The sequence below is a fragment of the Gallibacterium trehalosifermentans genome (assembly GCF_042433055.1).
Classification (GTDB): domain Bacteria; phylum Pseudomonadota; class Gammaproteobacteria; order Enterobacterales; family Pasteurellaceae; genus Gallibacterium; species Gallibacterium trehalosifermentans.
On sequence record NZ_JBHLWB010000008.1, the window covers coordinates 56,166 to 113,688 of the forward strand.

Sequence of the window (57,523 nt, forward strand, 5' to 3'; positions counted from 1 at the left end):
GTTGTTACGTTTGGTCATTTTGGTGCGGATAAAACGTTCATAATGTCCTAAATCAAGATCGGTTTCAGCGCCGTCTTGCGTAACAAATACCTCACCATGTTGTGTTGGGCTCATTGTACCTGGATCAACGTTGATGTAAGGATCCAGTTTCATCATGGTAACATTTAGCCCTCGAGCCTCTAAAATAGCTGCAAGAGATGCCGCTGCGATACCTTTACCTAAAGAAGAAACGACACCGCCTGTGACAAAAATATAATTGGTTGCCATTGTTTATGCCTATTTAATAAAAAGTGAGTGGAAATTTAAGATTGAGAGATACCTAAGTATCAAGACGGGATAGTAGTTTACAGGATTTATCAATTTAACTCAATCTCAGAATCTGAGATTGCCTTGAAAGACAATCTCTAAATTCATTACCAAGTCATTTGCTGATCTTTATTGTATAAAGAACGATAACCGAAATAGAGCGAACCAAAAACAGATAAACAAACGGCAGTACAGATCGCAATCATCATTGCAATTTGGTAAAGAATCGCTGTATTTGGTAAGGTACCCGAGAGAATTTGTCCTGTCATCAAACCTGGTAAGGCAACAATACCCATACCGACCATTGAGTTTAACGTTGGTAATAATGCACTTTCCAATGCTTGATTCACAAATGGCGTCAAAATGCGTTGTGGTGTGGTACCAAAATTTAACAGCGTTTCTATACGTTGGCGTTCACTGGCTAAACTTTCACGAAAAGTTTTTACGCCAAGATTTACACCAGTCATCGCATTTCCCATAATCATTCCACTAAGTGGGATAACATATTGTGGGTGAAAGAAATTTTCTTTTACCACAACAATAATGAAAAAGGCTAATACCGCTAATCCTGAAAATGAAATTGAACCTGCGATGGCATATTTAAAATGCCTATTCAAGCTAGGATTTTTTGACAGTACACGATGTACCGCAAAAATAATCATTGCAACGAGGTAGAGTAGCGTAAAAATAGGGTGGGGATTTTTAAAGATATAAGTAAGAATGAAACCAGCCAGAATTAGCTGGATTGTCATACGTAGGCTAGCAACAAACAGCAATTTTGATTGGTTAATTTGGCACTTTTTCATAATAAAAAGCACAACTAATAGGAGTAGATAAACCAAACTAAAGTTAATGAATTGGATTTCTGTAATATTATTCATCGCCATTCTCCTTTTTTAATTCAATTATATGATCGGCATAACGTTGTGTGAGCGTATGATCATGGCTAATGACAATTAAGGTAGTATGAGGTAAACAATATTGCTTTAAGCTAGATAAGACTTGGTTTGCAATAGTAGGATCTAGTGCAGAGGTAGGCTCATCTAACATTAAGATTTGTGGCTTAAAACTTAATGCAATCGCTAAGAACACCCTTTGTTTTTCTCCACCAGATAAATTGGTAACCGTGTGTTCAAGAGAGAAAGGCAGTTGGCAAATACTAAGGTATTGTTGTAAATCGTTAACAGGAGGAACATTACTTTCTCTATAATGATGATATTGTTGAAAATTTTCTAAAATTGAACCAGAAAAAAGATAGGTTTGTTGAGAGACAAGAAGAATTTCACGACGCAATATTATTTTATCAAGTTGTTGAATATTTTGATTTTTATATAAAATATTTCCTTCTGTAAGTGGCTTGGTACCATTAAATAAATGTAGTAATGTACTTTTACCACAGCCACTAGGTCCTTGTAGAAAAGTGGCTAGACCTTTGGAAATTTCAATTTTGGGATAGCGAATTTTTTGCTGAAAGACAACATTTTCAGCACTTAAAATAACAGACATAACTTACCTTAACTTGATACTATATTTTGTAATAACAGGAGAAATTGTATATGAATTTCCAACAAATTTTGATGACCTTGCCACCTATTGATGATATTCATCAAATTGACATTTTAAATTTACACGGTGAGATTGTTCATACTATCCCTGCTATAGCGGGAAAATTAGGATCATTGCGGGTTTATAATGCGTTAGCAGAAAAATTTGCTTGTCAGTTGAATCAAGAAAGTGCAACACAAGGATTAGAATGGTTTGCTGAACATCGTATTGATGCCAGTCAATATCCAGGAAAACACCCAAACATTGACTTACTATTTACTGTCATTAAACAAAATCAACAATTTACCCTAAAAATTTGGCATAAATAGTTAGCGTTTTACTTTCGTAACTTTACCGTTTTAATGGCGTGATCTTCACCCTTTACTAAAATTAAACTTGCCCGTTCTCTCGTTGGTAAAATATTTTCATGTAGATTGACGCCGTTAATGCTCTCCCAAATATGAGATGCAATTTCAATCGCTTCTTTTTCGGTGAGTTTTGCGTAATGGTGGAAATAAGAATTTGGATCAGCAAAAGCCCCTTTTCTAAATTTGAGAAATCGTTTGATATACCAACTTTTTAATAAGGCTTCTTCGGCATCAACAAAAATGGAGAAATCAACAAAATCAGATACGAATAAATTGTGTGTTTTATGGCTGTGTTGTAATACATTTAGTCCTTCAATAATCAGAATATCGGGTTGATTAATTTCTGTAAATGTATCAGGAATAATGTCATAAATAAGATGAGAATAAACTGGTGCTTTGACCTGTTGTTTACCTGACTTTATATCAGACATAAACTGAATCAGTGAATGGGTGTCATACGATACAGGAAAGCCTTTTTTTCCCAACAAGTCTAACTGTTTTAGCTTCTCTAATGGATATAGAAAACCATCGGTTGTTATCAAATCAACACGCCGATTTTCTTCAGTTAATAACGCTTGCAAAATGCGAGCAGTCGTACTTTTTCCAACAGCTACGCTACCAGCAATACTAATGATATAGGGAACTTTGGGCTTATTAATATCTAAAAAGCGTTGAATCACAGTATGGCGTTGTAGGTTTTCTTCAATATAGTAATTTAGCAAACGAACTAAAGGGAGATAAATAGAACGAACTTCATCTAAAGAGAGTTCTTCATTAACACTTAATAATGGTTTTAAATCTTGTTCTGTGAGTGAGAGAGGGACAGATTTTCGTAACGCCGCCCATTGTTCTCGTTCAAAAATTAAAAAAGGAGAAAAATTGTTTGCAGACTGATTGATCACAACACCCTTCTTATTTTAATGAGATTAGAGAAAATGATGGCTGTATGTTATAGAAAGCAACGTGAAAAGGCAAAAGTAATTAAATTATTGTTATTCATGAATAAGTAACAGGTGTTTTTGTTAGATAATTCTTCATATTGAGAATTAAGATGGATTTATCTATATTTAAGTGATTTTGCGCATTTTATGGTATTCATTTAGGTGCTTTTCTGATTAAATTTAGTGATAAAAATAAAAGTACGAAAGAGAATTGCTGGGAATTTAGGCGGAAACTGCAAAAAACAGACAATTTTTGCTTGAGATTTAGGCTACTGATAAAAAATCCTATTTTTTTTCAAAAAAAGTCTTGCCAGAAGAAAAAAGATCCCTATAATACGCCTCACTTGCTTAACGATGCCGACTTAGCTCAGTAGGTAGAGCAACTGACTTGTAATCAGTAGGTCACCAGTTCGATTCCGGTAGTCGGCACCATACTTCTCAAGTAAGTATTTGCATTAGCGCTGTGGAGGGATTCCCGAGCGGCCAAAGGGGGCAGACTGTAAATCTGTTGGCTCAGCCTTCGAAGGTTCGAATCCTTCTCCCTCCACCATTTTATGATGGGACAGATGAATATAGGTGCGGGCATCGTATAATGGCTATTACCTCAGCCTTCCAAGCTGATGATGCGGGTTCGATTCCCGCTGCCCGCTCCACGCTGATATAGCTCAGTTGGTAGAGCGCACCCTTGGTAAGGGTGAGGTCGGCGGTTCAAATCCGCCTATCAGCACCACCTCTATTTTTCTTTCCTTTTTTAGTCAATATCCTGTAATTATCTTTGGTTAATGTGGTAGTTATACGCCATCGATAACCGTGTTTTTTTTAGGGGACTTTCCATGTCTAAAGAAAAATTTGAACGTACAAAACCGCACGTTAACGTGGGTACAATCGGTCACGTTGACCATGGTAAAACAACATTAACAGCAGCAATCACCACAGTATTAGCGAAACACTTTGGTGGAGCGGCACGTGCATTTGACCAAATCGACAATGCGCCAGAAGAAAAAGCGCGTGGTATCACCATCAACACTTCACACGTTGAATATGATACAGCAACACGCCACTATGCACACGTTGACTGTCCGGGACACGCTGACTATGTAAAAAACATGATTACTGGTGCAGCACAAATGGACGGCGCAATTTTAGTCGTAGCAGCAACAGATGGTCCAATGCCACAAACTCGTGAGCACATCTTATTAGGACGCCAAGTAGGTGTACCATACATCATCGTATTCTTAAACAAATGTGATATGGTAGATGATGAAGAGTTATTAGAATTAGTAGAAATGGAAGTACGTGAACTTCTATCTCAATACGATTTCCCAGGAGATGACACACCAATCGTACGTGGTTCAGCATTAAAAGCATTAGAAGGCGATGCAGAATGGGAAGAAAAAATTCTAGAGTTAGCAAATCACCTAGATACCTATATTCCAGAGCCACAACGTGCAATTGACCAACCATTCTTATTACCAATTGAAGATGTATTCTCAATTTCAGGACGTGGAACAGTAGTAACAGGACGTGTAGAGCGCGGAATCATCAAAACAGGTGAAGAAGTTGAAATTGTTGGTATCAAAGAAACTACCAAAACAACAGTAACAGGTGTTGAGATGTTCCGTAAATTGCTAGACGAAGGTCGTGCAGGTGAGAACATCGGTGCATTATTACGTGGAACAAAACGTGAAGAAATCGAACGTGGACAAGTATTAGCGAAACCAGGTTCAATCACACCACACACCGACTTCGTATCAGAAGTATATGTATTATCAAAAGAAGAAGGTGGACGTCATACACCATTCTTCAAAGGATACCGTCCACAGTTCTACTTCCGTACAACTGACGTAACGGGAACCATTGAGTTACCAGAAGGCGTAGAGATGGTAATGCCTGGAGATAACATCAAAATGACAGTAAGCTTAATCCACCCAATTGCGATGGACCAAGGTTTACGTTTTGCTATCCGTGAAGGTGGTCGTACAGTAGGTGCTGGCGTGGTAGCGAGCATTATCAAGTAATTGATAAGAAACAGAAAAGAAGAAAAGACCCGTCTATTTAGGCGGGTCTTGTTTTTTGTTGCAAAGAAAGTTTATTACGGAAATATTCAAATAAAGGAAAAAAATAAATGAAGATTTTACTCTTGAATGGTGGGAAAGCGTTTGGTCATTCGGCAGGCGAATTGAATACTACGTTGCATAATGTGGCAAAAGAAACATTAGTTGCTTTAGGTCATGAGATACAAGAAACAGTGATTGATACTGGCTATGATATTCAAACAGAAATTGAAAAGTTTGTTTGGTTGGACGCTGTGATTTGGCAAATGCCTGGTTGGTGGATGGGTGAACCATGGATCGTGAAGAAATATATTGATGAAGTATTTACTTATGGTCATGGAAAACTTTATCAAAGTGATGGGCGACATCGAGTTAATCCAACAGAGGGGTATGGGACAGGCGGTTTATTACAAGGTAGAAAGCATATGTTATCGCTTACTTGGAATGCACCGATTGAAGCATTTGAGCGTGAGGGTGATTTTTTTGAAGGTAAAGGTGTTGATGGTGTTTATTTCCATTTTAGAAAAGCGAATGAGTTTTTAGGTATCACCGCATTACCAACCTTTATTTGCAATGATGTGATTAAAAATCCAAATGTGGAACAACATATTGCAGAATATAAGGCGCATTTAAGTAAAGTATTTGCTAAATAATCCTAGAAAAGATAAAGTCTGTGCGACTTTATCTTTTTTATTGATGTAAGAATTTATGTTATTAGCAAGAGAAAATCATTTTCCACAATTTGTTGCTGAAGAGCTGCTTCCGTTTGTTGAGCAATTTCCAATTCAATATCTCATTGGCAATGCGCAAAAAAAGATAGCCTATCGTCATTTAACTCACACTGCACATACAAAATTAATCGTTTTAGTAAATGGTCGAGCAGAGAATATTGCTAAATGGAGTGAACTTGCCTATGACTTTTATCAACAAGGTTATGATGTTTTACAGTTTGATCATCGAGGTCAGGGGTTTTCTGATCGCTTATTAAAAGAGAGGGAAAAAGGCTTTATTGATGAGTTCCGTTATTATATTGATGATATGGATATTGTGATTCAGACAGTATTACAACAGAAAGAATATCAACAGCAAGTATTGTTTGCTCATTCGATGGGGGGATTATTAGCAACGAATTATTTAGCGACTTATCCTCATCAGTTCAGTAAAGCGGTTCTTTCTTCGCCGTTTTTAGGCTTAAGAGAAGAAACTGCATTAAGAAACGAAGTGGTTGTAGCTTTAATGGTGCTATTAGGATTTTCTCGTCATTATGTTTTTACGAAAGGACCTTGGCAGCCAGCAGATATTAAAACAACTGATTTAACACATAGCCAAGCAAGATTGGAATTTATGAATCAGATGGCGATGCAATACCCTGATATTCGTCTTGGTGGTCCAACTTTTGCTTGGGTACATCGTTGTCTAGTTGCATTTAAAAAACTACCTAAATTAATCGACAAAATACAGATACCTATGCTGATTTTACAATCTGGTGAAGAGCGTATTGTCTCAACAAAGAAAGTTGAGGAGCTATTTTCCATCACGCCTTTTGCTGATGTTATTGAAATAGCAGGGGCTAGACATGAAATTATGTTTGAAAGCGATGCGATCAGAGAGACCGCACTACAAACGGTTAGCCAATTTTTAAATCAGTAATGAAAACCTTGTACAGCAATAATTAATACTGCTAAATAAAATAAAACAAAGCATATGGCTAATAAATAATGGGCAAATTTCGGATAGCGTAGATGTAATTTGTAAATAATCCTTGCTAAGAGGAAAAGTAGTAACGGATAACTCCACATAAAAACGGACATATTCGTTAATGCTGTTTCATTTAAAGTTGGGTTTTGCTTTAAGCTTGGTGAGAGCAATAAAGAGAGTGGCCAAAGGAATACAGGTACACAAAAGATTGCGATTGCCCACGAAAATTTTGAAAATCTATCAGGAAAATTATTTTTTCTACGCATATAGAAGAGTAACTAATTCAAAATGGTGAACGACAGTATAGCGAATTTTGTGATTCACCTCTAGGATTATGCAGTGAATGTGTATTTACAGGATTAAATATTGGGTGGAATAGAAGTAAATCATTATGATTTTTCACAAAAATTTAATGAAAAGATGTCGATTTTTAGTAGAATGACAACGGAATAATCAGATTAGGCGAGGGAGTTATGAAACAAGCAATACGCCATAACCGTATCATTGAATTAGTCAAATTACACGGTTATATCAGTACCGAAGAATTAGTTGCTGAATTAAATGTTAGTCCACAAACGATTCGTCGAGATTTAAATGAATTAGCAACCAAAAATGAAATCCGTCGTCATCATGGTGGAGCTGCCTCGCCATCAACCTCAGAAAATAGTGATTATGCCTCACGTAAAACACTGTTGTGTCAAGAAAAAGAGTGGGTTGCTAGATGTGTAGCGCAACAAATTCCTAATGGTTCTTCATTATTTATTGATATTGGTACTACTGCTGAAGCGGTTGCTCGAGCATTATTAGATCATGAAAACTTACGGATTGTTACTAATAATTTAAATGCAGCACATATTTTAATGGAAAAAGAAAATTTCCAAATTATTATTGCTGGTGGTGGATTACGTCCAGATGGTGGGATTATTGGTGAAGCAACAATGGAGTTCATTGCACAATTTCGCTTAGATTTTGGCATCTTAGGGATTAGTGCGATTGATCATGATGGGTCATTACTCGATTATGATTACCATGAAGTCCAAGTAAAACGGACAATTATTGAAAGTTCTCGTACAAGTATTTTAGTTACGGATCACTCAAAATTCTCACGCCGAGCGATGGTTCGTTTAGGACCGCTTACTATGTTTGATTATTTATTTACTGATCGTCCACTACCAACAGAAATCGCTACAATGGTAGAAAATACCAATTTAGTGGTTAAAGTATGTCCTTGCCAAGTATGATTGGAATGATGAATTTTGCTAAATGGGTAAGCTATGCGCGATTAATGCGGTTAGATAAACCTATTGGTTCTTTTTTATTATTATGGCCAACATTATGGGCATTATGGTTAGCGAAAGGTGGTCTGCCTGATCTGAAGATATTGCTTATTTTTGTATTGGGTGTTGTTTTTATGCGTTCCGCAGGTTGTGTGATTAATGACTATGCGGATCGACATATTGATGGCAAAGTGAAACGTACTTATCAACGCCCGCTTGCAACAGGAGCTGTATCTGAAAAAGAAGCGAAAATTCTGTTTGTTATCTTAATTTTTTGTTCCTTTTTATTAGTAATCCAACTGAATTTCTATGCGATTGCTTTATCTGTCATTGCCGTAGTATTAGCCTTTATCTACCCTTTTATGAAGCGTTACACGCATTTACCGCAGATATTCTTAGGTGCAGCCTTTGGTTGGTCTATTCCAATGGCATATGGCGCAACAGTAGAGGCATTACCATTAGATTGTTGGATTCTATTTTTAGCAAATTTAGCGTGGACAATCGCATATGATACGCAATATGCAATGGTTGATCGTGATGATGATTTGCGAATTGGGGTAAAGTCAACCGCAATTTTATTTGCTGAATATGATAATAAAATTATTGCCTTATTACAGTTTATCGCCTTGTTATTGCTAATCTATTTAGGGCAAACGAAAAACTTAAATAATGGTTATTTTTTTGTATTAGCGATTGCAGCCACTCATTTTATTTATCAATGCAAGATGACAAAAATGCGAGCAAGAGAAGCCTGTTTTAAAGCATTTCTTAATAACAATTATGTCGGAATGTGGATTTTTATTGCGGTTGTTGTGGGTGTGTCCGAATAAAAGCTGTCAACTCGGAATATTGACAGCTTTTTGATCATTCTTCTTTACAATAAGTAACTAACGTTAATGTTTTATTTTTCATTGAACGTGTTGCGGCATCAGCAATACAAATTGCTCTAGCGGGGACTTCACATAGCACACTTGATTGCTGCTGCTGTAAATGTGCTAATACGCTAGACGCTCCTAATTCAATCGCTCTAGTCAGCCAATATGGACAGCGTTCGTTGGGTTGCCCATATTTTTGGATACCTTTACTACTTTCACGTAACGATAGATCTGCTTCAAATTCATCATATAGATTAAATTGCTGGCGGTGTCCATTAGCAAAAGAAATTGTAACGCTTGAAGTAAAGAAATTGATTAACATTGAGCCAAGCTCACCATGGATAGTAATATCCCATTTAAAAAGGTGGTATGCAGATCCCATTTCTAATGAACCATAGATGCCATTTTTAAATTGTAATAAGAGTTGAATAACATCGTGATGATCAGGGGTTTCCAAATGAGCTCGGTTAGTCGATTGAGCAAAGACATATTCGACTTCTCCCACTAGCCAACCTAATAGATCCAATTCATGGATTTCGTGAAATAATTTTCCACCAGTGAGTTGAATATTATTTTTCCACCAATTTGGTTGAAAAATAGGATCTAACCAACGTTGTCGATTAGCTCGTACTACTGTAACTTTTCCTAATCTTTGTTGCTGTATTATCTGTTTTGCTTGTTGTAGTCCAGGTAATACTCGTAAACAGTGGCCAACAAAAATAGTGGTTTGTTTTAGTTTAGCCAGTTGTAATAAGAAATCGGCATCAGGCTGAGTAATTGTAAATGGAGACTCAACAAAAACAGCACAACCATATTGGAGGGCAATTTCAGCAATTTGGCGATGGCTATGGTTATAAGTTGCAATTAAGACTAAATCAACGGATTGTTGAGCCAATAAGCTAGGTAAATCCGCATAAGCGGTAGAATTATATTTATTGGCGAGATCTTGTGCTAATCCTATTTGTAAATCAGTAACACCAACAAGTTTTGTTGATGTTTGCGTGAATGCTGCAGCAAGTTGTTGTCCAAAAAATCCACAGCCGACTAAAGCAATATTGAGATATTTCATAAAAAAATCCTATGGATTAATGCGTTGACGTAAATAACGAAAATAGAGTAAAACACTATGCTGAAAACGATTGATATCTCGAGCTTCTACAGCATCAACCCACTCTTGATAATTTAAAGCAATTTGTTCTGAGGTAAGAAATGAGGTTGGTAAATTATCTTCTTGTAGTTGGAATATTTGCCAAAAAGCATCTAGATATTGTGATAGTAAAGGATTTTTAATCGCTTGATAGGTTTGTAAGTGAATTTGATATTCTATTGCAATGGAATATTCGCCATCTCTTGCTCGTTGCTTCATTTGCAGGCTTAACTCTTGTAAAGCATCGACCTCTTGATCGCTAATTTTAGCAATAGCCAAAGGGGCAAAACCATATTGTAATATTTCACGTACATCTAAAATATCTAATAAATATTTTATATTATCTTGTAGATGTAATTGGGTATGAAATGCCAAACTTTGGATCATCGGAGTGAGAGAAGATTCGCTAATAAATGTTCCTACACCGTGATGAATATCAAGAATATGTAATGCTTCTAAGGATTTCACTGCCTCCCGTAAACTAGAACGGCTCACATTAAGATGAGTCATTAATTCATTTTCTGTGGGCATTAGGTCGCCAGCTTTTAATCCTCTAGAGAGGATCAGTTGTTTAATTTCTTCTTGTAACGCTAAATTTGACGCTTTTTTTGCTGATTTTTTCATTTTTGTGATCTTTATCGCAGAAATTTTATGCAAAACAAGACATCATATCTCTAAAAGTTAGACATCAGATGTCTTATCTCTTGGTTGTGTAAATAGTAGCTCATTTTTTACTGCTTGTCAGTTAGATCTTGAGTGATAACGATAAAAGGAATGCGTATGGCAACACTATCATTACGTCATATTTACAAGCGTTATAGCAATGGTTTTGAAGCAGTAAAAGATTTTAATTTAGAAGTAGCAGATAAAGAGTTTATTGCATTGGTCGGTCCTTCTGGCTGCGGTAAGTCCACAACATTACGTATGATTGCTGGATTAGAAGATATTTCAGAAGGTGAGTTTTATATTGATGATCGTTTGGTAAATGATGTTGAGCCGAAAGATCGTGATATTGCAATGGTATTCCAGTCATATGCGTTATATCCACATATGACAGTCTATGAAAATATGGCTTTTGCCTTAAAACTCCGCAAAGTCGATAAAGCTGAAATTGATCGTAAGGTAAAAGATGCGGCAAAAATTTTAGGCTTGGAAGCGCTTTTAGATCGTAAACCAAAGGCACTATCAGGTGGACAAAGACAGCGTGTTGCACTTGGTCGAACCATTGTCCGTTCACCAAAGGTCTTTTTAATGGACGAGCCTCTTTCAAATTTAGATGCAAAATTACGCAGTAATATGCGTGCAGAAATTATCCGTATTCATACGCAACTTAATGCGACAACAGTTTATGTTACCCATGATCAAACAGAAGCAATGACAATGGCAGATCGGATTGTGGTAATGAGTGCAGGTGTTGTACAACAAATAGGCTCGCCTAAAGAGATTTATGATCACCCTAATAATCTTTTTGTGGCGGGCTTTATTGGTGCACCAACGATGAACTTTTTACATGGTTATGTACAACAAGGTCATTTTGTTACTGATGATGGTTATAGTTTTTGTATCCCAGATGAGCAATATGAGGTATTAAAAAATCATAATTGGGAAGGTAAAAAAGCGATTTTAGGTATTCGACCAGAAAATATTTCCAATGAGCCATTGTTATTAGGTAGTTATCAAAAAGCAATGATCACTGCACCAGTAAATGTAGCAGAGTTACTTGGGGCGGAATATATTGTGCATCTTGATGTGGGGCAGCAAAGTATCAAAGCTATCGTACATTCTCGGCAGCAAATCAAAATGGGACAAAGTATTAGTCTTGCTTTCGATATGAAGCGTGCGCATTTCTTTGATCCTGAAACTGAACAATCTCTTCTCTAACTTTTCTCTTATAAGGAGCATTGTATGAAACTTAAACATCTTTTAACGGTTGGCGTATCAGTTGTATTAAGCACCACAATTTCTAGTAGCTATGCGCTTGCTGCAGAGTTAGCAGGAAATATCACAGTATGGCATTCTTTTACTCAAGGACCACGTTTAGAAGTGATTCAACAAGCAGCAAATGACTTTATGACAGAACACCCAAAAGTCAAAATTAAAATTGAAACCTTTTCATGGAATGACTTCTATACCAAATGGACAACTGGTTTTGCTTCAGGCAATGTGCCTGATATGAGTACAGCGTTACCAAATCAAGTGGTGGAAATGATTAATATTGGAGCATTAGCACCAGTGAATGATTTGATTGATAAGATTGGACGAGATAAGTTTTCAGAAGCCGCGATTAATGAAGGTACTGTGAAAGGGCAAAATTATTCATTACCACTTTATTCGCATGCGCAAGTGATGTGGATTCGGAAAGATTTATTGAAAAAACATAATCTTGAAGTACCAAAAACGTGGGAAGAGTTATATCAAGCTGCAAAAGTGTTAACTCAAGATGGCGTTTATGGATTATCTGTACCAATGGGAACTAATGATTTTATGGCAACACGTTTCCTTAACTTTTATGTAAGAAGTGGTGGCGGTAGTCTATTAACTAAAGATTTAAAAGTAGATTTAACCAGCCCATTAGCACAAGAAGGGATCAAATATTGGGTGAAACTGTATAAAGAAATCTCTCCAAAAGATTCCATTAATTATGATGTGTTAAAACAAGCGACACTTTTCTATCAAGGTAAGACAGCTTTTGACTTTAACTCAGGTTTCCAAATTGGTGGAGTGAAAGCGAATTCACCACAATTATTGGCTGAAATCGATGCGTACCCGCTGCCGAAAATTAATGCTAATGATCCAGATCGTGGTATTGAAACATCAAATGTACCACTTGTCATTTGGAAAGCTTCAAAACATCCAGAAATCAGTAAAGCTTTTATTGAAACACTTTATCAAAAAGAGCGTTATATCAAGTTCTTGCAATCCGTTCCAGTCGGAATGTTACCTGCGATTAAAGGGATCTCTGACGAGCCAGCGTATGCCAATAATCCAATGGTAAAACAATTTAGCCACGCAGAAAGCGTGATTGAAGCGGCGGTAGAGAAAGGCGCTGCCATTGGTTATGAACATGGTCCAACAATACAAGGTGGATTATTAACTAATCAACATATTATTGAAGCGATGTTTCAAGATATTGTTGCTAATGGTACTGATCCAAAAGTAGCAGCGGAAAAAGCCGAAAAACAACTCAATGAATTGTTTGAAATGGTAGCGCCGTAATCAAATATGTGGGGTGCATTGCCCCCTTTCAGAACAAAATAAGCTAATGATTTTTTATTCCCACTAAGATGGGAAGGGGAGGTTTCGTGATTGCAAAAAACTATACCCGATGGATTTTTGTACTACCTGCATTAATTGTTGTTTCTACTCTGTTTGTGTATCCGTTTTTATCGAGCATTTTTTATAGTTTTACCAATAAAAACTTAATTATGCCGTATTACAAGTTTGTAGGATTTGATAATTATCGGGCAGTATTAACAGATCCTACATTTTGGTGGGCATTCTTAAATTCAATTAAATGGACTGTATTTTCCCTAGTAGGGCAGATACTTGTGGGATTTTCACTCGCCATGGCACTAAACCGAATTCGTCATTTGCAGTGGCTATATAAGATTTTATTAATTATTCCGTGGGCATTCCCAACCATTGTGATTGTATTTTCGTGGCAATGGATTTTAAACGGTGTCTATGGTTATTTACCAAATATCATTGTGAAATTAGGGTTGATGGAAGTTGCACCTAACTTTTTATCGGATAGTACATGGGCATTTATCAGTTTAGTGTTTGTCAATATTTGGTTTGGTGCGCCATTAATTATGGTCAATGTGTTATCTGCATTACAGACCGTGCCTCAAGAGCAATATGAAGCAGCGAGAATTGATGGAGCAAATTCATGGCAAGTTTTTCGTCATATTACCTTGCCACATATTAAGGTTGTGGTCGGTTTATTAGTGGTATTAAGAACAGTTTGGGTATTCAATAATTTTGACATTATCTATTTGATGACAGGTGGTGGACCAGCTAATTCAACGATGACTATTCCAATCCTTGCATACAATATGGGGTGGGGAACGAAGATGCTAGGGCGTTCTTCAGCAGTAACCGTATTGTTATTTATCTTCTTACTACTTGTTTGTTTTATCTATTTCAAAGTGATTAGTCGTTGGGAAAAAGAAGGAGCGCACTCATGAAAAAGCAAAAATCTATCTTAGGCGATATTATTTCGCATACCTATCTGATGATAGTTACTGTAATTGCTGTTTTCCCACTGATTTGGATCGTTATTTCTTCCATCAAAGGAAAAGGTGAGTTAACAGCGGATCCTACAAGCTTTTGGCCAAAAGTTTTTACCCTAGATTATTATCGCCATGTTATCTATGACTTAAATTTTATTATCAATATTAAAAATAGCTTGTTTATTGCATTAAGTACCACATTGATCGCAACGGTGATCTCCGCCATGGCAGCTTATGGAATAGTTCGTTTCTTTCCAAGACTAGGACGAATAATGTCTAAAGTCTTAATTACTACCTATATTTTCCCTCCAATTCTATTAGCGATTCCTTATTCCATTGTGATGGCAAAAGTGGGCTTAGCGAATACCAGTTTAGGATTGGTGATTGTGTATCTGTCTTTTAGTGTGCCTTATGCCGTTTGGTTATTGGTTGGTTTTTTCCAAACAGTGCCGATAGAAATTGAGGAGGCTGCGAAGATTGATGGTGCAAATAAATTCACGGTGTTTTTCAAAATTGTATTGCCACTGGTCGCACCAGGAATTGTCGCAACTGCCATCTATACCTTTATTAATGCGTGGAATGAATTTTTATATGCGCTGATTTTAGTAAACGATACTAGCAAAATGACGGTTGCAGTGGCATTACGTTCATTAAATGGTGCAGAGATTTTGGACTGGGGCGATATGATGGCGGCTTCAGTATTAGTGGTGCTTCCTTCGGTACTCTTCTTCTGCTTTATCCAAAATAAGATAGCAGGCGGATTATCTGAAGGTTCAGTGAAATAAGAAATTAATTGTTAAAACTTGGTATTCTCAAGGAGAAAGAAAATGGTGAAATATGGTGTCGTGGGTGTAGGCTATTTTGGTGCAGATTTAGCTCGCTTTATGAATGAAAATGATGATGCAAAAGTAACGGTAGTCTATGATCCAGAAAATGGAAAATCGATAGCCGAAGAACTGCAGTGTGATGTGGCAGAAAGTTTAGAAGCGTTGGTGGGGCGAGAAGATGTTGATTGTGTTATTGTTGCTACCCCAAATTATTTACATAAAGAACCTGTGTTATTAGCGGCAAAACATAAGAAACATGTTTTCTGTGAAAAGCCGATAGCATTAAGTTATGCCGATTGTGATGAGATGGTGCGTACTTGTGAAGAGAATGGTGTTACCTTTATGGCTGGACATATTATGAATTTCTTTAATGGGGTACATCATGCAAAAGAGCTGATTAATCAAGGTGTGATTGGTAAAGTGTTGTACTGCCATACCGCTCGCAATGGTTGGGAAGATGAACAACCAACCATTTCTTGGAAAAAAATCAGAGAAAAATCAGGCGGACATCTTTATCACCATATTCACGAATTAGATTGTGTGCAATTCTTAATGGGAGGTATGCCCAAAACGGTTACAATGACCGCAGGTAATGTAGCACATCAAGGTGAAAAATTTGGTGATGAAGATGATATGTTATTTGTGAATATGGAATTTGATGATGGACGTTTCGCTGTTTTAGAGTGGGGGTCGGCATTCCGTTGGGGCGAACATTATGTGTTAATTCAGGGGGAGAAAGGGGCAATTAAATTAGATATGTATCATTGCGGTGGCACATTGCGTGTAGATGGCAAAGATACCTATTTCTTAATTCATGAATCTCAAGAAGAAGATGATGACCGTACTCGTATTTATATGGGGACAGAAATGGACGGTGCAATCCAATATGGGCACCCAGGTAAACGCACACCATTGTGGTTAAGTTCAGTAATGAAAAAAGAGATGAAATACCTTAATGATATTATGCACGGTATGCAGCCAACAACCGAATTTGAGAAACTCCTAACAGGTGAGGCTGCGCGAGCTGCTATTGCAACTGCTGATGCGTGTACTCGATCTCGTTATGAAAATCGAAAAGTGGCTGTAGCCGAAATTATCAATGGTAAATAAACAAGCAGTTTCATTGCGTTAATTAAAATAGCCGAGCAGTTTGTCGGCTATTTTTTTATTGTTCATCTGTTTGGAAAGAAATGGGATATTACGCAATTTTCATATTACCTAATGTTCCGTCATCTTCAATTTGTTTTGCTTGTCCGATAATTTCTTTTATTTTTTCGCCATCTTTAAACATCACAAATCCACCGTTTTCCATTTTGGTCCAGCATTCATTTTTTGTTAATGGTTGGGTAGAGATAATGGTAACTTTATCGCCTGGTTTGGCATAATCGTTAAAGTCAATAAAGCCGTCATCATCAACACGGAAAGCTTTGCCAAATGGTGCTTTGCGTGTGAGGTAGTGTAAGAAAGTTGAGCAATGTGCAATCATAAATTGCCCATTAGATAAGATAAAATTAAATGTACCTAATTGAGCGAGTTCTTGGGTAACTTCATAGACAGCGGCAAAGATTTCTTCTTCACTTGGTTTGCGATGATAGCGGCGTTTTAAAAACTCTGCCATATAACAGAACGCGGCTTCTGAATCGGTTGAACCGATCGGTTGGGCACGACAATCAGATAAATCTGGTAAGGTTTTTAAATTACCATTATGTGCGAAAACCCAGTTTTCTCCCCAGATCTCACGCATAAAGGGGTGCGTATTTTCTAAGTTCACATCGCCTTGTGTTGCTTTTCGGATATGTGCTATCACATTAAGTGATTTGATGTGATATTGTTTAACGCAATCAGCAATCGGTGATGAACTACATGGTTTGTCATCACGAAAAACGCGAACACCTTTCCCTTCAAAAAAGGCGATACCAAAACCATCTGAATGGCAATCAGTTATCCCTGCACGACGACGGAAGCCTTCAAAGGAAAACACAATGTCGGTTGGGGTATTACAATTCATTCCCAGTAATTGACACATAATTTAACCTATGAAAATAAATTTAGTAAAAATAAGAGTGCGTATTATAAATGGATAATTCACATATGAGTAGTAAGGTTATTAATAATTATTTGTTATATAAAAGTCTATTTTGTTGTTAAATGGTTATTAATGGTGGTTTGCTATAGTGATTTTAGCGACAAGTTAGGTGAGTTTTTGCTAATTTCTGTTGTGCACGGCGTTGTTGGAAAAATTGGCTAATTTTTTGACTGCACGCTTGAGCGAGTACACCAGAAGTAATCTCTACTACATGATTCATTCGATAATCATCAAAAAGGTGGAAACGGGAGCCGATTGCACCTGTTTTATAATCCATTGCGCCGAAGACTAAACGTTTAATGCGACTATGTAGAATCGCACCTGCACACATTGGACAAGGTTCTAATGTAACATAGAGTGTTGTATTGAGTAGGCGATAATTTTGGATTTTTTGTCCCGCTTGGCGTAATGCGATAATTTCTGCGTGAGCTGTAGGATCTGATAGCGTAATGGATTGATTCCAACCTTCGGCAATAATTTCACCGTGTGCATCGACTAATACTGCGCCAACAGGGATTTCTCCCATGGCTGCAGCTTTATCTGCTAAAGTTAAGGCATATTGCATAAACTGTTGATCTTGTTCGGTCATAATGTGCATAAAAGTGATTGGCGAACGTGGGCGGATTTGAACCGCCGACCTACCCCTTAGGAGGGGGTTGCTCTATCCAACTGAGCTACACATTCGTAAAATTGAGCTAGTTAGTATTGTTATTTTTGTGTTCTTGGCGAAGTAAAGAAATATGCTGAATTTTAATATTTTTTCCTTTCGCTTTAAAGTAATCCGCTAATTGTTGTGCTATATACACTGATCGGTGTTTACCGCCAGTACAACCGATACAAATTGTTAAATAACTACGGTTATTTTGTTCAAGCTGTGGTAACCAAGTTTCGATGTAATTACGTGTAGAATAAAGAAACTCACGTACTACATCATATTGTCGTAAGAAATTAATAATTGGCTGATCTAAGCCTGTGAGTGGGCGTAGTTTAGGTTCCCAGTGTGGATTAGGTAGAAAGCGCACATCAAAAATATAATCGGCATCTTGTGGAATACCGTATTTGAAACCAAATGATTTAATGACAATTTGCAGTTCTTTATTACCGTTACCTCGTACAAACTCACGTAGTTTTTCGGCGAGTTGGTGAGTGGATAAATTTGTGGTATCAATCACAAAGTTAGCGTGTTGAAATAACGGTTCAAGCCGTTCTTTCTCTAAATCAATCGATCCCTCTAACGAGAGATTATCTTTAGAAAGTGGGTGTACACGTCGAGTATCACTATAACGGCGGATTAAGGTATTGCGATCGGCATCAAGATAAATAATTTTAGTATTGCAGGAGTGAGGCAACTGCTCAAGTGTTGTTTCTAATTCTTGTGGTTGTAGTGGAATATTACGAATATCGACACTAATGGCAATAGTTTGTTGACTAGAGGTTAATTTTTCAATCAGTTGAGGGATAAGAAATAAGGGTAAGTTATCAATACAATAATAGCCAATGTCTTCTAATGCACGTAGTGCAATCGATTTCCCTGCACCTGAGCGACCACTAATAATAACAAGCTCCATAATATCCTCCCAGTTTTGATTCAATTCAGAGTGAATGATCGGTAGTTTGTTCGCTTTCTTCTGAGCGTTCAAGTGATTCTACATGATCAAACGTGAGGAAAATTGACCAAACTTCCTCAGGGCTCTTGGCTAAGCGTAATTGTTTACATAAATTTTTATCAGAAAAACATTCTGCTAGATAAGGGAGTAGCGGTGAACAACTTGGGCAACAGGTTTCTGGAATTAAAATTGCAAAGATGAGATCTACATCACGGTGATCTGCCGAGTCGTATTTAATCGGTGTGTTAAGTTGTAAAAATACGGCAATAGGCTTATCTCCTACAGCAAGTTTTGCGTGCGGAATGGCAATACCATTGTTTAACCCAGTATTTCCCATGCGTTCTCGATGACAGATTGCTTCAAAACAACTATTTTCTTGTTCATCGGTTTGTGATGAAACAATATTACAGATTAATTCAAAAACACGTTTTTTACTGGAACATAATAAACCAGTGCGAATATTTTCTTTTTTGAGAAAGTCGGTAATTTTCATACAAGAATTTAGGTATAAAATTAAAGTTTAAAATGCTCACCAAGGTAAACACGTTTTACATGTTCATCGGCTAAAACTTGTTGTGGCGTACCATTTGCAATCATTTTTCCTTCACTCACAATATAAGCGCGTTCACAGACATCTAGTGTTTCGCGTACATTGTGGTCTGTAATTAAGACGCCTAAACCTCGATCTCGCAATGCTTGAATAATATTTTTAATATCTAATACTGAAATTGGATCAACGCCAGCAAAAGGTTCGTCTAGTAAGATAAATTTTGGATTGGCGGCTAATGCACGCGCAATTTCAACTCGACGGCGTTCCCCTCCTGAGAGAGCTTGCCCTAAATTATCTTTGATATGGCTAATGTGAAACTCATCAAGCAGACGCTCGAGTTCGTCAATACGTTGATCTTTGGTCAAGTCTTTACGGATTTCTAATACTGCCATTAAATTATCATAGACAGATAAACGGCGGAAAATAGAGGCTTCCTGTGGTAGATAGCCGATGCCTTGTTTGGCACGTTGGTGCATTGGTAAACGGCTAATATCTTGATTATCAATACTAATTTTACCGTCATCGTGGCTAATTAGCCCAACGACCATATAGAAAGTGGTGGTTTTTCCCGCACCATTTGGACCTAATAAGCCAACAATTTCCCCAGAATTAATGGTTAAACTTACTCCATTAACGACAGAACGCCCTTTATAACTTTTGCTTAGATGTTCAGCAGATAAAACAGACATAATATGCTCTATTTAGATTTTAGTTGGTTTGGAATTAAAACTGTTTTCACGCGTGAAGCCCCATTACCATTGGCTTTTAGTTGTTGTTTCTTCACATCATAAGTAATTAAATCGCCATTAATGCGACTATCTGCTTGTTTCAGTTTTGCATTTCCGATTAAAGTAAGAAATTCTTTCCCTAAATCATAATGTACTTTGTTCGCATCACCATAGACAATTTTGCCATTATCTAATTGTTGTTGAAATTTCACTGGTGAACCAAACGCCTCAATAGTTTCTTTTTTATTTTTTGCTTTTTCTTTGTCGTTTGGGCGAGTGATCACAACTTTATCTGCATGAATTTTGACGCTACCTTGAGTGATGACTACATTATCTGTAAAGGTAACAACATTACTGCTTAAATCAAGTGATTGATTATTCGATTCAATATTAATTGGTTGTTCAGAATCTCCAATTAAGGCGAATGTAGAATAACTAAATAATAAGGTTAATAAACCAAGGAGTGTTAAATTAGTTTTGAATTTCATAATATGTTTTAACCTGTTCTTTTAGCGTTGCAAGTTGTTTTTGTAGGTTACCGTCTAGGACTTTGCCATTACTGGTGAAATTTAACCCTGTTAGCCTAACCATTGTATCAGAAGTGATATCTTGTGTCGTTAAATTGACAAATGCTTTCTCTGTATCAATTTTTTGTAGTTTTGAATTTTTTTGTAAACTTTGTAACTTCACGTTACCTTGCAAAGTTAAATTATCTTTATTCGTTAAAATGGCTTTATCGGCCTGTAATTGCCAGATTTTTACATTATTTTCATCATAAATATATAGAATAGGCTGTGTGAAAATTGCTCTATCGTCATTAAAATAGGCAACATGAGCAGATTCAGCTTGGTATTGAACCAACCCCGTTGGACCATAGACTGTGGTTGTCATCTGTTGTGCAATATATTCTGGATCGGAATCTTTTTTACTTAGCAGTGGTACATCAGTTTGTTGTAAAGAATAAAGCCATGCTGATAGTGTGATTACGATAATAGAGAGTACGATATTCCAACGAATGGACATAGATCATCTACCTTTTTTGGAAAATTTAGCGGGCGGATCATACCATAAAATTGCAATAAGTAAGTTCTTTTTCAACAAGCCAGTGATATTCTGCTAAAATAGCTCCTCCACGATCCAAGGTAGAAGGCAGCAAAAGAATGCAAGATATTCTTATTGAAGTTAAAAATTTGACGTTTAAGCGTGGTGAAAGAACCATTTATCACAATCTAAATTTGAGTATTGAACGAGGAAAAATTACTGCCATTATGGGGCCTTCAGGCATAGGCAAAACCACTTTATTAAAACTGATTGGTGGGCAACTCATTCCAGAAAAAGGGCAGATTTTATTAGAGGGGCAAGATATTTGTAGTTTGTCAACAAAAGCGTTATATCAAGTGCGTGAAAGAATGGGAATGCTATTTCAGTCAGGGGCTTTATTTACTGATATGACAACTTTTGAAAATGTTGCCTTTCCAATTAGAGAGCATACTCATCTTCCCGAGTCAATTATCCGTAAAATGGTATTGATGAAATTAGAAACAGTAGGGTTGCGTGGCGCAGCGGAATTAATGCCAAATGAACTTTCTGGTGGCATGGCGCGTCGTGCAGCGTTAGCGCGTGCGATTGCTTTAGATCCAGATTTAATTATGTATGATGAGCCATTTACTGGGCAAGATCCGATCAGTATGGGGGTGATTGTTGATTTAATTAAAAAGTTAAATCAAACCTTAGATTTAACCTCGATTGTGATTTCACATGATGTTACTGAAGTGTTAAGCATTGCGGATTATGGTTATATTGTCGCAGAACAGAAAATCATAGCTGAGGGGACGCCAGAACAGTTAAAAGCGAGTACCGATCCGCGTGTGATTCAATTTTTATCTGGGCAGGCAGATGGGCCTGTGAAATTCCATTACCCAGCGGAACCTTATGAAGAGGAGTTATTTCAGTGAAATTAACAGTAATTGAGCGACTTGGAAAATATGGTGTGCGTTGGATTCGTACATTAGGTAAATCAGGGTTGATGTTATATGGTGCATTGATTGGAAAACCGCAATTTCGTAAGAGTTTCCCGTTAGTGGTAAAACAACTTTATGTGCTAGGTGTGCAGTCTTTATTAATTATTGTATTGTCTGGGCTATTTATTGGTATGGTCTTGGGGTTACAAGGCTATGTCATTTTAGTCGATTTTTCTGCTGAAACGAGTTTAGGGCAATTAGTTGCATTATCGCTATTACGTGAATTAGGACCAGTCGTTACAGCACTATTATTTGCAGGGCGAGCGGGCTCAGCATTAACAGCAGAAATTGGTTTGATGAAAGCGACAGAACAATTATCTGGGCTAGAGATGATGGCGGTGAATCCATTACGCCGAGTAATAGCGCCAAGATTTTGGGCAGGTATGATTGCTATGCCTTTGTTAGCATTAATTTTTACCGCTGTGGGTATCTGGGGTGGCTCATTAGTTGGCGTTGATTGGAAAGGTGTTGATAGCGGTAGTTTTTGGGCTGTGATGCAAAATGCGGTGTTGTGGAGTAAAGATATTGGCAACGGCATAATTAAAAGTCTCTTTTTTGCTGTCAGTGTGGTGTGGATTGCGTTGTTTAACGGCTATAACGCTATGCCAACCTCAGAGGGGATTAGCCAAGCAACAACAAAAACAGTAGTACAGGCTTCATTAGTCGTATTAGGATTAGATTTTATTTTGACTGCATTAATGTTTGGTAGCAATTAATCGCAGTATGACTGAGATAAGGATAAGTTATGAAAAATAGTGTGAAATATGAATTTTGGGTAGGATTATTTCTATTATTAGGGATTAGTGCATTAGTTTTTTTAGGCTTAAAAGTCGCAAATATCCAAAGTTTTGGCGAGTCGCAAACATATCGAGTAACCGCAACTTTTGATAATATAGGCGGTTTAAAAGTACGCGCACCAGTTAAAATTGGTGGTGTTGTAATTGGTCGTGTGAGTGAGATTGCGTTAGATGCAAACACCTATTTGCCACAAGTAACGTTAATGATTGATGAAAAATATAACCAGATTCCAGATAACAGTTCACTTTCCATTAAAACGGCAGGATTATTAGGTGAGCAATATATTGCGCTAAATATTGGTTTTGATGACGGTGAAACGCCAATGCTAAAAGAGGGAAGCAAGATTACTGATACAAAATCAGCAATGGTACTAGAAGATTTGATTGGGCAGTTTTTGTATGGTGATAAAAAAGCGCCAGACACACCAGAAGAAATAAAATAGTTAATGCAGAGGAGAACAGGTATGTTGAAACATTATGTACAACGCGTCGTGAGAGTGATGATCACAACAGGGTTAATTTTAACCAGTTTTTTTGCAGTTGCAGAACAAAATCCCTATCAACTGATGCAACAAGCATCGGACAAATTGTTTGCAGATATTAGTGCAAGTCAAACGCAAATTAAACAAAACCCGAATTATTTACGGACTATCGTAAAACAAGATTTAATGCCTTATGTACACGTAAAATATGCAGGTTCTTTGGTGTTGGGTAACTATTTTAAAACAGCTAGTGCAGAACAACGTGAAGCATTTTTTACCGCGTTTGGTAATTTTATCGAGCAGTCTTATGCGCAAGTATTAACGTTCTATAATGGGCAAAAAGTGAGTATTGAGCCTGAAAAATCAGTTGACGGGAAAAATATCGTAAATATCCGTGTGGTAGTTGAACAAAATAATGGTGCGGCACCAATTAAATTAGATTTTAAATGGCGGAGAAATAGTAAAACTAATGAATGGCAAGCTTATGATATGGCAGCAGAGGGTGTCAGCATGGTTGAAACAAAGAAAAATGAATGGAGTGGTATATTACGTCAAAAAGGGATTGAAGTGTTGACCGCTCAAATTGAGCAATCCGCAAGCCTACCTGTAACCATAGATAAAAAATAAGATGAGCAAGATGGAATTACAGTGGCAATTAGATACGCATGGGCAGTTGGCATGTGTTTCATTAATTGGTGTTTTAAATCGCCATACATTGTTGCCATTGTGGCAGCAACGTCAACAGTTTGTGTTACAACAACAAGTTCAACTTACTGATTGCCAAAAAATCGTTTGGGATCTCAAGCAAATCCGTCATATTGATTCTGCAGGGTTTGCTTTATTGACAGAGTTGTTAGCACTTAACCCAATGGAGCAGGTGCAATTAGCAAATGTCCCTGAACAATGTTTGAATTTAGCTGAACTTTTTTCATTAAAAACGTGGTTAACAAAATATATAACGAAATAGGATAAATAATGGAAGCAAAAGAGATTGAACAACTATTAAAACAAGAACTTGATTTAGACGAAGTCTATGTACGCGGTGAGAATGCCCATTTTGAAGTGATTGCGGTGAGTGATAAATTTGCTGAACTTTCACGGGTAAAACAACAACAAATGATTTATGCACCGTTGATGGAACATCTTGCGAGTAATGCGATTCATGCTTTAACGATAAAAACCTTTACGGTAGATAAATGGAAAAGAGAAAAACTCTTTTTTAACCTATAATCCCATTTTTCAAATACATATGATGCGTTAGCGCTTGTCGTGTTGGCGCATTATCTTGATTCATCACCTTTTATTTATCAGGAAAAATTATGTCATCGCCAAAATTTGTTCATCTTCGTGTTCATAGTGATTTTTCAATGATCAACGGATTAGCTAAAGTCAAAAATTTAGTTGATGAATGCGCAAAAGATCAGATGGTGGCGATGGCATTAACTGATTTTACAAACTTCTGTGGGTTAGTGCGTTTTTATGGTGCAGCTTTGGGGAAAGGCATCAAACCCATTGTCGGTGCCGATGTGTTAGTGGATACCCCCGAACTTCCAGATGAGCCGTTTGAATTAACGTTACTTGCAAAAAATAATCAAGGTTATCAAAATATTACCTTACTTCTCTCTCGTGCATATCAACGAGGCTATAAAGAGAAACCGACCATCGAACGCCAATGGTTAGTAGAATATGCCGAAGGTATTATTATTCTTTCTGGTGGTAAAAATGGCGATATTGGTAAGTTTTTATTACGCGAAAATCAAATTGCGACGGAAGCCTGTTTAGATTTTTACCGCCAATATTTTCCTGATCATTTCTATCTTGCGGTAAGTCGTACGGGACGTAGTGATGAGGCGCGTTATGTGGATCGCGCTGTAGCCTTGGCTGAACAGCATCAACTACCGCTGGTGGCAACGAATGATGTCATGTTTCTTCATGAAGATGATTTTGAGGCGCATGAAATTCGGGTAGCGATTCACGATATTGTTACCTTAGACGATCCCAACCGTCCTAAAATTTATACACCGCAACAATATTTCCGCACTCAACAAGAAATGTGTGAGTTATTCTCTGACTTACCTGAAGCGTTAGAAAATACCGTATGTATTGCGCAACGTTGTAATGTAACGATTCGATTAGGTGAATATTTCTTACCGCAATTCCCAACGGGTGAACTAAGTACGGAAGATTTTTTAATTCAAAAATCACGTATCGGTTTAGAGCAGCGTTTAGCTGTATTGTTCCCTGATGAAGAGGTGCGTAAACAGCGCAGACCTGAATATGATGAACGCTTGGAAACAGAATTAAATGTAATAAACCAAATGGGGTTCCCTGGCTACTTCTTGATCGTGATGGAGTTTATTCAATGGTCAAAAGATAACAATATCCCAGTTGGACCAGGGCGAGGTTCTGGTGCGGGATCCTTGGTTGCCTATGCCTTACGCATTACCGATCTTGATCCGCTGGAATTTGATTTGCTTTTTGAGCGTTTCTTAAACCCAGAACGGGTATCTATGCCTGACTTTGACGTTGATTTCTGTATGGACGGGCGAGATCGTGTTATTGAACACGTTGCTGAAATGTATGGACGTGAAGCGGTGTCGCAAATTATTACTTTTGGTTCGATGGCGGCTAAAGCGGTTATTCGAGATGTGGGGCGAGTATTAGGTCATGCTTATGGTTTTGTCGATCGCATTGCTAAATTAATTCCAGCTGATCCAGGAATGACGCTACAAAAAGCATTTGATTTAGAGCCTAAACTTGTTGAAGTTTATGATAGCGATGAAGAAGTCAAAGAATTAATTGATATGGCGCGCAAACTGGAGGGCGTTACCCGTAATGCAGGAAAACACGCAGGTGGTGTGGTAATTGCGCCAACTAAGATTACAGACTTCTCGGCAATTTATTGTGATTCAGAAGGGAAACACCCTGTTACCCACTTTGATAAAAATGATGTTGAATATGCAGGTTTAGTAAAATTTGACTTCTTAGGCTTACGCACCTTAACCATTATCCAATGGGCAGTGGATATGATTAATGAAAGAATGCGCCGAGAGGGAAAACCTGAAGTCGATATTCATCATATTCCACTTGATGACGAAAAAGCGTTTAAATTACTGCTTGATGCACAAACCACTGCGGTGTTTCAGTTAGAATCTCGAGGCATGAAAGATCTCATTCGCCGCTTAAAACCTGACTGTTTTGAAGATATTATCGCTTTAGTGGCGTTATTCCGACCAGGTCCGCTACAATCAGGCATGGTGGATAACTTTATTCGCCGTAAGCATGGTGAAGAACAAATTTCCTATCCAGATGCTGAGTATCAACATGAATCACTTAAATCCATTTTAGAACCAACCTATGGGATTATCTTATATCAAGAACAGGTGATGCAGATTGCTCAAGTCTTAGCGGGCTATACGCTAGGGGGTGCAGATTTATTACGCCGTGCGATGGGGAAAAAGAAACCAGAAGAAATGGCAAAACAACGTTCGGTATTTAAAGAGGGAGCGATTAAAAACGGCGTTGATGGCGAGTTAGCAATGAAAATCTTTGACTTAGTAGAGAAATTTGCGGGCTATGGTTTCAATAAGTCGCATTCTGCTGCCTATGCGTTAGTGTCTTATCAAACGTTATGGTTAAAGGCGCATTATCCTGCGGAATTTATGGCAGCAGTAATGACGTCAGAAATGGATAAAGTCGAAAAAATTGTCAATTTCTACGATGAAAGTTTACGCATTGGATTAAAAGTAGTTCCACCAGATATTAACCAAGGCAAATACCATTTCAGTGTGAATGAAAAAGGCGAAATTGTTTATGGTATTGGGGCGATCAAAAGTGTTGGTGAAGCAGCAATAGAAAGCATTATTGCGGCACGAGACAGTGGTGGGCGATTTAGAGATGTGTTTGATCTTTGTGCGAGAATTGATTTGAAAAAGATCAACCGCCGAGCGTTAGAAAATCTCATCAAAGCGGGGGCGTTGGATAAACTTGGACCGCACCGTGCAGCACTTTCTCTTAATTTAGATGATGCGTTAAAAGCATCTGATCAGCATGCTAAAGATGAAGCGTTAGGGCAGGCAGATATGTTTGGGGTATTAACCAGCTCACCAAAAGACGTTGAGCAGGCGTATGCAAATACACCAAAATGGACACAAAAAATGATCTTGGAGGGGGAACAAGAAACCCTCGGATTATATTTAAGCAGCCACCCAATTAGTCCTTATGTGAAAGAGCTTTCTCATTACAGTAATCGTTTAGCGGAAGTATCCGTTACTCGCCGCAATGAATCCGTAACGGTGAGTGGTTTAGTGGTAAATTTCCGCACGGTCCTCACCAAACGAGGCAATCGTTTAGGCATTATTACGCTAGATGATCGCTCTGCACGTCTGGACATTACGCTTTTCTCTGATCCATTAACTGAGTTTGAGTCTAAAATTCATAAAGACCAGATTTTAATTGTCAGTGGTTCGGTGCTACCCGATGACTTTACGGGGGGTATCCGCATGATAGGGCGTGAAGTCAGTACCTTAGAAGAGATGCGGCAAAAATTTGTCAAAAGTTTAGCGATTGCCTTAAAAGAAGAGCAACTCACTAGTCAATTTATCGACCGCTTCAAACAAATTATTACGCCATATGCACAAGGCACAACGCCAATTCATATCTATTATGACAGCCCAAAAGGTCGGGCAATGTTAACGTTAGGGGTAGAATGGCATATTACCCCTCATGATGATTTAATTTCAGAACTTACCACCCTGATTGGTGAAGAACAAGTTGAATTGGAGTTTAGTTAGCTGACAAATTCGTGAGCGGAAATTAATCCGCTCATGAATAAAAATTAAAATATCTTTCCAACGGTAAGAAAAATCATATGATTTTTCCTAGAGTAAAAAACAGGAATATTGCTATCAATTTGTTGATAATGAAAATGTAATTTAGGTAGAAATCCTTGCCATACTAATTTCGGCGACCAAAGGGCATAATCTATTTGATATTCTTGATCTTTCCTTTCATATTGCAACAGATAATGTGGTGCAGCGAAATGTCGTTGGGCATAACGCAAGGTAAGTTGATTACCTACGATATGATTGACATATTGCCCACCAAGCATAATTTGCCATTTTTTCGATGAAGAGGCTTTTTCGTTGACGACATCTCGTTGCACATTTAACCCTGTAAATAGTGTTGTAGAGGGTAATATTTTCCATGACAAAATAGTAAGTGCATCAAATTGCTGCCCATTATAGCGCTTTGCTAGTAAGGTATCTTGATAGCGCTTATGCGTGTAAGTAAATTGATTTTGCAGAGCATAGTTGTCTGGAAAGCGTTGATAATGGGTGAGGCGCCCACCGATATAATCACTATAATGTGAATGGGCAAACCAGTTCTTTTCGATAAATGGGGTAATTTGCCAACCTGATAACGCGCGCTGATAGAGATAACTTAACCCTAAATGGAGCGTTTGTTCATTATAATCTTGATTATTCCAATAATAGATGCCGTTATAGTGCAGTTCTGGTTGAATGAAATGGTGATCTTTTAATGGGATCAATCGTTGCACCCCAATTTGGTATTTTATTCCGTTAGCTTTTTGGGGAAGGCTATCCGCTGTTTTAATAAAACGCTTGCCATTCAGTTCAATGGTTTTTGCGGAAGATGCCTGATTGACATTATCGGTTTGGATATATTGAAAATTTACCTCTATTTGCCAGCGCTGTTGTTTTTGTAATGCGTCATAATATTGCTGTGCCAGCGTTTGCACTGTGCCAGAAAGGAAAGGTAACACGTGTTGCAGTTGTTTGCTTGCAGAGCGATATTGAAAATCTTCAAATAAGGTAATGGCAAAATCGAAACGAGGATAAATAATGTTAGGGTGTTGTTTGAGTAGCGCTCGATAATGATAAATTGCCGTAGCGTAATCCTGCTTTGCATAATAGACATTAGCTAAAGCATAATGTACCAGTCCTTGATCATAGGTTGGTAGTTGCTGATATTGTAAGAGCAGATCAGGTAATTTATCCCATTGCTGCTGCATAATGGCTTGGTTGATCTGCCCTACTAACTGAGTTGATGGTATCGTTTGTGAATAGGCTAATTTTGCTTTTCTGGGGGCAGATAAAGGCCGCAACGGATTATTGTTACTTAAGATCACTGGCGTAAATTCAATAGATTGGTGTAATTCAGGATATGGCTTCTCCTCATTGATATTCTGAGCAATAGCAGAAAATGAAAAGAATAAGAGTGAGGTAATAAAAAGTCGCTTCATTTGATCTTCCTAAGAAACAGAGAAATGCCGCTGTATGATGTACAACGGCATTGCGTGAACATTATTGTTTTGTGCCAGCAACGGCAAAAACAACACCTCTTACTTGCCCCTCATATCGATGTTGTGTTCCGCCATTGGTTCTCACTGCATGAGGTAATTCTTTATCAAGATAAACTTCGCCAGCAATATTTTCAGCATTACTGCCAAATAAGCCGACGGTATATTTCCCCGCCACTTCATTATTGATAGAAGCCTGCGATGAGATGATGGATTCTGAAGAACGAGAAATGAGTTGCCCTGCAGTAATTTGCCCCTCATTGAGCTGAATATCTGGTAAATTGTTGGCTAATTGATAGATTCGACCTGAGCCAGTGCGGTTAGTAAAGTTAATACTATATTCAAATTTCCCCTTATTATCGGCATTAAAGGCTTCACCTGTATAAGTTGCATTGCCTTCAGTCGGAATTTGTTTTGTTGTTTCCCCTACAATCTCATTTACGCGGAAAGAACCGCCACGTGTAAATTTTTCGTCGCTAGTGGAAGCTGCAAGATAGTTGCGCGTGTAGATGGTGGAATAAGTTTGCTTATAAATATATTCATCGCCAGCTAAGATACCATCATCAGAAGTTTGATCTTCAGGATTGGTCGCACGTCTCACTAGGATTAAAGGGCGTTTATTGAAGCCCTCATTAAGGGTTGCATCAGAGTTTTTGGTAATGTAGATAGAGTGGTTGTTATCTTGTTTAGAGGTAGAAACCTTTAGTTCACCCTCAGTAGCCATGAGTTCATCAAGCTTTGCATTAATAATTGAGATAACTTCTTTTTGTTTCTCTAATGTGCTTTCAGTATCATCTAATTTTGTACGCAGATCCGTTACTTCGTTTTCCGCTTCAGTTTTAGCGGTTTCTATCTCATTTAATTGTTTGCGGAGATTATCTGCTTTGTTTTCTGCCTCAGTTTTAGCCGTTTCTATTTCACTTAATTGTTCACGGAGATCTGCGATTGCCTGTTTTGTCTTTTCGGCTTCTTCTGCTTTCTCTTTTTCTGCTTGTTCTAACTGTTTCTGCAGTTGTTGTAACTTAGCTTCTTGTGCTGCTTGCGAGCTTTTCGAGCTACCCCCCCCCCACTACTGCAAGCAGCTAAACTAACACATAAACAAGCAAGCATAATTTTTGAGTATGACATAATATTCTCCTAATTAAGATTGTTAATTAAAAATACCATTTTGCTAATAAAACACCCGCTGTAACTGCAATATTTAAACCTGAGGCAAGTTGATTCGAGCGGGAAAGTGCAATATTGGTTGCGTTAGGATCAAGCTCTTTCCACATATTTTCTGATAACACTAAAACGACTTTATCGGCAAATGTAGCGTGATCTAATGGGGTAGCTTGTTTGGCTAGACTTGCCCGAACAATCTGATAACCTGCTTGTTGTAGCTGATCAATCGCCAAGGTTGGGTGTTCGGTTTCAAATAAACGTAAAAACTCAATTCCGCCTTCAGCCACACGCATTGATGCAGGGCTTTGTACAAGATCAATATTGTCAGTAATGACATTTTGTACACCATAGAACGCTAACGTTTTGAGTACGCCACCAATATTTGCTGCATTACCGACACCATCTAATAACACGATACAATCTCGTTGGCGTGGAATGGTTAAATAACCGCTTAAACTGAGAGGAGGGCGTTTCTTCACTAATAAACAGATCCCACCGTGGTGCTCAGTCCCTGTTACACGTTGCATTTCATCATTTTTGACCACGTGATAAGCTTTTTTATTATTAGCGAGATAACTCATCATTTCGCCTGCTTTTTTGCTTAATTCTTGTGTTACCCATAAACGCACAATATCTTGTGGACGATGTTCAAATAAGGTTAAGCAAGCTAATTCACCATAAACTTTCACTTCTTCAGCACGATTTTGACGGATTTTTTCAGGAGCGCGAGGGGAAAGTGGTCCTGTTTTTTTCTCTTTTACCGCATGTGCAGAAGATTTAATGCGAACATTGACTTCACCTTGTGTTTGATTAGCTTTGTGAGCAGTAAGTTGTTGTTGCCCACCCCAAATTGATGTTTTTTCAACAGGTTTTTCACGGCGAGGCTTGTCAGAAAAGCGAGGTTTTTGTGGTTTAGATTGGCGTTTATCTTGATTGTTGGTACGGAATTTATTTTCTTGGAAAGTTGGTTTTTTATTCATTGGCTTGTATCTAGGTTGGTCGATAGGAAAATTTCGCACATTATAACTGAAACAGTTGAGATATATTAACAATTAATTGTAAACTTAGGCATTTCATATAAAAGCGGTTCCGTTGGGGGAGCTGCATAACCATGATGAAGTTATGTTACTATCAAGATTAGAACGTGCGAAAAGAAGGTTATCTCGTTTACCAGCGTTTGATTTAAATGAAGAACAAATTGAGATTCTGCCTTCAGCAAAAGCGTTTAAACAAAAAATTATTCAATTAATTCAACAAGTTGAAAGGCGAGTCTATATTACAGCGCTCTATTGGGAAAAAGATGAGGCTGGTCAAGAAATCCTCGAAGCAATCTATCAAGCTAAGCAAAAACACCCAAATTTAGATGTGAAAATTTTTGTGGATTGGCATCGTGCGCAGCGTGGGCGAATCGGCGAGGAGCAAGGGAATAGTAATGCGGATTGGTATGCAGAAATGCGTCAAAAATATGGTATTGATGACGTGATTTTTTATGGCGTACCGATTAATACGCGTGAAATTTTTGGGGTATTGCATATTAAGGGTTTCGTCTTTGATGATACGGTGTTGTATAGCGGAGCGAGTATTAATAATGTCTATTTACATCAACAAGATCGCTATCGTTATGATCGTTATCAAGTTATTACTCACCCGCAATTAGCAGATAGTTTTGTCGCGTTTATTCAACAACATCTTAATGATATTTCGGCAGTAAACCGTTTGGATCAACCTCGTAAATCAACACGGGAATTGCGCCCTGTGATTCGTTCTTTCCGAAAACATTTGGCATTCAGTGGGAAATATTTTTGCCAGAATCAGCCGTTATCTTTAGAGAAAATGAGCATCACGCCATTATTTGGCTTGGGCAAAAATAATTTGTTAAATAAGGTAATTGAAGCACTATTTTTGGTTACCCAGAAAAAACTAACCATTTGTACGCCTTATTTTAATTTTCCTCGTTCGTTACAACAACGGATTCGTACGTTATTGCATGAGGGGAAAAAAGTAGAAATTATTGTGGGGGATAAAACAGCAAATGATTTCTATATTCCACCATCAGAACCGTTTAAATTAGTTGGGGCGCTACCATATTTGTATGAGAAAAATTTGCGCCAATTTGCTAAACGTTTTGCAGAGTTTATTGATAATCAGCAATTAATTATTCGTTTATGGAAAGACGGAGAAAATAGTTATCATCTGAAAGGTGTTTGGATTGATGATAATTATGTCTTGCTAACGGGGAATAATTTGAATCCACGTGCTTGGCGTTTAGATGCGGAAAATGGCTTATTAATTCACGATCCTGATCATCAATTAACGGAAAAAAACTGTACGGAATTAGCATTAATCCGAACACATACTACCATTTTGAGTAGTTATCAACAGCTCGAGAAGCCGAGTAATTACCCCGCACCAGCACAGCGTGTATTACGCCGTTTTGAGCGGATTAAAGCCGATCATTTGGTGAAGATGATTTTGTAATTTAATGAATATTAAAGAGAAATGTTAGCAATGATTTATAGTATGACGGCGTTTGCTCGCCAAGAAATTCAGGCAGAATGGGGGAGTGCGGTTTGGGAGATCCGTTCAGTAAATCAACGATATTTAGAGACTTTTTTTCGTTTGCCAGAACAGTTCCGCGGCTTAGAAAATAATTTGCGTGAAATGCTACGTCAACGCCTTTCCCGAGGCAAAATAGAGTGTAATTTACGGGTTGAGTTAAGCCATAACAACACAGGTTTAACGCTCAATCAAACCTTAGCGACACAAGTCATTGATTCATTACGTTGGATTAAAACGCAGTTAAATGAAGGAGAAATCAATCCGATAGAGGTGTTGCGTTATCCAGGTGTAGTCGATGACCTAAGTGTGGATCTTGATGAAATTAATCAGGAAATTTTGCAGGGATTTACTACCTTATTAACCGATTTTATTGCGATGCGTGCTCGAGAGGGGGAAAAATTATCAGAAGCAATTTCTTCACGTCTTGATGGCATTCAAAACGAAGTGAGTTTTGTGCGGCAAAAAATGCCAGAGGTTTTACAATGGCAACGAGAGCGTTTGTTGCAACGTTTTGAAGAAGTACAACTGCAATTCGATCCAACTCGTTTAGAACAAGAGATGATTCTGTTAGCACAACGTGTTGATGTGGCAGAAGAGCTTGACCGTTTAGAAATGCACATCAAAGAAACGAAAGAGATTTTACGCAAAGGTGGCGTAGTCGGTCGTCGTTTGGACTTTATGATGCAAGAACTAAATAGAGAATCCAATACATTAGCCTCTAAATCAATTAATACAGAGATTACTAACTCGGCAGTAACGTTGAAAGTGTTAATTGAGCAAATGCGTGAACAAGTACAAAATATTGAGTAGTGGGGTAATGCCTCACTACCTGTAACCTGAATGAAATATCTCAGGTAAATTTATGAAGTATTACTTCATTTTTTATAAAATTTTAAAGTGATCATTATCACAAATATTATAATCTGTATTTTACTTACATATTTTCACTTCCTATACTACTTATTAGTTAATGCATATATTCCCCTCAAAACACAACATAAGGACTCCTTTATGAATATTCTCTCTTATTTACAAAAAATAGGGCGAGCCTTGATGGTGCCAGTTGCGGCACTACCAGCAGCGGCTATTTTAATGGGTATTGGTTATTGGATTGACCCAGATGGTTGGGGTAGTAACAGTGCATTAGCGTCATTACTAATTAAGTCTGGTGCTGCCATTATTGATAATATGTCATTGCTTTTTGCAGTTGGTGTGGCATTTGGTCTTTCTAAAGATAAGCATGGTTCAGCTGCGTTATCTGGTTTAGTGGGTTATTTAGTGGTAACAACTTTACTTTCACCTGGGGCGGTTGCTCAATTAAAAGGTATTCCAGTTGATCAAGTCCCTGCGGCATTTGGCAAAATTAACAACCAATTTATTGGTATTTTAGTGGGAATTATTTCTGCCGAACTGTATAACCGTTTCTCTAAAGTAGAACTGCACCAAGCATTGGCATTCTTTAGTGGTAAGCGTTTAGTGCCAATCGTCGTTTCTTTTGTAATGATTTTAGTCTCATTTATTCTCCTTTATGTATGGCCAGTAATTTTCAATGGTTTAGTGGGTTTCGGTGAATCCATTCAAGGTTTAGGGGCTATTGGTGCAGGTATTTACGCTTTCTTTAACCGCTTATTAATTCCTGTTGGCTTACACCATGCACTCAATTCAGTATTCTGGTTTGATGTGGCTGGTATTAATGATATTCCTAACTTCTTAGGTGGCGCAAAATCTTTAGCGGAGGGTAAAGCTATCCTAGGGCAAACGGGTATGTATCAAGCAGGGTTCTTCCCAATTATGATGTTTGGTTTACCAGCGGCAGCATTAGCGATTTACCATAGTGCAAAACCAGCGAAGAAAGCGGTAGTCGGTTCGATTATGTTTGCTGCTGCATTATCTTCATTTTTCACTGGCGTAACTGAACCATTAGAATTCTCCTTTATGTTTGTTGCACCAGTACTTTATCTCATTCATGCCTTATTAACTGGTGTATCTGTCTTCCTTGCAGCAAGCCTACATTGGATTGCAGGTTTTGGCTTTAGTGCAGGATTAGTTGACCTTGTGTTATCTTCACGTAACCCATTAGCAACACAATGGTATATGCTCATTTTGCAAGGTATCGTGTTTGCAGGTATTTACTATGTGTTATTCCGTGCTGTCATTAAAGCCTTTGATTTAAAAACACCAGGGCGTGATGATGAAAAAGATGATGCAACCGTTTCAACGACAAGCGAACCACAACTTAGCGCAGAAGCTAAAGTTGCTCGAGCGAAGAACTTTGTTGCAGCTTTAGGTGGATCAGCAAATATTAAAGAAATTGATGCTTGTATTACTCGCTTACGTTTGATTCTTGTGGATCGTAATAAGATAGATGAAAACAAACTAAAAGCGTTAGGCTCAAAAGGTAATATCAAATTAGGCGATAATGCTTTACAAGTGATTCTTGGACCAGAAGCTGAAATGGTTGCTGATGAGATGAAAAAACTATAATGATATAAGATAAAGCCCCATCATGATGGGGCTTAATTTTGCCTTAAAGTGCTAAACGTAAAATTTCTTCTGCCGCAGCATTATCGATATTTTTGTGTTCACCGATATTTTCACTACGATGTTCAGCAAGTTTCTTTAATACTGTTGGGAATTGGCTATCATCAATGCCATAAGCAGATAGGCGAGTTGGTGTGCCCATTTGTTCAAAGAATGCACGTGTTTTTTCAATCGCAATGTTTACGCCCTCAGTTTCATCAATGCCTTGATAACCCCAAACACGTTGAGCAAATTGGATTAATTTCGCTTTTTTGAGTTCACGTTGATGCCACATAATTGCAGGTACAACAATCGCTAAGGTTTGTCCATGATCTAAACCATATTGTGCCGTGAGCTCATGTCCGATAGCGTGTGATGCCCAATCTTGTGGTACACCAACCCCTAAAATGCCATTCAACGCCATGGTTGCCGCCCACATAATATTAGCGCGCACACCATAATTTTCTGGTTCTGCTAATGCTTTTGGTCCTTCTTCAATCAATGTTGAGAAAACACCCTCAGCAAAGCGATCCTGAATTTTCGCATTAACAGGATAAGTCATATATTGTTCAAAAGTATGTACGAATGCGTCAACGACGCCATTTGCCGTTTGTTTTGCTGGTAATGAATACGTTGTTGTTGGGTCGAGAACGGAAAATTGGGGTTTAACAAGCGCTGAAAAGAAACCAAGCTTATCCTGTGTTTCTTTACGGCTAACCACTGCGTTGCCGTTCATTTCCGATCCTGTTGCAGGTAAAGTTAAAATTGCTCCGATTGGTAATGCACTTTTTATGACTTGTCCGTGGCTTTTTACAATTTCCCATTCATCACCTTGATGGTTAATGGCAGCAGCAATAAATTTTGTACCGTCTAAAACAGAACCACCACCGACAGCCAGTAAGAAAGTTACTTGCTCTTTGCGCGCTAATTCCACAGCTTGCATCAAGGTGCTGAATTGTGGATTAGGTTCAATGCCAGAAAATTCGATAATTTCAAAATCTTTTAGGGCTGTGATAACCTGCTCATATACCCCATTTTTCTTGATACTTCCCCCACCATAAGTCATTAAAATTTTTGCTCCAGCAGGGATTTGCTGTTTGATAGTGGCAATTTGTCCTTTACCAAATAACACTTTTGTTGGTAGATGAAGAGTAAAATTTTCCATAAAACACGCCTTTTACGAGATAAAAAATGCTTTCCAACATGGAAAGCATTAAAAGAGATATTACTAAAAATTTATTTACGTACGGCAATCGCTTCAATCTCAATGCCGACATCTTTTGGTAAACGAGCCACTTCGACACAAGAGCGAGCGGGAAACGTTGGGTGATTATTTTCTTTGAAGAAACGCTCATATTCCGCATTTACCGTTGCAAATTGATTAAGATCTTTCACAAATACAGTTGTTTTGACAATATCTGCGACTTTTAAACCAGCCTGTTCAATAATCGCTTTGATATTTTCTAAGGATTGGCGAGCTTGTGCCACAATATCACTTGGAATTTCACCTGTCGCTGGATTAACTGGAATCTGCCCAGAAGTCAGCACTAAATTTCCTAAATCGACAGCTTGTACATAAGGACCGATTGCTGCGGGTGCTTTTTCTGTATGAATAATTTTTGTCATGGTTATTTCCTTTTTAGATTGAAAAATAGTTATTTTGTCATTACGCCAGTGTTGCCACCATCACAGCTTTGATGGTGTGCATACGATTTTCTGCTTCGTCAAAAACAATAGAAGCTGGTGATTCAAATACCTCATCTGTAACCTCTAATCCTTTTAAACCATATTTAGCGGCAATTTCCTTACCAACGGTGGTGTGTTCATCGTGGAAAGATGGTAAACAGTGCATAAATTTCACATTTGGATTACCTGTTAATGCCATTAACTCAGTATTGACTTGATAAGGTTTCATTAGCTCGATACGTTCCGCCCAAGCACTTTCAGGCTCACCCATTGAAACCCAAATATCGGTATAAATAAAATCTACATCTTTCACGCCAGCCGCAATATCTTCGGTACAGGTAATTTTTGCCCCTGTTTGTTTGGCAATATCGGCGACCTCATCTAATAATTTTTGTTCTGGGAAGAATTGTTTTGGGGCGACTAAACGTAAATCTAAGCCCATTAATGCTGCACCCTCTACAAAAGAGTTCCCCATATTATTGCGCGCATCACCTAAATAAGCCATTTTCATCTGATCTAAACGCTTGCCTTTACCATGTTCTAGCATGGTTAAAAAGTCAGCTAAAATTTGCGTTGGGTGAAATTCATCGGTTAAGCCATTCCATACAGGTACACCAGAATATTGTGCCAATGTTTCTACCAACTCTTGCCCATAACCACGATATTGAATTGCATCATACATTCTGCCTAAAACACGAGCGGTATCTTTCATACTCTCTTTGTGCCCAATTTGTGAACCGCTTGGTCCAATATATGAAACATTTGCGCCTTGATCAAAGGCACTGACTTCAAATGCGCAACGGGTGCGAGTAGAGGTTTTTTCAAAAATTAAGGCAATATTTTTCCCTTTCAGACGTTGTTGTTCTGTACCAGCATATTTTGCTTTTTTTAGTTCAGCAGATAAATCAAGTAAAAACTGAATTTCTTGCGAGGTAAAATCTAATAAACGTAAGAAATGGCGTTGACGTAAGTTTACTGGCATAAGAACTCCCTATATATTTGCTTATGATTGCAATAGTTGCTTTAGTTGATATAACGCAGCAAGAGCTTGTTTTGGCGTTAAATCATCAGGATCTAAATCTGTTAACTGTTGTAGAACCGCAGTAGTGCGTATATCTGTTTCCTGTGGTGCCGTGAAATCTAATTCCGCTTGCTGAGAGGTTTGAGATAACTGCTGCGATGATGCTTCTAGCTGTTTTAGTTTTTGTTTAGCAAGTTGGATAACTGGGCGAGGAACGCCTGCTAATTGTGCTACTGCTAAACCATAACTTTTGCTTGCTGCCCCCTCTTGAACGGCGTGCATGAATGCAATCGTATCACCATGTTCTTTGGCGTCAAGATGAATATTCATACAGCCTGATAATTGTTTAGGCAAAGCCGTTAATTCAAAATAATGGGTCGCAAAGAGTGTTAATGATTGTAATTGGGTTGCTAACCATTCTGCACACGCCCATGCCAATGATAATCCATCGTAAGTCGAGGTGCCTCGCCCAATTTCATCAATTAACACAAGACTGTTTGCGGTTGCCTGATGCAAAATATTTGCCATTTCACTCATTTCCACCATAAAAGTAGAACGACCTGATGCTAAGTCATCTGAGGCTCCAATGCGGGTGAAAATACGGTCAATCGGTCCAATCATTGCAGAATCAGCTGGGACAAAACTGCCGATATATGCCATTAATGTAATCAACGCTGTTTGCCGCATATAGGTACTTTTACCCCCCATATTTGGTCCCGTAATAATTAATAAATGGCGTTGCTGATTAAGTTGTAATGGATTGGCGATAAAAGGTTGTTGCAATACGGTTTCCACTACAGGGTGGCGTCCTTGTTGAATATTGATCTCAATTTTATTGCTAAAAGTAGGAGCTACATAATTTAACGTTTCCGCACGTTCTGCAAGATTAGCTAATACATCTAACTCAGCGACCGCTAAACTGGTAAGTTGCAAATCAGCGAGATGAGGCAATAACATTTCGAATAATTCTTCATAGAGTTGTTTTTCTAAAGCGAGTGCTGCACCTTGGGCTTTTAAGACTTTATCTTCGTGATTCTTTAATTCAGGGATAATAAATCGTTCTGCATTTTTTAATGTTTGGCGGCGAATATAGTGTGCGGGTGCTTTCTCAGCTTGACCTCGACTGATTTGAATATAGTAACCATGTACAGCATTAAAACCAATTTTTAAAGAGTCAATCCCTGTCGCTTGACGTTCTCTTGTTTCAAGATTTTCTAAAAATTGGGTTGCGCCTGTTGCTAAATCTCGCCATTCATCTAATTCTGCATTATAGCCAGAGGCAATCACACCGCCATCACGAATCAGTAATGGTGGTGTTTCTATAATGGCTTGATTAAGTAATTGATATAATTCAGTAAAATCTTTTATTTGTGATAGTAATAAATCAAATTGTCCCTGATTTTGTTGTTTTAGTAGGGCAATGATTTTCGGAATTTGTGCTAAACCATGACGTAAACGTGTCAGATCTCGTGGTCTAGCTGAACGTAGTGCAACTCGCGCAAGAATCCGTTCCATATCACTGATTTGTTGTAATAGTGGTTTTAATTCTGTGTATAAATCAGTATGCAGAAGTTGTTTTACGACATTTTGACGTTGTAATAATTGCTTACCTTGACGTAAAGGTTGATGTATCCAACGTTTTAATAGGCGACTTCCCATTGGTGTGTTGCACCGATCTAGAATTGCAGCAAGGGTATTTTCTGTTCCACCTGCTAAATTTTGTGTTAATTCCAAATTACGCCGAGAGGCGACATCAATAATAATAAAATCACTTTCTTGTGCTAATGAAATTGAATTGATATGTGGCAAAGCGGTGCGTTGCGTTTCTTTCGCATATTGTAACAAGCAACCTGCTGCACACAGTGCCACTAATGCTTTTTCAACGCCGAACCCTTTTAGATCTTGGGTGCCAAATTGTTTATTGAGCAGTTTGATTGCAGTGCCCAGCTCAAATTCCCATGTTGGGCGACGGCGTAAACCTTTATATTGCTCAAGTAATGACATAAAGGCAAAATCTTCAGGATATAAGATTTCTACAGGTGATAGGCGTTGTAACTCAGTTGTAATACTGGTTTCATTGCGATGTTCACTGATCTGAAAGCGTCCTGACGTCATATCTAATGTAGCAAGCGCAAAGGTTTGTTTTTCGAGATAGATACAAGCAATTAAATTGTCTTGACGTTCTGGTAATAAAGCTTCATCACTGATTGTACCAGGCGTAACGATGCGGACAATTTGCCTTTCAACGGGACCTTTTGTCGTAGCAGGATCACCAATTTGTTCACAAATCGCCACTGACTCACCAAGTTGAACAAGCTTTGCTAAATAGCCCTCTACAGCGTGATAAGGGACACCCGCCATTGGGATCGGTTCGCCAGCAGAGCGCCCGCGTTTGGTTAACGAAATATCTAATAATGCTGATGCACGTTTTGCATCATCAAAAAATAATTCATAAAAATCCCCCATACGATAGAACAACAAAATATCTGGATATTCTGCTTTTATTTGTAGATATTGTTGCATCATTGGGGTATAGGAAGAGAAATCATTATCTTGCGTCATCATAATATATCCTTGCTTGAATGCGACCGATAGTATAAAAGATGATGACAGAAATCGAAAGTTACCAAGAAGAGGATTAGCCAAATTAGTGGTGGATTATTAAGTCTGGATCTGAATTTGGGAACAAGATCGCAAAAATTTGTCTATGTAGAATAAAGTACTTGATACTGTATAATTATACAGTATAATGGCGAGCGATAATTACCCGAACATTCAAATAGAGGTTATAAAATGAAAGATTTTGGCATGAATGAAGAAAAAGAAAAAGCTCTGGCAGCAGCGTTAGGTCAAATTGAAAAACAGTTTGGTAAAGGTTCTATTATGCGTCTTGGGGATACTAAAACGTTAGATGTAGAAGCGATTTCAACTGGTTCTTTAGGGCTTGATGTTGCGTTAGGTATTGGTGGGTTACCGATGGGGCGTATTGTGGAGATTTTCGGACCTGAGTCATCAGGGAAAACAACATTAACCTTATCGGTCATTGCGCAAGCACAAAAGCAAGGGAAAACTTGTGCGTTTATTGATGCTGAACACGCATTAGATCCGATTTATGCGGCTAAATTAGGTGTAGATGTACAATCTTTATTAGTATCGCAACCAGATCATGGTGAACAGGCGTTAGAAATTTGCGATGCGTTAGTCCGTTCTGGGGCAGTAGATGTCATCATTATTGACTCTGTTGCCGCATTAACGCCGAAAGCAGAAATTGAAGGGGATATGGGCGATTCACATATGGGTTTACAAGCGCGTTTGATGTCGCAAGCATTACGTAAACTTACAGGGCATATTAAATCCGCAAATTGTCTAGTCGTGTTTATTAATCAAATCCGAATGAAGATCGGTGTGATGTTTGGTAGCCCAGAAACGACCACTGGTGGTAATGCGTTAAAATTTTATGCTTCTGTACGTTTAGATATTCGTCGTACAGGTTCGATTTCTGAAGGTGATGAAGTGATTGGTAGCGAAACTCGGGTGAAAGTCGTGAAAAATAAAGTTGCGGCACCATTCCGACAAGCTGAATTCCAAATTCTCTATGGTGAGGGTATCTCTAAAAATGGTGAGTTACTTGAGTTAGGTGTAAAACATAAATTAATCAATAAGTCTGGTGCATGGTATTCAATCCAAGATGAAAAAATTGGACAAGGGAAAGTGAATGCAATGAAATGGTTAGCTGAACATTCAGATATTGCAAATGAGTTAGAGCGTAAATTGCGTGAAGAACTGTTATCCAACCCAGATCAGTTATTAATGACTGATGATACAGACGCAAAAGATGATGATGCACTAGATTTTAGTGAATAAATGTCTAAGTAATATAGGTCGGATTTAAAAAATCCGACTTATTTTTATAAGATGATTAATATAAATAAATGAATTCTGGTTATTTTTTCATCATCAATCTATTTAAGAATTCTTTGCTCACTTTAGGTTAAGATAGTAAACCTCCTTCAAGTTAATACATTTTTAAATTATGAATAATAATCTTGCACTTGCTTATGTTCTTAAACTTCTTGCTATTCGTGATTACAGTGAATATGAATTACGTTGTAAGCTGCAAGCAAAAGCCTTTTCAGCACAAGAGATTGAAGATGTGATCGCAACGTGCCAAGCAAAAAATTGGCAAAATGATTTGCGTTTTTGTGAACATTTTCTTCTATCTCGTGTACAAAAAGGCTATGGATTACAGCGAATTAAACAAGAGATGCTGCAAAAGGGGATTCAAAATGAAATTTTGCAGCATACGCTTGCACAAAATGAAATTGATTGGTTTGTGTTAGCAAAACAAACGTTGAGTAAAAAATTTCCGTATTATATGGAAGAAAAAGATTTAAAGATTAAACAAAAAATGTGGCGTTATTTATATTCACGAGGTTTTTCACAGGAAGAAATTTCGGCACTATTTAAGGAATATGATTAAGCGCGGTAAATGTTTTATTACGACAAGGGCAATTATTATTAGATAAGGTGAAATGTTGTCCGTTAATTGCGGTGAGTATAGTAAGGTTTTAATAAAATTACACCCACTATAAAAGTTCTAATTTTCTTCTAATACACTGAATTTTATTTATTTTTCGGACAGTGTAGCTTCGTATAATGAAAATCTGAGAGGTTGTTCCATTTCACGAAAATTAATTGTGGAGTAGAATAACTGACTTCTTGACCTCGCAAACATGCAAAAAGGAAAAGTATGAATTTTATTGGAAAATTAATTGGTATCATTGTTGGTTTTAAATTTGGTGGATTTTTTGGGGCAATTTTTGGTTGCATTTTAGGACATCTTGCCGATAAAAAATTATATGAATTAGGTAATGTCGGTTCTTCATTATTTGGTCATCGGGTATCACGCCAATCATTATTTATGCAAACTACTTTTGCCGTCATGGGGCATTTAAGTAAAGCAAAAGGGCGTGTTACGGCAGAGGATATTGATCTTGCTAATTCAATTATGGATCGTATGCAGCTTAGTGTTGATCAACGTAAACAAGCACAAGCCGCATTCACACGAGGAAAATCACCTGATTTTCCTATTCGCCAAGCAATTAAAGAGTTCCGTATTGGCTGTGGTGGACGAAATGATTTATTAAGAGTATTTCTTGAAATACAGATTCAAGTGGCATTGAGCGATCAAGAATTACACCTAAATGAAAAAGAGATTTTATTTATTGTCGCGGAAGAGTTGGGCTATTCTTCATTCCAATTTGAGCAAATGTTGGCGATGATTTATGCTGCACGTCAATTCTCACAAGGTGGCGGCTTTCACTATCAGTACCAACAATATCAACAACAAGGGTATCAACAACATTCAGGTGGTTATCAAGGAGCAAGACAAAGCGCATCTGGTCCAACATTAGAAACTGCATATCAGGTTTTAGGGGTATCGGCGGACGATGATCGTGATGTGGTAAAACGTGCTTATCGTAAATTAATGAATGAACATCACCCTGATAAATTGGTGGCGAAAGGGTTGCCTGAAGAGATGATGGAAATGGCGAAAGAAAAAGCACAACAAATTCAAGCCGCATATGATTTGATCTGTAAAGTGAAAGGTTGGAAGAAATAATGATGTCAAAGTCTGTTTTGCCGATGACATTAGCGCTGTTTATTGCAGGACTGATGATATGGTCTTATCTCCAGCCTTATTCCCAAGATGTTTGGCTTGCTGAAATGATACCAGTTATTGCGGTATTTTTACTGTTAATTATTACTTATCCAAAGTTTCAATTTAGTTTATTTGCCTATGTATTAATGAGTGGCTGGTTAGTGTTACATACCATTGGCGCACATTATACGTTCGAACTTGTCCCTTTTAGTTGGGGCAGTCAATTACTTTCTGGTTGGTTAGGTGAGGGGCGTAATCATTTTGATCGGGTTGCACATTATATTATTGGCTTTTATAGCTTTCCTATTGCTGAATTACTGGTGCGAAAAGGGTGGGCTAATGCTATAACAGCTGGGCTATTTGGATTATTTTCAATTATGAGTATTGCCGCAGCCTATGAAATTATCGAATGGCAATATGCTGTTAGAGAAGGTGGGGAGGCTGGTATCGCTTTCTTGGGATCTCAAGGTGATGTTTGGGACGCTCAAAAAGATATGCTAGCAGATACATTGGGCGCTTTAACGGCATTAATTTTATTTTATTGGCAACGACCTGATAAAAAATGCGTATAATTCTTGCTCCAATGCAGGGCGTACTCGATCCTTTTATGCGCCAATTATTAACTGCTTTTAATTCTTATGATCTGTGTGTGTCGGAATTTGTTCGTGTAGTAAACCAATGCTTACCGAAAAAAGTCTATTACCGCCTTTGCCCTGAATTGTATCAACAAGGCTATACCGATAGTGGCACGCCAGTTCGTGTTCAGTTATTAGGACAATCACCAGAATGGTTAGCTGAAAATGCGCAATTAGCCATTGAGTTAGGTTCACATGGTATTGATTTTAATTGTGGGTGTCCATCAAAAACAGTGAATGGTAGCTGTGGTGGAGCTAGTTTGTTAAAACAACCAGAGTTAATTTACCGAGCAACCAAAGCAATCCGTGATGCGATTGGTGCAGATGAAACCTTAAGCGTAAAAATTCGCCTTGGTTGGAGTGAGAAAACGTTTGCGATAGACATAGCTGATGCTGTCCAACAAGGTGGTGCAGATGAAATTGCGGTACATGGTCGCACGAAAATAGATGGCTACCGTGCAGATCGGATTGATTGGGAAAAAATTGGCGAAATTCGTCAGGCGTTGTCGATTCCAGTGATTGCGAATGGAGAAATTTTTAGTTGGCAAGATGCACAAACCTGTTTGGCTGTTACTGGTTGTGATGATTTGATGGTTGCTCGAGGAGCGTTACAGATCCCAAATTTGAGTGAGGTGATCAAACATCAAGTTGAACCGCTAGCTTGGTCTAAAATTGTGATGTTATTAGCGGCGTATAGTCATGTTGATAATCAATGGGATAGCGGTTTTTATCATTTGGCAAGAATCAAACAATGGTTAAGATTTTTACTCAAATATTATACTGAGGCTGAAATATTATTTGAAAAAATAAAAGGTTGTACGACAACTGAAGCATTACAAATGATGTTGGATAGAGAGAAAAATGAAATATAACTGGATTTTATTTGATGCTGATGAAACATTATTCTCCTTTGATTCTTTTGCTGGATTAAAGCAATTATTTGCCAATTATCATGTTGATTTTACCCAAGAGGATTTTGTTCAATATCAACAAATTAATAAGCCATTATGGGTCGCATACCAAGATGGTAAGATTGATGCGAAAACATTGCAGGAAAGCCGTTTTTCTGCATGGGGTAAAAAGTTATCTGTTAAACCAGCAGAGTTAAATCATGGTTTTTTATTATCAATGGCAGAAGTATGTCGTCCATTAGATGGAGTGGTGGAGTTATTACAACAGCTCAAAGATAAAGCTAAATTGGCGATTATTACTAACGGATTTACCGCAATGCAACAACTTCGTCTGCAGAAAACAGGGTTAAAGGATTATTTTGAGTTTGTGGTGGTATCTGAAGAAATTGGTGTATCGAAACCGAATCCACACTTTTTTCAACACGCTTTAGCTTTAGCGCGCCCCCAATCATATGAGCAGGTTTTGGTGGTAGGTGATACACTAGAATCGGATATTTTAGGTGGTAATAATGTTGGATTGGATACTTGTTGGTTAGATCATGGACGAGAAAATCTCACCGAAATTAAACCTACTTATCAAATTTCTCAGATTGCTGAGTTAGTCAATGTTGTGAACAAATAATCGTAAATATTTCTTTACACTGCCTTTATTTCTATACGGGTAATCGGTATGATAATGCCATGTCAGAAATGAGATTAAATCTATTGTCGTAAAGATGAGGTTTGACTTACATTTAAGGAGGCGTAGATCATGCGTTTTGCCATAGCTTGTGTGGATAGAATTGGTGTTGCTAAAGAAGTATTGGATTTATTTGCAAAAGAAAAGATCAATCTTGAGGGAATTGAATTAAAAAAACTTGAAAATAATGGGGTGATTTATCTAAAAGTTGAGGATATTGCAAATTTTCAAGTAACCTACCTCATGGAGAAATTGCGTAATATTGATGGAGTGAGTTCGGTTTCGCCATTAGATTTTTTGCCTTATGAACGCAAGAACGTAGAATTGAATGCGTTATTTGAGGCGTTACCTCACCCAATTCTATCGGTGGATTTGGCGGGAAAAATAGAATTTGCTAATCAGCCTGCGTGTAAATTATTATTGCCATACTTACAAGAAAATAGACCCAAAGCGAAGAGTTTACAGGGATATTTATTAGTAGAGGTTTTGCCTGCTTTACAACAAGCTACATGGTATCAAACTTTCTTGCAGCAATCACAACAACATCATATTACGACAACCTTTTCTCATAATATTGATTTAGATGATCAACCATGGCAACTGGATTTATTTCCGTTGACCTTTCAAGATGTTAATCAAACCTTGCTTGGTTGCGTGGTTACCCTACAATCTTTTGCGGCATTACGTGTTGATCCACAAAAATTTAATGCGTATTTAAGTAATACATTTAATGATGTGGTCGCGAAAAGTAAAAAAATGGCAGATGTGGTAGAGCTGGCGAAAAAATTTGCATTCTCTGATGCTCCATTGTTAATCCAAGGTGAAACGGGGACAGGAAAAGAGTTTATTGCTAAGGCTTGCCATCATTTGAGCCAGCGCCGAGATCAAAAGTTTATTGCGGTTAATTGTGCTGGGCTACCGCCCGAAGATACTGAAGCTGAAATGTTTGGTTATCATACGAATGAACGTAAAAGTATTGGCTTTTTCGAATATGCAAATCAAGGTACGGTGCTATTAGATAATATCGCAGAATTATCGTTGCCAATGCAGGCGAAGTTATTGCGTTTTTTAAATGATGGGACGTTCCGCCGTGTTGGTGAAGAACAGGAACATTATGTGAATGTGCGGGTGATTTGTACTACACAAGAACCGTTGTCCACCTATGTCGAGCAAGGCAAAGTACGTGAGGATTTGTATCATCGTTTAAATGTTTTAAGTTTAACAATTCCCCCTTTACGAGATCGGCAAGAAGATATTCCAGATTTAGTTGCTCAATTTGTTAAACAAATTGCAACCCAAATGATGATTCCTCAACCATATTATGATGAAGAGTTTATTGCTTTTTTACAGAAATATGCTTGGACAGGGAATGTTCGTGAATTGTATAACGCACTATATCGAGCTTGTTCTTTAGTAGAAAATGGGCAGCTCTCTATTGCTGCACTGCACTTGCAAGATCGTTTCATTAATCATTTCAGTCTAGAACAATTTGAAGGGGCAACCTTAGATGAAATGCTAAAACATTTTGAAGCAGCAATTTTGCAGAAATTTTATGTTGAGTATCCAAGTACACGAAAACTTGCTCAACATTTAGGTGTTTCTCATACTGCCATTGCCAATAAATTGCGTCAGTATGGAATGGCTAAGTAGGCTAAATTAGCTATAACAGTATGATGACGAAATATGCTAGAATAGACGGTCAAATTTTTGTATTTTTTATGGGCGATAAGCTTTTAGCCTAATTAGTGGAGGAATAAATGACGGTAGCAGCGAATAGACGTTCAATCATGACCCTTTTTTCAGATAAAAATGATATTTACAGCCATCAAGTTAAAATTGTCTTAGCCGAAAAAGGCGTAGCTTATGAAACTGAAAATATTGAGTCAGGTGAAATTTCAGAAGATTTGCTAGAACTCAACCCAACTGGAAGCTTGCCAACGCTTGTTGATCGAGAGTTAGTACTATTTAATTCACGTATTATTATGGAATATCTTGATGAACGTTTCCCTCACCCTCCTTTAATGCCAGTTTATCCAGTGGCAAGAGCACAATGTCGTTTATTAATGCAACGCATTGAAAATGACTGGTATCCGTTGTTTGCTAAAGCGAAAGATGAAAATCACCCTGAAGTAGCGACAGCACGTAAACAATTAAAAGAAGAATTGTTAGCTGTTGCGCCAGTGTTTTCTCAATTTGAATATTTTATGAGTGATGAGTTTAGTTTAGTGGACTGCTACTTAGCCCCATTATTCTGGCAACTTCAATTATTAAGTATTGAGTTTACTGGTGCAGGAAGTAAAGCGATTAAAGGTTATATGAATAAAGTCTTTTCACGTGATAGCTTTGCAAAATCACTCGGTAATAGTGCAGCATTGAATATTATGGACGATAAGTAAGGATCGGTTATGTCAATGGAAACACCAACACCAAAACGTCCATATCTTTTGCGTGCTTATTTTGATTGGTTAGTGGATAATGACTTAACACCTTATTTGGTTGTTGATGCGGATTATCCTCACGTTGAGGTACCAGTTGAATATGTTCGTGATGGTCAAATTGTATTGAATTTGTCGCCAAATGCGGTAGGGAATCTCTCATTAGGAAACGATGAAATTCGATTTAGTGCGAGATTTCAAGGCATAATTTGGCATATTGTAATACCTCTTGGTGCAGCACTTGCTATTTATGCTCGAGAGAATGGTGATGGTGTGATGTTTGAACCCGAAGAGGCTTATGATATTGAAGGGCTTAACACAGAACAGCCATTTGGTTTCCAAGAAATAGTGGATATTCCAACTGACTCAAGTAATAAAAAAACAACAAAAAAAGAAACTGTAGAAAAGAAAACTTCTCATCTACGTATTCTTGACTAATCCTCCCTTATGCCGTAAGAAATTACGGCATTTTTTGTTTTCTCGATCCTGTTCACAATTCTAAGATTATTATTTCTCAAATTGACATTATCCAGCATACTCTTATCCCTCAAATACGAGGGAGAGGTCATGCAAAAATATTATGCTGGTATTACGTTAATTGAAGTATTAACTATATTATTGATTATGACGCTATCCATTCTAGTGATTACACCAACATGGCAGCAATTTAATCATCAAATTCGGCTTTATATTGAACAATGGCGCTTACAGCAATATTTATTACAGGTTCAGCAACGAGCCAATTATGCGATGACGAATTGGCAATTAAGAGTAAGTATTTCTGCTGACCGTCAACGCTGGTGTTTAATTGCCCAAGCAGATAACTCACCTTGTGATTGTTTAGCTTTAACTCATTGTAATCGAGCAGAGCGGTTACTTTATTATCCTTATTCTTCCACGGTTAGCTTTATTACTAAAGCAAATTATCCGCAAATTATCACTTCTTTTGATAATGTACGGCATACAATGCGTAATAGTTGCTTTTTATTACAATCAGGATCACATCGTTTCTTGTTTAAATATAGTGGGTTTGGTGGGGTAAAAATAGATAAGAATGATTCAACCAGTGCGTGTTTAAATTATGATGTGTCATAGATCGCCACGTTTTTTTATTGGGGCAACCTTGCCAGAATTATTGATGGCTATTGCTTTAACGAGTTTATTAGTCCTTATTTTATCGAATTGGCTATTGTCTCTTTATCATTATCAATCACAACGACAACAACAATTACAGTTACAACAAGATGTACATCAAGCATTGCAGATGATCCGTAAAGATTTACGGCGAAGTGGCTATCATTATCCTAATAAAAATAATAACTTGGCATTATTTCGTTATCAAAATAAGAGTATTAATTTAGTCTTGCCAAAACAAGATTATTATCAATGTGTACTATTTTTTTATGATCTTAATAAAGATGGGTGTATTGGTAATAAACAGGGCAGTGAATCTTGTATGCTCGGTACCCGTAATAATACAACAGAAATACAAAAGGAATTATTTGGTTATCGTTTGGCAGCAGGTAATTTAGAGGTTTTATTTATGTTTGATAAGACGATTGATCATGCTTGTTCAGCGGTGAGTTGTCAGCAGCATTTAAATAATCCAACTTGCCAAAGTAAGGGGTGGTCGAAATATTTTGATTCACGTTATCGAGTAGAATCTCTAGCCTTTCGCTGGTTACCTGAAAATCGTGGAATGAGTGTTGATTTAACCGTTGTATTACGTAATCAAGAAAACTATCGTTATCAAGCTACTGTATTGATTCCATTATTGAATGAGGTACAAGAGTGAAGTATTATCAACTAGGTGCCACGCATTTATTCGTTATTCTTGTTTTGAGTAGTATAAGTTTGTTATTACTATGGTTAATGCAAGATAATCAATTATTTTACCAACGTAGCCTTTTAGTCAAAAATCACTATCTCAACGCACAAGGAGAGCTATTTCAACAATATCGCCGCCAACCAATCACTTCTTTTTGTCATACTACATCAAATCAAAATAAATTAACTGAAACATTTACCGCAACGGAAACCCGAGTAGCACTGCAACATTATCTGGATTGTGAGACAGTTTCTCTGTTTCGGCAATCGATAAAAAATGCACAAAATTCCCCACGCCGTGAATACCTCAATCCTAATTACCCCTTGTTATCTCATCAGATCTATACTGAACCAGTATTAAATAATGCTAGAGATCCTTTGCTATGGATAATTGATGAAGATACAGAATGGCAATTAGAACATGATATTTATGGCATTGTAATTAGTAATGCTAAATTGAGGATTCAAGGTAATGGGCGAGTTATTGGGGCAATTATTAGTGATGAACCTATTACTACTGCAAAATCTGTTTTTAACAGCTCGGTAGTTCAGCGTATTGAGCAACAATTTTCTCGTTGGCAAGTAGCGGAAGGAGGGTGGCGTGATTTCTAAATTTATGCAGGGGCATAGTGTGATGAGTGTATTGGTTGGCGTGAGCTTGCTTAGTATGATTCTGTTATTAGGGCAAGTATGGCTAAATCAGCAACAACAGCAAACAGCAAAATTATGGCAATATGCACAAGCTTTACAGATTGCCGAGAATCAACAAAGTTTGCGCTTATTAGATTTGCCCTGTCAACGCCAAGTTGAACAGAATCAACTACAATTTCGTATTTACTGTAATAGTGAACACATTATTGTGGAATATCCATTAGGTAAAGTGAATATTAGGGGTTAATACAATGTAATAATGTTACTGGTAGTCCTGCCTTAAAGCGGTATAATAACCAGCCAAATAGATAAAGAGGACTCAATACTATGGCAGATACCTTTAAAGAAATTGATGTCATCACGGCATGGCAGTTACTTCAACAAGAACAAGCGGTATTAGTTGATATTAGAGATAGCCAGCGTTTTGCATATAGTCATTGCCAAGGTGCATTTCACTTGACTAATCAAAGTTATGGTCTGTTTTGCGATCGTTATGACTTTGCTGTTCCAGTACTAGTCATTTGTTATCACGGTAATAGTAGTCGAAATGTTGCACAATTCTTAGTCGAACAAGGTTTTGATGAGGTTTATAGTGTTAGAGGTGGGTTTGATGCTTGGGTGAAAGCTGAATTACCTGTTGAATCAGGATTGATAGAGTAAGAGATAATGTACTATATACATTATCTCTAATCTTTTAACGATATATTAAATTAATCCCTAAGGAAGTTAAAAACTTCTGTTCTTGTTGTAATTCATTTTGTAGTAATGGATTACGAACCAAATAACCTTTTGGAAAAATTAATTGCCATTGATGTATAGCGTTTGTTTTTAATTGAATATCGGCTGGCTCAGTGGCTTGACGAGTTTTGTTACAAATTACCGCAAAGCGTAATAATAGAATTGCAGAAAGGACATCTTCGCTGACATAGCGATAGCAGTCAGGAATATCTGCCATGCGAAATGTTGCGGTGTGGAAACGTGTGAGAATGGCGAGTAACTGTTGCTGTTCACTATCAAATCCAGGTAGTTCACTATTTTGTAAAATATATGCAGAATGTTTCTGTACATTGCGATGGTTAATTACAATGCCGACCTCATGGGTGAGAGCAGCATAAAATAGGACTTGACCTAACTCATAGGCAAATTTCTCTTCTTTCCAAGCGATAAATTGTTTTGTAAACATTTGTACGACTTGAGAGACACGTGTGGCTTGCTCACGGTCGAGGTCAAATTGTTGGGTGAGACTATTTACTGTACGCTCACGAATATTGCTTACACGGAATTGATCTTCAAAGTTATACATTACACCTTCACGCACTGCGCCATCAGAATAACGCATCGTTTTGATTTGGAATGTTTCAAATAAAGCCACTAAAATAGCTAGCCCAGGCACAAAAACATCAATTCTATTGTGATGTAAGCCTGGTAACTGAATTTTTGTAAAGTGTTCTGCTTTGAGGGTTCGTTCAACGAGTTTATGCAAACGAGGAAGCGTAATTAATCCATCTTTAAAATGGAGTGCAAGTAGGATTTCACTAACAGTTTTAATCGTACCAGAAGACCCTAATGCGTAATCCCAACCTAGTTGTCGGTATTCCCAGGCTAAATCTTCAATTTTTTCTAATGCACACTGTTTTGCTTGTTGGAAACGTTCTATGCTAAGTTTTCCATCGGTAAAAAAACGTTTGGCAAAGCTCACGCAACCCATATGTCGGCTTTCTGCAATCAGGGGAATAAAATCATCACCAATAATCATTTCTGTTGACCCGCCACCAATATCAATGACGAGTTTTCTGCCTTTTTCTGGTTGGGTGTGAGAAACGCCTGCATAAATTAATTTTGCTTCTTGTTGACCAGAAATAATATTGATTTTATATGGGAAAACACGTGCTGCTTGGCGAAGAAATTCATCACTATTTACGGCACGGCGCAGAGTATAAGTGCCGATAACTTGAACATTTTCCGCAGGAAATCCTTGTAATCGTTCAGAGAATAAGGCAAGACATGCTACGCCACGATCAATCGCTGTTTGGCTCAAGATTTGCTCTTTATCTAATCCTTCGGCTAATTGAACTTTTTGTTTAAGTCTAGAAAGAATTTGAATTGAACCATTGATAATACGCGCAACAATCATATGAAAACTGTTTGAGCCGAGATCTACAATAGCGATTTCTTTCATAATAATTTCCCTGTGTGCTTAATGTTCAAATTGATATAGAAGATCAACAGCTTGTGATGTTCCAGATACTGATTGTAAATATAATTTAGGTAATAAGCGATAACGTAATGTTAATTCAGCTAATGGTTCAAATAGACCCACGCCATATTTTACTTGTAAACGTGGCGTGATATAACCACTGACGACAACTTGTGATTGATCACCTAAGCCTTGTGTTTCGAGATTTAAGCTTTTAATTCCAAATGTTTCACCTAGTTGTCCTACGGCTTTTCCTGTTTTTGACAAGCTTAGGCTAATCAAGGCAGCACCTAAAGAAGCGCCTGACCCTGAGTTCTCGGAAGATAATGCCCGTCCAGTTAATAGGTAAGATAAGGCGTTATCTTGGGACATTGATGGCTCAGAGAAAACTTGAATTGTTGGTGATTCTGCTAAGCCAGAAACCCGAATCCCAGCAGTAACTGTATTGGTTTCCATTGCATTTGGATTACGAATTGCTTCAATATTGAGGGTGGGCTGTGAGGGTAAACCAGAAAAAATAATTTCGCCTTTACGGATCAGCAAATCTTGCCCAAATGAAGCATAACGTCCATTTAATAGATGAATTTGCCCAAATAAGCCGAGTTGATTGTCTTGTTGGCGAACATTTAAATTTCCTTCTAATTGACTTTTCAAACCATACGCACTCACGCGAACACGTTGCCCAAGAGTAATCATAATATCAGTTGATAAGACAGTGCCTGTTTTTTCACTGAATTTATCTAGTTTCTGTTGAGTAGACAGTTTTGGTTTTTTCTCTAAAATAACTTCATCTGCACTAACTCCAAGCGCACTCTCTGGTAATTGCTCAATTTCAATATTGGCAAAAGGCACATCAATTTTTCCTTCGATATTGAAATGGTTAGGTTGAGCGTATAAATGAATATTTGGAACGATCGTAAGTTTTGCCAAATCAGGAATCGTTAATGAAAATTTTTCTGATGTTGCAGAAAGGTTAGCAGACCAACGGTTTAAAACTTGCCAATTACTATTTCCTTTTAATTGTAACCGTCCTTCTTTGGTTACAATTTCACCATTTAAAGTGGAGTGATTACCGTTAAATACTAAATTGGCAAAACCATCTGTGATATTAAATGGTAATGCAGGCATTGAACTTGTTAGATGTGTTAATGATACTTTGCCATGTAGTTGAGGTGCAGAAACATTACCTGAAAATGTAAGGTTGGTATTCAGATTGCCATCTATATTATCACCTGGGTTAAGTAGTTGTTTTATAAAAGCTAATTTTAAATGTTCTGCTACTAGCGTTCCGCTTAATGTTGGTGTACCGAGTAAATCATTTAGCGTTAAATGCGTCTTTAATATGCCATTATTGTGGATTTTTATGTCGCCCTTAGTAGTTAAATTATTGTCTTTGATATGACTTTCTAAAGAGAGTTTATCTAATTCCAGTTTAAATTGTCGATAATCTATTTTTTGTATGAGGGAGAAAGAAGAACTCTCTAAATTTACTGTAAAATCGAAAGGTTTATCTTGATACCAGTTAACTTCACCCGCTAAATTAAATTGCGAATGGAGTTTTGTGTTATCGGTTAAAATGTGTTTGAGAAAATCAAGATTTGCTTTTTCTAATTTAAATGGAATATGCCCATTGATACCCGTTGTAAATTGTTGTGGGAAACAGAGGGGTAAGCTGTCATGTTGCCAACAATGAGAAGAAATAGTTGCTTGTTGCTCATTATGTTTATAATTTACGTTAATGACTTTATTTGTATTAAATTTACCGATCAAGGTATTGAATTGAGTATTATTGAATTCCCCTTGCCATACCTGTGTAGGACGATCAAAATGTCCTTGCAGATCAGTATTAAAGGCAACTGGTTTTCCTTGTGAATACAATGATAAGGTATGTTGTTTTTCATCACCTTTCGCTTTGAGAGAAATTTGCTTAAGTTGTACATTTTCTCCATATTTAAATTGAGCTATATCAAGATCTAAATTACCACGGATATTTTGTTGATCACTTTGTATTTTGCTTTTTACGTTTAATTTTTGTAGCAATACATTAGCCACTTTCAAATGCGGCACGGTGAGATCTACATCAATTTCAGGGTGTTGAATATCTCCTGTAATTTGTGCTGTTCCTTTTCCTGATGCTTCTAACCCTTTATAAAACCCTGCAAGGTTAGGCGCATCTATTGTTAAATTAAATAATGATTCTTTGCCAAGTTTGCCATAAAACGCAAGATGATTATCACCATAGTGAAAATCAAATAATTGACTCATCAGTAATGTTTCGTTATTTAAGGTAATATCACCTTTGAGTGAAATTGGTTTATTATCTGCATGACCATTCAGTTCAATAAGCGGAATATTTACTTGCCAACCCTCTGCATTGATCTGTCCTGAAGATACAAGTTGACCAGATAATGTGGCTAACCAATCAACAAAATGAAAATAGCGCGACATATTTACGTGTTGTAAATCAAGTTGACTATCCCAAGCAATGCCATTACGCCAAGAAACTGTACCTTGTAAACCAATATTGCCGTTTACATTAGCTAAGGTAGCTTGTTGTAGTGTGAAAGAATCGATTGATCCATTTCCTTTTAGGTTAAGATCAACTGTTGGTGTAATCATTCCTGAAAGATTACCTTGTAAGCTTGCTTGATAATCTAATACATTTCCTGTGATAGCTAAGTTAGTTTTCACTAAACGGATTTGATCTGTTGATGGATTGGCTTCTTTGGCTAAATAGAGTGGGTATTTCGCTTGCTGGATCGCTAAATTTATCATTAGTGGTAATTTTGGTTCAGCAAGCGCAACTTGAGCAGTTAGTTTAGCATCAGCAAGACCTGTAATGGTGATGTCGGTTGTTAATTGTTGATATAAATTACCTTGTACTTGTAAACTAAATTGGCTTTCTGGTAGCGTGATCGTCGCCGATTTTTGTTGTGTGTTTTCGCGTTGTTGATGTAGTTTGCCATTAAGGGTGAGTTGTAGAGGATAATGATCAGCTTGCTGTAATTCACCTTGAGCGGATAAATCTAATACACTACTGACTAACGTTAGTTTATTAAGGGTAATGCTGTTTTGGTCTGCACTTGCTTGTAAAGTCAAAGTTGGCATTTTAATTTCAGAAAGAATTTTGCCTTTGGCAGAACGTTTTTGATATAGCCAATTTTTAGCTGTTAAATCATCAATATGTACCGTTAATGGCAGTTTAAATGCTGAATTTGCATGTAATAATGGCTGTTGTAATTGTTGTTTTAATGAATCCCAATCAGTTGGCGAGGCTTTACTTTGTGGTTTTACTTTTGCTTTGGTGGTTAAAGGTAATTGGTTAGGCGTATGTATCGTTTCTATTACCTGTAAACCATTAATAAGGGTTGGTAATAAATTAAATTGCAGATCCCTTGTTGCCAGTAAGCCTGTTGAAAAATGATCAAGCAGAATCTGTTGATTATCTAATTGAAGATCTAATTGATTGATATTTAACTGTTTTAAATCAATATTTACTGGCATCACCAAACCTGAGCTGCGGTCATCTTGTTGCTGGTTTGCTGAGAATTGGCTGGTATCAATGGCAATTTTGGGTTCAGTAATATTGAGTTGATTAATACAAATCTTAGCTTGCCATAGGCAATTTGTATCCAGCTGTAATAAAAGATGAGCAACCTTAACATCAACACCAGTAGTCCGATAACTGACATTATCAAGTTGTAAGCCTTGTT

General features: G+C 37.6%; 58 protein-coding genes, 5 tRNA genes and 1 pseudogene (2 of these 64 only partly in view). 40 read left to right on the forward strand and 24 right to left on the reverse strand.

Features of this window, described 5'->3' with window-relative positions; all coding sequences use genetic code 11:
* The 3 genes from pyrG to ACFFHK_RS07390 form a co-directional block, all read right to left on the reverse strand.
* Positions 1-267: the beginning of a glutamine hydrolyzing CTP synthase gene (gene pyrG / locus ACFFHK_RS07380; RefSeq protein ID WP_382371065.1), read on the reverse strand. The gene continues 1,371 nt to the left of window position 1, outside the view; 267 of the gene's 1,638 nt are visible here — the first part of the coding sequence; it begins with the start codon at positions 265-267; its stop codon lies off the left edge, out of view.
* Positions 268-413: 146 nt separating this feature from the next.
* Positions 414-1,187 carry an ABC transporter permease gene (locus ACFFHK_RS07385; RefSeq protein WP_382371067.1) on the reverse strand — a complete coding sequence of 258 codons (774 nt, stop codon included), beginning with the start codon at positions 1,185-1,187 and terminating at the stop codon, positions 414-416.
* A complete protein-coding gene (locus tag ACFFHK_RS07390; RefSeq protein WP_382371069.1) occupies positions 1,180-1,812 on the reverse strand; it encodes an ABC transporter ATP-binding protein in 633 nt (210 codons plus the stop codon). Before ACFFHK_RS07390 ends, ACFFHK_RS07385 begins: the two co-directional genes overlap by 8 nt.
* Positions 1,813-1,862: 50 nt before the next feature.
* On the opposite strand from ACFFHK_RS07390, the gene ACFFHK_RS07395 reads away from it, so the two are divergent.
* Complete coding sequence (locus ACFFHK_RS07395) at positions 1,863-2,180, forward strand: DUF2322 family protein (RefSeq protein ID WP_382371070.1); 318 nt, start codon at positions 1,863-1,865, stop codon at positions 2,178-2,180.
* Positions 2,181-2,188: 8 nt separating this feature from the next.
* Here the strand turns inward: ACFFHK_RS07395 and coaA are convergent, their stop codons facing one another.
* Positions 2,189-3,121 carry a type I pantothenate kinase gene (gene coaA / locus ACFFHK_RS07400; RefSeq protein WP_382371072.1) on the reverse strand — a complete coding sequence of 311 codons (933 nt, stop codon included), beginning with the start codon at positions 3,119-3,121 and terminating at the stop codon, positions 2,189-2,191.
* Positions 3,122-3,516: 395 nt separating this feature from the next.
* On the opposite strand from coaA, the gene ACFFHK_RS07405 reads away from it, so the two are divergent.
* From ACFFHK_RS07405 to ACFFHK_RS07435, 7 genes are all read left to right on the forward strand, one after another.
* Positions 3,517-3,592, forward strand: a tRNA-Thr gene (locus tag ACFFHK_RS07405).
* A gap of 33 nt (positions 3,593-3,625) precedes the next feature.
* Positions 3,626-3,710, forward strand: a tRNA-Tyr gene (locus tag ACFFHK_RS07410).
* Positions 3,711-3,738: 28 nt separating this feature from the next.
* A tRNA-Gly gene (locus tag ACFFHK_RS07415) sits at positions 3,739-3,813 on the forward strand.
* 1 nt (position 3,814) lies between these two features.
* A tRNA-Thr gene (locus ACFFHK_RS07420) sits at positions 3,815-3,890 on the forward strand.
* 103 nt (positions 3,891-3,993) lie between these two features.
* Positions 3,994-5,178 (forward strand): elongation factor Tu, encoded by a 1,185-nt coding sequence (gene tuf / locus ACFFHK_RS07425; protein ID WP_382369816.1) that lies wholly within the window; start codon positions 3,994-3,996, stop codon positions 5,176-5,178.
* 107 nt (positions 5,179-5,285) lie between these two features.
* Positions 5,286-5,867 carry an NAD(P)H-dependent oxidoreductase gene (locus ACFFHK_RS07430; RefSeq protein WP_382371074.1) on the forward strand — a complete coding sequence of 194 codons (582 nt, stop codon included), beginning with the start codon at positions 5,286-5,288 and terminating at the stop codon, positions 5,865-5,867.
* 55 nt (positions 5,868-5,922) lie between these two features.
* Entirely contained in the window at positions 5,923-6,864 is a 942-nt protein-coding gene (locus ACFFHK_RS07435; RefSeq protein ID WP_382371076.1) for an alpha/beta fold hydrolase, read from the forward strand.
* Here the strand turns inward: ACFFHK_RS07435 and ACFFHK_RS07440 are convergent.
* Positions 6,858-7,178, reverse strand: a complete 321-nt coding sequence (locus ACFFHK_RS07440) for a DUF5389 family protein (RefSeq protein ID WP_382371078.1) — start codon at positions 7,176-7,178, stop codon at positions 6,858-6,860. The genes ACFFHK_RS07435 and ACFFHK_RS07440 overlap by 7 nt on opposite strands.
* A gap of 207 nt (positions 7,179-7,385) precedes the next feature.
* Between ACFFHK_RS07440 and ACFFHK_RS07445 the strand changes: the two genes are divergently transcribed.
* A complete protein-coding gene (locus ACFFHK_RS07445) occupies positions 7,386-8,153 on the forward strand; it encodes a DeoR/GlpR family transcriptional regulator (protein WP_382371080.1) in 768 nt (255 codons plus the stop codon).
* A 5-nt stretch (positions 8,154-8,158) separates the two neighbouring features.
* Complete coding sequence (gene ubiA / locus ACFFHK_RS07450; protein WP_382371192.1) at positions 8,159-9,019, forward strand: 4-hydroxybenzoate octaprenyltransferase; 861 nt, start codon at positions 8,159-8,161, stop codon at positions 9,017-9,019.
* A 34-nt stretch (positions 9,020-9,053) separates the two neighbouring features.
* Here ubiA and ACFFHK_RS07455 read toward each other — a convergent pair whose 3' ends face one another.
* On the reverse strand, positions 9,054-10,133 hold the full coding sequence (locus ACFFHK_RS07455) for a Gfo/Idh/MocA family protein (protein ID WP_382371082.1): 1,080 nt from the start codon (positions 10,131-10,133) through the stop codon (positions 9,054-9,056).
* Positions 10,134-10,142: 9 nt separating this feature from the next.
* On the reverse strand, positions 10,143-10,835 hold the full coding sequence (locus ACFFHK_RS07460) for a FadR/GntR family transcriptional regulator (protein ID WP_382371084.1): 693 nt from the start codon (positions 10,833-10,835) through the stop codon (positions 10,143-10,145).
* Between the two features lie 156 nt (positions 10,836-10,991).
* Between ACFFHK_RS07460 and ACFFHK_RS07465 the strand changes: the two genes are divergently transcribed.
* The 5 genes from ACFFHK_RS07465 (at position 10,992) to ACFFHK_RS07485 (ending at position 16,380) form a co-directional block, all read left to right on the forward strand.
* Entirely contained in the window at positions 10,992-12,092 is a 1,101-nt protein-coding gene (locus tag ACFFHK_RS07465) for an ABC transporter ATP-binding protein (protein ID WP_382371086.1), read from the forward strand.
* A gap of 24 nt (positions 12,093-12,116) precedes the next feature.
* Positions 12,117-13,427 carry an ABC transporter substrate-binding protein gene (locus tag ACFFHK_RS07470; RefSeq protein ID WP_382371087.1) on the forward strand — a complete coding sequence of 437 codons (1,311 nt, stop codon included), beginning with the start codon at positions 12,117-12,119 and terminating at the stop codon, positions 13,425-13,427.
* Positions 13,428-13,513: 86 nt separating this feature from the next.
* Entirely contained in the window at positions 13,514-14,398 is an 885-nt protein-coding gene (locus tag ACFFHK_RS07475; protein ID WP_382371089.1) for a carbohydrate ABC transporter permease, read from the forward strand.
* On the forward strand, positions 14,395-15,228 hold the full coding sequence (locus tag ACFFHK_RS07480; protein ID WP_382371091.1) for a carbohydrate ABC transporter permease: 834 nt from the start codon (positions 14,395-14,397) through the stop codon (positions 15,226-15,228). The genes ACFFHK_RS07475 and ACFFHK_RS07480 overlap by 4 nt, the downstream gene beginning before the upstream one ends.
* Positions 15,229-15,270: 42 nt before the next feature.
* The gene (locus ACFFHK_RS07485; protein WP_382371093.1) at positions 15,271-16,380 is read left to right on the forward strand and encodes a Gfo/Idh/MocA family protein; all 1,110 of its coding nucleotides are present in this window, start codon (positions 15,271-15,273) and stop codon (positions 16,378-16,380) included.
* 88 nt (positions 16,381-16,468) lie between these two features.
* Here ACFFHK_RS07485 and ACFFHK_RS07490 read toward each other — a convergent pair whose 3' ends face one another.
* The 8 genes from ACFFHK_RS07490 to lptC all read right to left on the reverse strand — a co-directional run bounded on the left by ACFFHK_RS07490 (position 16,469) and on the right by lptC (position 21,264).
* Positions 16,469-17,296 (reverse strand): class II glutamine amidotransferase, encoded by an 828-nt coding sequence (locus tag ACFFHK_RS07490; protein ID WP_382371095.1) that lies wholly within the window; start codon positions 17,294-17,296, stop codon positions 16,469-16,471.
* A gap of 154 nt (positions 17,297-17,450) precedes the next feature.
* Positions 17,451-17,945: a tRNA adenosine(34) deaminase TadA gene (gene tadA / locus ACFFHK_RS07495; protein WP_382371097.1), complete on the reverse strand. Its 495-nt coding sequence runs from the start codon at positions 17,943-17,945 to the stop codon at positions 17,451-17,453.
* Between the two features lie 18 nt (positions 17,946-17,963).
* Positions 17,964-18,040 (reverse strand) — tRNA-Arg (locus ACFFHK_RS07500).
* Positions 18,041-18,051: 11 nt separating this feature from the next.
* A complete protein-coding gene (rapZ, locus tag ACFFHK_RS07505; RefSeq protein WP_382371099.1) occupies positions 18,052-18,924 on the reverse strand; it encodes an RNase adapter RapZ in 873 nt (290 codons plus the stop codon).
* 25 nt (positions 18,925-18,949) lie between these two features.
* On the reverse strand, positions 18,950-19,456 hold the full coding sequence (gene ptsN / locus ACFFHK_RS07510) for a PTS IIA-like nitrogen regulatory protein PtsN (RefSeq protein ID WP_382371101.1): 507 nt from the start codon (positions 19,454-19,456) through the stop codon (positions 18,950-18,952).
* Positions 19,457-19,476: 20 nt separating this feature from the next.
* Positions 19,477-20,202: an LPS export ABC transporter ATP-binding protein gene (gene lptB, locus ACFFHK_RS07515; protein ID WP_382371103.1), complete on the reverse strand. Its 726-nt coding sequence runs from the start codon at positions 20,200-20,202 to the stop codon at positions 19,477-19,479.
* An 8-nt stretch (positions 20,203-20,210) separates the two neighbouring features.
* Positions 20,211-20,729 carry a lipopolysaccharide transport periplasmic protein LptA gene (lptA, locus tag ACFFHK_RS07520; RefSeq protein ID WP_382371105.1) on the reverse strand — a complete coding sequence of 173 codons (519 nt, stop codon included), beginning with the start codon at positions 20,727-20,729 and terminating at the stop codon, positions 20,211-20,213.
* Positions 20,713-21,264: an LPS export ABC transporter periplasmic protein LptC gene (gene lptC, locus ACFFHK_RS07525; protein WP_382371107.1), complete on the reverse strand. Its 552-nt coding sequence runs from the start codon at positions 21,262-21,264 to the stop codon at positions 20,713-20,715. The genes lptA and lptC overlap by 17 nt, the downstream gene beginning before the upstream one ends.
* A gap of 137 nt (positions 21,265-21,401) precedes the next feature.
* Between lptC and ACFFHK_RS07530 the strand changes: the two genes are divergently transcribed.
* From ACFFHK_RS07530 to dnaE, 7 genes are all read left to right on the forward strand, one after another.
* Positions 21,402-22,196: an ATP-binding cassette domain-containing protein gene (locus ACFFHK_RS07530; RefSeq protein ID WP_382371109.1), complete on the forward strand. Its 795-nt coding sequence runs from the start codon at positions 21,402-21,404 to the stop codon at positions 22,194-22,196.
* Positions 22,197-22,207: 11 nt separating this feature from the next.
* Positions 22,208-22,978, forward strand: a complete 771-nt coding sequence (gene mlaE / locus ACFFHK_RS07535) for a lipid asymmetry maintenance ABC transporter permease subunit MlaE (protein ID WP_382371194.1) — start codon at positions 22,208-22,210, stop codon at positions 22,976-22,978.
* 29 nt (positions 22,979-23,007) lie between these two features.
* The gene (gene mlaD, locus ACFFHK_RS07540; RefSeq protein ID WP_382371110.1) at positions 23,008-23,502 is read left to right on the forward strand and encodes an outer membrane lipid asymmetry maintenance protein MlaD; all 495 of its coding nucleotides are present in this window, start codon (positions 23,008-23,010) and stop codon (positions 23,500-23,502) included.
* Positions 23,503-23,559: 57 nt separating this feature from the next.
* Positions 23,560-24,168 carry a phospholipid-binding protein MlaC gene (gene mlaC, locus ACFFHK_RS07545; protein WP_382371196.1) on the forward strand — a complete coding sequence of 203 codons (609 nt, stop codon included), beginning with the start codon at positions 23,560-23,562 and terminating at the stop codon, positions 24,166-24,168.
* Positions 24,169-24,178: 10 nt separating this feature from the next.
* Complete coding sequence (locus tag ACFFHK_RS07550; RefSeq protein WP_382371112.1) at positions 24,179-24,508, forward strand: STAS domain-containing protein; 330 nt, start codon at positions 24,179-24,181, stop codon at positions 24,506-24,508.
* 8 nt (positions 24,509-24,516) lie between these two features.
* Positions 24,517-24,771 (forward strand): BolA family protein, encoded by a 255-nt coding sequence (locus tag ACFFHK_RS07555; RefSeq protein ID WP_382371114.1) that lies wholly within the window; start codon positions 24,517-24,519, stop codon positions 24,769-24,771.
* Between the two features lie 89 nt (positions 24,772-24,860).
* Entirely contained in the window at positions 24,861-28,334 is a 3,474-nt protein-coding gene (gene dnaE, locus ACFFHK_RS07560; RefSeq protein ID WP_382371116.1) for a DNA polymerase III subunit alpha, read from the forward strand.
* Between the two features lie 44 nt (positions 28,335-28,378).
* Here dnaE and ACFFHK_RS07565 read toward each other — a convergent pair whose 3' ends face one another.
* The 3 genes from ACFFHK_RS07565 to ACFFHK_RS07575 all read right to left on the reverse strand — a co-directional run bounded on the left by ACFFHK_RS07565 (position 28,379) and on the right by ACFFHK_RS07575 (position 32,007).
* A complete protein-coding gene (locus ACFFHK_RS07565) occupies positions 28,379-29,806 on the reverse strand; it encodes a surface lipoprotein assembly modifier (protein ID WP_382371118.1) in 1,428 nt (475 codons plus the stop codon).
* A gap of 61 nt (positions 29,807-29,867) precedes the next feature.
* Positions 29,868-30,587 carry a factor H binding protein domain-containing protein gene (locus tag ACFFHK_RS07570; RefSeq protein ID WP_382371120.1) on the reverse strand — a complete coding sequence of 240 codons (720 nt, stop codon included), beginning with the start codon at positions 30,585-30,587 and terminating at the stop codon, positions 29,868-29,870.
* 430 nt (positions 30,588-31,017) lie between these two features.
* Complete coding sequence (locus tag ACFFHK_RS07575; RefSeq protein ID WP_382371122.1) at positions 31,018-32,007, reverse strand: TrmH family RNA methyltransferase; 990 nt, start codon at positions 32,005-32,007, stop codon at positions 31,018-31,020.
* A gap of 142 nt (positions 32,008-32,149) precedes the next feature.
* Between ACFFHK_RS07575 and pssA the strand changes: the two genes are divergently transcribed.
* The 3 genes from pssA to nagE all read left to right on the forward strand — a co-directional run bounded on the left by pssA (position 32,150) and on the right by nagE (position 36,070).
* On the forward strand, positions 32,150-33,505 hold the full coding sequence (gene pssA, locus ACFFHK_RS07580; protein ID WP_382371124.1) for a CDP-diacylglycerol--serine O-phosphatidyltransferase: 1,356 nt from the start codon (positions 32,150-32,152) through the stop codon (positions 33,503-33,505).
* Positions 33,506-33,535: 30 nt separating this feature from the next.
* On the forward strand, positions 33,536-34,396 hold the full coding sequence (locus tag ACFFHK_RS07585) for a YicC/YloC family endoribonuclease (protein WP_382371198.1): 861 nt from the start codon (positions 33,536-33,538) through the stop codon (positions 34,394-34,396).
* 201 nt (positions 34,397-34,597) lie between these two features.
* Positions 34,598-36,070: an N-acetylglucosamine-specific PTS transporter subunit IIBC gene (gene nagE / locus ACFFHK_RS07590; RefSeq protein ID WP_382371126.1), complete on the forward strand. Its 1,473-nt coding sequence runs from the start codon at positions 34,598-34,600 to the stop codon at positions 36,068-36,070.
* Between the two features lie 43 nt (positions 36,071-36,113).
* Here the strand turns inward: nagE and ACFFHK_RS07595 are convergent, their stop codons facing one another.
* The 4 genes from ACFFHK_RS07595 to mutS all read right to left on the reverse strand — a co-directional run bounded on the left by ACFFHK_RS07595 (position 36,114) and on the right by mutS (position 41,378).
* A complete protein-coding gene (locus tag ACFFHK_RS07595) occupies positions 36,114-37,271 on the reverse strand; it encodes an iron-containing alcohol dehydrogenase (protein ID WP_382371128.1) in 1,158 nt (385 codons plus the stop codon).
* 71 nt (positions 37,272-37,342) lie between these two features.
* Positions 37,343-37,732 carry a RidA family protein gene (locus ACFFHK_RS07600; protein ID WP_382371130.1) on the reverse strand — a complete coding sequence of 130 codons (390 nt, stop codon included), beginning with the start codon at positions 37,730-37,732 and terminating at the stop codon, positions 37,343-37,345.
* A gap of 40 nt (positions 37,733-37,772) precedes the next feature.
* Positions 37,773-38,774 (reverse strand): ornithine carbamoyltransferase, encoded by a 1,002-nt coding sequence (gene argF / locus ACFFHK_RS07605; RefSeq protein WP_382371132.1) that lies wholly within the window; start codon positions 38,772-38,774, stop codon positions 37,773-37,775.
* A gap of 21 nt (positions 38,775-38,795) precedes the next feature.
* Positions 38,796-41,378, reverse strand: coding sequence for a DNA mismatch repair protein MutS (gene mutS / locus ACFFHK_RS07610; RefSeq protein ID WP_382371134.1), 2,583 nt, complete (start codon positions 41,376-41,378; stop codon positions 38,796-38,798).
* Between the two features lie 243 nt (positions 41,379-41,621).
* On the opposite strand from mutS, the gene recA reads away from it, so the two are divergent.
* From recA to glpE, 15 genes and pseudogenes are all read left to right on the forward strand, one after another.
* Positions 41,622-42,677 carry a recombinase RecA gene (recA, locus tag ACFFHK_RS07615; protein ID WP_382371200.1) on the forward strand — a complete coding sequence of 352 codons (1,056 nt, stop codon included), beginning with the start codon at positions 41,622-41,624 and terminating at the stop codon, positions 42,675-42,677.
* A gap of 169 nt (positions 42,678-42,846) precedes the next feature.
* Positions 42,847-43,293 (forward strand): recombination regulator RecX, encoded by a 447-nt coding sequence (recX, locus tag ACFFHK_RS07620; RefSeq protein WP_382371136.1) that lies wholly within the window; start codon positions 42,847-42,849, stop codon positions 43,291-43,293.
* Positions 43,294-43,563: 270 nt separating this feature from the next.
* Entirely contained in the window at positions 43,564-44,436 is an 873-nt protein-coding gene (gene djlA / locus ACFFHK_RS07625; RefSeq protein ID WP_382371138.1) for a co-chaperone DjlA, read from the forward strand.
* Positions 44,436-45,047, forward strand: a complete 612-nt coding sequence (locus ACFFHK_RS07630) for a DUF2238 domain-containing protein (protein WP_382371140.1) — start codon at positions 44,436-44,438, stop codon at positions 45,045-45,047. Before djlA ends, ACFFHK_RS07630 begins: the two co-directional genes overlap by 1 nt.
* Entirely contained in the window at positions 45,038-45,982 is a 945-nt protein-coding gene (dusC, locus tag ACFFHK_RS07635) for a tRNA dihydrouridine(16) synthase DusC (RefSeq protein ID WP_382371141.1), read from the forward strand. The genes ACFFHK_RS07630 and dusC overlap by 10 nt, the downstream gene beginning before the upstream one ends.
* A complete protein-coding gene (gene yjjG, locus ACFFHK_RS07640; RefSeq protein WP_382371143.1) occupies positions 45,972-46,643 on the forward strand; it encodes a pyrimidine 5'-nucleotidase in 672 nt (223 codons plus the stop codon). Before dusC ends, yjjG begins: the two co-directional genes overlap by 11 nt.
* 129 nt (positions 46,644-46,772) lie before the next feature.
* Positions 46,773-47,108, forward strand: a pseudogene (locus ACFFHK_RS07645) (ACT domain-containing protein); the annotation flags it as partial.
* A gap of 327 nt (positions 47,109-47,435) precedes the next feature.
* Positions 47,436-48,350, forward strand: a complete 915-nt coding sequence (locus tag ACFFHK_RS07650) for a sigma 54-interacting transcriptional regulator (protein WP_382371202.1) — start codon at positions 47,436-47,438, stop codon at positions 48,348-48,350.
* A 107-nt stretch (positions 48,351-48,457) separates the two neighbouring features.
* Entirely contained in the window at positions 48,458-49,096 is a 639-nt protein-coding gene (gene sspA / locus ACFFHK_RS07655; RefSeq protein WP_382371145.1) for a stringent starvation protein SspA, read from the forward strand.
* Between the two features lie 15 nt (positions 49,097-49,111).
* Positions 49,112-49,573 (forward strand): ClpXP protease specificity-enhancing factor, encoded by a 462-nt coding sequence (locus ACFFHK_RS07660; protein ID WP_382371204.1) that lies wholly within the window; start codon positions 49,112-49,114, stop codon positions 49,571-49,573.
* Positions 49,574-49,702: 129 nt separating this feature from the next.
* Positions 49,703-50,230, forward strand: coding sequence for a Tfp pilus assembly protein FimT/FimU (locus tag ACFFHK_RS07665; protein WP_382371147.1), 528 nt, complete (start codon positions 49,703-49,705; stop codon positions 50,228-50,230).
* The gene (locus tag ACFFHK_RS07670) at positions 50,217-50,930 is read left to right on the forward strand and encodes a Type II secretory pathway, component PulJ (RefSeq protein ID WP_382371149.1); all 714 of its coding nucleotides are present in this window, start codon (positions 50,217-50,219) and stop codon (positions 50,928-50,930) included. The genes ACFFHK_RS07665 and ACFFHK_RS07670 overlap by 14 nt, the downstream gene beginning before the upstream one ends.
* Positions 50,931-50,989: 59 nt before the next feature.
* Entirely contained in the window at positions 50,990-51,574 is a 585-nt protein-coding gene (locus ACFFHK_RS07675; protein WP_382371151.1) for a DUF2572 family protein, read from the forward strand.
* Positions 51,564-51,860: a DUF5374 domain-containing protein gene (locus ACFFHK_RS07680; protein WP_382371152.1), complete on the forward strand. Its 297-nt coding sequence runs from the start codon at positions 51,564-51,566 to the stop codon at positions 51,858-51,860. Before ACFFHK_RS07675 ends, ACFFHK_RS07680 begins: the two co-directional genes overlap by 11 nt.
* Positions 51,861-51,940: 80 nt before the next feature.
* Positions 51,941-52,273: a thiosulfate sulfurtransferase GlpE gene (gene glpE / locus ACFFHK_RS07685; RefSeq protein ID WP_382371154.1), complete on the forward strand. Its 333-nt coding sequence runs from the start codon at positions 51,941-51,943 to the stop codon at positions 52,271-52,273.
* Between the two features lie 34 nt (positions 52,274-52,307).
* Here glpE and ppx read toward each other — a convergent pair whose 3' ends face one another.
* Entirely contained in the window at positions 52,308-53,792 is a 1,485-nt protein-coding gene (ppx, locus tag ACFFHK_RS07690; RefSeq protein ID WP_382371156.1) for an exopolyphosphatase, read from the reverse strand.
* Positions 53,793-53,810: 18 nt separating this feature from the next.
* Positions 53,811-57,523: the 3' portion of an autotransporter assembly complex protein TamB gene (gene tamB, locus ACFFHK_RS07695; protein WP_382371158.1), read on the reverse strand. 235 nt of this gene lie beyond the right edge of the window; 3,713 of the gene's 3,948 nt are visible here — the last part of the coding sequence; the start codon falls outside the window, past its right edge; its stop codon occupies positions 53,811-53,813.

Excerpts from the sequence above, each read along its gene's own strand:
- ACFFHK_RS07395 (WP_382371070.1), top strand. The coding sequence starts at position 1,863 with ATGAATTTCCAACAAATTTTGATGACCTTGCCACCTATTGATGATATT.
- tuf (WP_382369816.1), top strand. The coding sequence starts at position 3,994 with ATGTCTAAAGAAAAATTTGAACGTACAAAACCGCACGTTAACGTGGGT.
- ACFFHK_RS07445 (WP_382371080.1), top strand. The coding sequence starts at position 7,386 with ATGAAACAAGCAATACGCCATAACCGTATCATTGAATTAGTCAAATTA.
- ACFFHK_RS07455 (WP_382371082.1), bottom strand. The coding sequence starts at position 10,133 with ATGAAATATCTCAATATTGCTTTAGTCGGCTGTGGATTTTTTGGACAA.
- ppx (WP_382371156.1), bottom strand. The coding sequence starts at position 53,792 with ATGAAAGAAATCGCTATTGTAGATCTCGGCTCAAACAGTTTTCATATG.
- sspA (WP_382371145.1), top strand. The coding sequence starts at position 48,458 with ATGACGGTAGCAGCGAATAGACGTTCAATCATGACCCTTTTTTCAGAT.
- ACFFHK_RS07435 (WP_382371076.1), top strand. The coding sequence starts at position 5,923 with ATGTTATTAGCAAGAGAAAATCATTTTCCACAATTTGTTGCTGAAGAG.
- ACFFHK_RS07465 (WP_382371086.1), top strand. The coding sequence starts at position 10,992 with ATGGCAACACTATCATTACGTCATATTTACAAGCGTTATAGCAATGGT.
- ACFFHK_RS07485 (WP_382371093.1), top strand. The coding sequence starts at position 15,271 with ATGGTGAAATATGGTGTCGTGGGTGTAGGCTATTTTGGTGCAGATTTA.
- recX (WP_382371136.1), top strand. The coding sequence starts at position 42,847 with ATGAATAATAATCTTGCACTTGCTTATGTTCTTAAACTTCTTGCTATT.
- ACFFHK_RS07570 (WP_382371120.1), bottom strand. The coding sequence starts at position 30,587 with ATGGCTACTGAGGGTGAACTAAAGGTTTCTACCTCTAAACAAGATAAC.
- ACFFHK_RS07385 (WP_382371067.1), bottom strand. The coding sequence starts at position 1,187 with ATGAATAATATTACAGAAATCCAATTCATTAACTTTAGTTTGGTTTAT.
- ACFFHK_RS07585 (WP_382371198.1), top strand. The coding sequence starts at position 33,536 with ATGATTTATAGTATGACGGCGTTTGCTCGCCAAGAAATTCAGGCAGAA.
- djlA (WP_382371138.1), top strand. The coding sequence starts at position 43,564 with ATGAATTTTATTGGAAAATTAATTGGTATCATTGTTGGTTTTAAATTT.
- ubiA (WP_382371192.1), top strand. The coding sequence starts at position 8,159 with ATGATGAATTTTGCTAAATGGGTAAGCTATGCGCGATTAATGCGGTTA.
- ptsN (WP_382371101.1), bottom strand. The coding sequence starts at position 19,456 with ATGAAAATTACCGACTTTCTCAAAAAAGAAAATATTCGCACTGGTTTA.
- ACFFHK_RS07490 (WP_382371095.1), bottom strand. The coding sequence starts at position 17,296 with ATGTGTCAATTACTGGGAATGAATTGTAATACCCCAACCGACATTGTG.
- ACFFHK_RS07460 (WP_382371084.1), bottom strand. The coding sequence starts at position 10,835 with ATGAAAAAATCAGCAAAAAAAGCGTCAAATTTAGCGTTACAAGAAGAA.
- tadA (WP_382371097.1), bottom strand. The coding sequence starts at position 17,945 with ATGACCGAACAAGATCAACAGTTTATGCAATATGCCTTAACTTTAGCA.
- ACFFHK_RS07440 (WP_382371078.1), bottom strand. The coding sequence starts at position 7,178 with ATGCGTAGAAAAAATAATTTTCCTGATAGATTTTCAAAATTTTCGTGG.
- ACFFHK_RS07550 (WP_382371112.1), top strand. The coding sequence starts at position 24,179 with ATGGAATTACAGTGGCAATTAGATACGCATGGGCAGTTGGCATGTGTT.
- dusC (WP_382371141.1), top strand. The coding sequence starts at position 45,038 with ATGCGTATAATTCTTGCTCCAATGCAGGGCGTACTCGATCCTTTTATG.
- lptC (WP_382371107.1), bottom strand. The coding sequence starts at position 21,264 with ATGTCCATTCGTTGGAATATCGTACTCTCTATTATCGTAATCACACTA.
- ACFFHK_RS07575 (WP_382371122.1), bottom strand. The coding sequence starts at position 32,007 with ATGAATAAAAAACCAACTTTCCAAGAAAATAAATTCCGTACCAACAAT.
- ACFFHK_RS07555 (WP_382371114.1), top strand. The coding sequence starts at position 24,517 with ATGGAAGCAAAAGAGATTGAACAACTATTAAAACAAGAACTTGATTTA.
- ACFFHK_RS07390 (WP_382371069.1), bottom strand. The coding sequence starts at position 1,812 with ATGTCTGTTATTTTAAGTGCTGAAAATGTTGTCTTTCAGCAAAAAATT.
- mutS (WP_382371134.1), bottom strand. The coding sequence starts at position 41,378 with ATGATGACGCAAGATAATGATTTCTCTTCCTATACCCCAATGATGCAA.
- ACFFHK_RS07595 (WP_382371128.1), bottom strand. The coding sequence starts at position 37,271 with ATGGAAAATTTTACTCTTCATCTACCAACAAAAGTGTTATTTGGTAAA.
- ACFFHK_RS07480 (WP_382371091.1), top strand. The coding sequence starts at position 14,395 with ATGAAAAAGCAAAAATCTATCTTAGGCGATATTATTTCGCATACCTAT.
- recA (WP_382371200.1), top strand. The coding sequence starts at position 41,622 with ATGAATGAAGAAAAAGAAAAAGCTCTGGCAGCAGCGTTAGGTCAAATT.
- yjjG (WP_382371143.1), top strand. The coding sequence starts at position 45,972 with ATGAAATATAACTGGATTTTATTTGATGCTGATGAAACATTATTCTCC.
- glpE (WP_382371154.1), top strand. The coding sequence starts at position 51,941 with ATGGCAGATACCTTTAAAGAAATTGATGTCATCACGGCATGGCAGTTA.
- ACFFHK_RS07630 (WP_382371140.1), top strand. The coding sequence starts at position 44,436 with ATGATGTCAAAGTCTGTTTTGCCGATGACATTAGCGCTGTTTATTGCA.
- mlaD (WP_382371110.1), top strand. The coding sequence starts at position 23,008 with ATGAAAAATAGTGTGAAATATGAATTTTGGGTAGGATTATTTCTATTA.
- ACFFHK_RS07665 (WP_382371147.1), top strand. The coding sequence starts at position 49,703 with ATGCAAAAATATTATGCTGGTATTACGTTAATTGAAGTATTAACTATA.
- argF (WP_382371132.1), bottom strand. The coding sequence starts at position 38,774 with ATGCCAGTAAACTTACGTCAACGCCATTTCTTACGTTTATTAGATTTT.
- dnaE (WP_382371116.1), top strand. The coding sequence starts at position 24,861 with ATGTCATCGCCAAAATTTGTTCATCTTCGTGTTCATAGTGATTTTTCA.
- nagE (WP_382371126.1), top strand. The coding sequence starts at position 34,598 with ATGAATATTCTCTCTTATTTACAAAAAATAGGGCGAGCCTTGATGGTG.
- ACFFHK_RS07600 (WP_382371130.1), bottom strand. The coding sequence starts at position 37,732 with ATGACAAAAATTATTCATACAGAAAAAGCACCCGCAGCAATCGGTCCT.
- mlaC (WP_382371196.1), top strand. The coding sequence starts at position 23,560 with ATGATCACAACAGGGTTAATTTTAACCAGTTTTTTTGCAGTTGCAGAA.
- lptB (WP_382371103.1), bottom strand. The coding sequence starts at position 20,202 with ATGTCTGTTTTATCTGCTGAACATCTAAGCAAAAGTTATAAAGGGCGT.
- ACFFHK_RS07660 (WP_382371204.1), top strand. The coding sequence starts at position 49,112 with ATGGAAACACCAACACCAAAACGTCCATATCTTTTGCGTGCTTATTTT.
- ACFFHK_RS07670 (WP_382371149.1), top strand. The coding sequence starts at position 50,217 with ATGATGTGTCATAGATCGCCACGTTTTTTTATTGGGGCAACCTTGCCA.
- ACFFHK_RS07430 (WP_382371074.1), top strand. The coding sequence starts at position 5,286 with ATGAAGATTTTACTCTTGAATGGTGGGAAAGCGTTTGGTCATTCGGCA.
- rapZ (WP_382371099.1), bottom strand. The coding sequence starts at position 18,924 with ATGGAGCTTGTTATTATTAGTGGTCGCTCAGGTGCAGGGAAATCGATT.
- ACFFHK_RS07565 (WP_382371118.1), bottom strand. The coding sequence starts at position 29,806 with ATGAAGCGACTTTTTATTACCTCACTCTTATTCTTTTCATTTTCTGCT.
- ACFFHK_RS07470 (WP_382371087.1), top strand. The coding sequence starts at position 12,117 with ATGAAACTTAAACATCTTTTAACGGTTGGCGTATCAGTTGTATTAAGC.
- ACFFHK_RS07530 (WP_382371109.1), top strand. The coding sequence starts at position 21,402 with ATGCAAGATATTCTTATTGAAGTTAAAAATTTGACGTTTAAGCGTGGT.
- lptA (WP_382371105.1), bottom strand. The coding sequence starts at position 20,729 with ATGAAATTCAAAACTAATTTAACACTCCTTGGTTTATTAACCTTATTA.
- pssA (WP_382371124.1), top strand. The coding sequence starts at position 32,150 with ATGTTACTATCAAGATTAGAACGTGCGAAAAGAAGGTTATCTCGTTTA.